This is a genomic window from Bacillus sp. JJ1127 (assembly GCF_036965845.1).
GTDB lineage: Bacteria > Bacillota > Bacilli > Bacillales > Bacillaceae_G > Bacillus_A.
This window is the reverse complement of the sequence record NZ_JBALQK010000101.1, coordinates 1-49,824: the sequence shown is the minus strand read 5'-3', so window position 1 is coordinate 49,824 and position 49,824 is coordinate 1. Positions and strand designations below refer to the sequence as shown.

The 49,824-nt window shown below is 36.4% G+C and carries 49 protein-coding genes, 3 pseudogenes and 1 other annotated feature; of the genes and pseudogenes, 31 read left to right on the top strand and 21 right to left on the bottom strand.

Annotation, left to right across the window (positions count from 1 at the left end; all coding sequences use genetic code 11):
- Positions 1 to 46: 46 nt before the first annotated feature.
- The 6 genes from V7183_RS11595 to V7183_RS11570 all read right to left on the bottom strand — a co-directional run bounded on the left by V7183_RS11595 (position 47) and on the right by V7183_RS11570 (position 2,116).
- A complete protein-coding gene (locus tag V7183_RS11595) occupies positions 47 to 433 on the bottom strand; it encodes a spore germination protein GerPE (RefSeq protein ID WP_335359602.1) in 387 nt (128 codons plus the stop codon).
- A 9-nt stretch (positions 434 to 442) separates the two neighbouring features.
- Positions 443 to 631, bottom strand: a complete 189-nt coding sequence (locus tag V7183_RS11590) for a spore gernimation protein GerPD (RefSeq protein WP_335359601.1) — start codon at positions 629 to 631, stop codon at positions 443 to 445.
- Between the two features lie 6 nt (positions 632 to 637).
- Positions 638 to 1,258 (bottom strand): spore germination protein GerPC, encoded by a 621-nt coding sequence (locus V7183_RS11585; protein ID WP_335359600.1) that lies wholly within the window; start codon positions 1,256 to 1,258, stop codon positions 638 to 640.
- A 67-nt stretch (positions 1,259 to 1,325) separates the two neighbouring features.
- Positions 1,326 to 1,532 carry a spore germination protein GerPB gene (locus V7183_RS11580; RefSeq protein ID WP_097897590.1) on the bottom strand — a complete coding sequence of 69 codons (207 nt, stop codon included), beginning with the start codon at positions 1,530 to 1,532 and terminating at the stop codon, positions 1,326 to 1,328.
- A gap of 16 nt (positions 1,533 to 1,548) precedes the next feature.
- A complete protein-coding gene (gerPA, locus tag V7183_RS11575) occupies positions 1,549 to 1,770 on the bottom strand; it encodes a spore germination protein GerPA (RefSeq protein ID WP_335359599.1) in 222 nt (73 codons plus the stop codon).
- A gap of 166 nt (positions 1,771 to 1,936) precedes the next feature.
- Positions 1,937 to 2,116 (bottom strand): aspartyl-phosphate phosphatase Spo0E family protein, encoded by a 180-nt coding sequence (locus V7183_RS11570; protein ID WP_335359598.1) that lies wholly within the window; start codon positions 2,114 to 2,116, stop codon positions 1,937 to 1,939.
- 249 nt (positions 2,117 to 2,365) lie between these two features.
- On the opposite strand from V7183_RS11570, the gene V7183_RS11565 reads away from it, so the two are divergent.
- Entirely contained in the window at positions 2,366 to 3,268 is a 903-nt protein-coding gene (locus V7183_RS11565) for a fumarylacetoacetate hydrolase family protein (RefSeq protein ID WP_335359603.1), read from the top strand.
- Between the two features lie 75 nt (positions 3,269 to 3,343).
- Here V7183_RS11565 and rocD read toward each other — a convergent pair whose 3' ends face one another.
- Positions 3,344 to 4,534 (bottom strand): ornithine aminotransferase, encoded by a 1,191-nt coding sequence (rocD, locus tag V7183_RS11560; protein WP_097897586.1) that lies wholly within the window; start codon positions 4,532 to 4,534, stop codon positions 3,344 to 3,346.
- Positions 4,535 to 4,684: 150 nt separating this feature from the next.
- Between rocD and V7183_RS11555 the strand changes: the two genes are divergently transcribed.
- A complete protein-coding gene (locus tag V7183_RS11555) occupies positions 4,685 to 5,056 on the top strand; it encodes a YisL family protein (protein ID WP_097897585.1) in 372 nt (123 codons plus the stop codon).
- Positions 5,057 to 5,107: 51 nt separating this feature from the next.
- Here V7183_RS11555 and V7183_RS11550 read toward each other — a convergent pair whose 3' ends face one another.
- Positions 5,108 to 5,662: a DUF2777 domain-containing protein gene (locus tag V7183_RS11550; RefSeq protein WP_335359597.1), complete on the bottom strand. Its 555-nt coding sequence runs from the start codon at positions 5,660 to 5,662 to the stop codon at positions 5,108 to 5,110.
- 235 nt (positions 5,663 to 5,897) lie between these two features.
- Between V7183_RS11550 and asnB the strand changes: the two genes are divergently transcribed.
- The 5 genes and pseudogenes from asnB (at position 5,898) to V7183_RS11525 (ending at position 12,124) form a co-directional block, all read left to right on the top strand.
- Positions 5,898 to 7,745, top strand: a complete 1,848-nt coding sequence (asnB, locus tag V7183_RS11545) for an asparagine synthase (glutamine-hydrolyzing) (protein WP_335359596.1) — start codon at positions 5,898 to 5,900, stop codon at positions 7,743 to 7,745.
- Between the two features lie 228 nt (positions 7,746 to 7,973).
- Positions 7,974 to 8,957 (top strand): ferrochelatase, encoded by a 984-nt coding sequence (hemH, locus tag V7183_RS11540; protein WP_335359595.1) that lies wholly within the window; start codon positions 7,974 to 7,976, stop codon positions 8,955 to 8,957.
- Positions 8,958 to 8,990: 33 nt separating this feature from the next.
- Positions 8,991 to 10,457, top strand: a complete 1,467-nt coding sequence (locus V7183_RS11535) for a catalase (RefSeq protein ID WP_335359594.1) — start codon at positions 8,991 to 8,993, stop codon at positions 10,455 to 10,457.
- A 618-nt stretch (positions 10,458 to 11,075) separates the two neighbouring features.
- Positions 11,076 to 11,393: pseudogene (locus V7183_RS11530) on the top strand (manganese efflux pump); the annotation flags it as partial.
- An 89-nt stretch (positions 11,394 to 11,482) separates the two neighbouring features.
- Positions 11,483 to 12,124 carry a helix-turn-helix domain-containing protein gene (locus V7183_RS11525; protein WP_335359593.1) on the top strand — a complete coding sequence of 214 codons (642 nt, stop codon included), beginning with the start codon at positions 11,483 to 11,485 and terminating at the stop codon, positions 12,122 to 12,124.
- 149 nt (positions 12,125 to 12,273) lie between these two features.
- On the opposite strand, the gene V7183_RS11520 is transcribed toward V7183_RS11525, so the two are convergent.
- Complete coding sequence (locus V7183_RS11520; RefSeq protein WP_097897579.1) at positions 12,274 to 13,509, bottom strand: ammonium transporter; 1,236 nt, start codon at positions 13,507 to 13,509, stop codon at positions 12,274 to 12,276.
- A gap of 263 nt (positions 13,510 to 13,772) precedes the next feature.
- On the opposite strand from V7183_RS11520, the gene V7183_RS11515 reads away from it, so the two are divergent.
- Positions 13,773 to 15,089, top strand: a complete 1,317-nt coding sequence (locus V7183_RS11515) for an alpha-amylase family glycosyl hydrolase (protein WP_335359592.1) — start codon at positions 13,773 to 13,775, stop codon at positions 15,087 to 15,089.
- A 51-nt stretch (positions 15,090 to 15,140) separates the two neighbouring features.
- Here the strand turns inward: V7183_RS11515 and V7183_RS11510 are convergent, their stop codons facing one another.
- Complete coding sequence (locus V7183_RS11510; protein ID WP_335359591.1) at positions 15,141 to 15,632, bottom strand: YajQ family cyclic di-GMP-binding protein; 492 nt, start codon at positions 15,630 to 15,632, stop codon at positions 15,141 to 15,143.
- Positions 15,633 to 15,775: 143 nt separating this feature from the next.
- Between V7183_RS11510 and V7183_RS11505 the strand changes: the two genes are divergently transcribed.
- Positions 15,776 to 16,642 (top strand): CvfB family protein, encoded by an 867-nt coding sequence (locus V7183_RS11505; RefSeq protein WP_097897576.1) that lies wholly within the window; start codon positions 15,776 to 15,778, stop codon positions 16,640 to 16,642.
- Between the two features lie 182 nt (positions 16,643 to 16,824).
- On the opposite strand, the gene prsA is transcribed toward V7183_RS11505, so the two are convergent.
- Complete coding sequence (gene prsA / locus V7183_RS11500) at positions 16,825 to 17,682, bottom strand: peptidylprolyl isomerase PrsA (RefSeq protein WP_097895464.1); 858 nt, start codon at positions 17,680 to 17,682, stop codon at positions 16,825 to 16,827.
- A gap of 127 nt (positions 17,683 to 17,809) precedes the next feature.
- Complete coding sequence (locus tag V7183_RS11495; RefSeq protein ID WP_097895462.1) at positions 17,810 to 17,941, bottom strand: DUF3941 domain-containing protein; 132 nt, start codon at positions 17,939 to 17,941, stop codon at positions 17,810 to 17,812.
- Positions 17,942 to 18,048: 107 nt separating this feature from the next.
- Between V7183_RS11495 and V7183_RS11490 the strand changes: the two genes are divergently transcribed.
- Positions 18,049 to 18,906, top strand: a complete 858-nt coding sequence (locus V7183_RS11490; RefSeq protein WP_097895460.1) for a YitT family protein — start codon at positions 18,049 to 18,051, stop codon at positions 18,904 to 18,906.
- Between the two features lie 26 nt (positions 18,907 to 18,932).
- Here the strand turns inward: V7183_RS11490 and V7183_RS11485 are convergent, their stop codons facing one another.
- From V7183_RS11485 to V7183_RS11475, 3 genes are all read right to left on the bottom strand, one after another.
- The gene (locus tag V7183_RS11485; RefSeq protein WP_335359590.1) at positions 18,933 to 19,130 is read right to left on the bottom strand and encodes a DUF3813 domain-containing protein; all 198 of its coding nucleotides are present in this window, start codon (positions 19,128 to 19,130) and stop codon (positions 18,933 to 18,935) included.
- On the bottom strand, positions 19,131 to 19,271 hold the full coding sequence (locus V7183_RS11480; protein WP_335359589.1) for a competence protein: 141 nt from the start codon (positions 19,269 to 19,271) through the stop codon (positions 19,131 to 19,133).
- 99 nt (positions 19,272 to 19,370) lie between these two features.
- Positions 19,371 to 20,180 carry a Cof-type HAD-IIB family hydrolase gene (locus tag V7183_RS11475; RefSeq protein WP_335359588.1) on the bottom strand — a complete coding sequence of 270 codons (810 nt, stop codon included), beginning with the start codon at positions 20,178 to 20,180 and terminating at the stop codon, positions 19,371 to 19,373.
- Positions 20,181 to 20,675: 495 nt separating this feature from the next.
- Between V7183_RS11475 and V7183_RS11470 the strand changes: the two genes are divergently transcribed.
- Complete coding sequence (locus V7183_RS11470) at positions 20,676 to 20,855, top strand: YjzC family protein (RefSeq protein WP_026590465.1); 180 nt, start codon at positions 20,676 to 20,678, stop codon at positions 20,853 to 20,855.
- A gap of 205 nt (positions 20,856 to 21,060) precedes the next feature.
- Positions 21,061 to 23,661 carry an ATP-dependent chaperone ClpB gene (clpB, locus tag V7183_RS11465; protein WP_335359587.1) on the top strand — a complete coding sequence of 867 codons (2,601 nt, stop codon included), beginning with the start codon at positions 21,061 to 21,063 and terminating at the stop codon, positions 23,659 to 23,661.
- 36 nt (positions 23,662 to 23,697) lie between these two features.
- Here the strand turns inward: clpB and V7183_RS11460 are convergent, their stop codons facing one another.
- On the bottom strand, positions 23,698 to 23,880 hold the full coding sequence (locus V7183_RS11460) for a YjzD family protein (RefSeq protein ID WP_335359586.1): 183 nt from the start codon (positions 23,878 to 23,880) through the stop codon (positions 23,698 to 23,700).
- 157 nt (positions 23,881 to 24,037) lie between these two features.
- Here V7183_RS11460 and V7183_RS11455 point away from each other — a divergent pair, with 157 nt between their 5' ends.
- The 7 genes from V7183_RS11455 to V7183_RS11425 all read left to right on the top strand — a co-directional run bounded on the left by V7183_RS11455 (position 24,038) and on the right by V7183_RS11425 (position 30,679).
- Positions 24,038 to 24,772 carry an alpha/beta hydrolase gene (locus V7183_RS11455; protein WP_335359585.1) on the top strand — a complete coding sequence of 245 codons (735 nt, stop codon included), beginning with the start codon at positions 24,038 to 24,040 and terminating at the stop codon, positions 24,770 to 24,772.
- Positions 24,773 to 24,829: 57 nt separating this feature from the next.
- Positions 24,830 to 25,678, top strand: coding sequence for an NAD(P)-dependent oxidoreductase (locus tag V7183_RS11450; RefSeq protein WP_335359584.1), 849 nt, complete (start codon positions 24,830 to 24,832; stop codon positions 25,676 to 25,678).
- Between the two features lie 151 nt (positions 25,679 to 25,829).
- A complete protein-coding gene (locus V7183_RS11445; RefSeq protein WP_097895446.1) occupies positions 25,830 to 26,003 on the top strand; it encodes a ComZ family protein in 174 nt (57 codons plus the stop codon).
- A gap of 223 nt (positions 26,004 to 26,226) precedes the next feature.
- Complete coding sequence (fabH, locus tag V7183_RS11440; RefSeq protein WP_335359583.1) at positions 26,227 to 27,159, top strand: beta-ketoacyl-ACP synthase III; 933 nt, start codon at positions 26,227 to 26,229, stop codon at positions 27,157 to 27,159.
- Positions 27,160 to 27,190: 31 nt separating this feature from the next.
- Positions 27,191 to 28,429 (top strand): beta-ketoacyl-ACP synthase II, encoded by a 1,239-nt coding sequence (fabF, locus tag V7183_RS11435; protein WP_097895441.1) that lies wholly within the window; start codon positions 27,191 to 27,193, stop codon positions 28,427 to 28,429.
- Between the two features lie 520 nt (positions 28,430 to 28,949).
- Positions 28,950 to 29,741, top strand: a complete 792-nt coding sequence (locus tag V7183_RS11430) for a DUF2268 domain-containing protein (protein ID WP_335359582.1) — start codon at positions 28,950 to 28,952, stop codon at positions 29,739 to 29,741.
- 191 nt (positions 29,742 to 29,932) lie between these two features.
- Positions 29,933 to 30,679 carry a YjbA family protein gene (locus tag V7183_RS11425; protein WP_097895437.1) on the top strand — a complete coding sequence of 249 codons (747 nt, stop codon included), beginning with the start codon at positions 29,933 to 29,935 and terminating at the stop codon, positions 30,677 to 30,679.
- Positions 30,680 to 30,993: 314 nt separating this feature from the next.
- Here V7183_RS11425 and trpS read toward each other — a convergent pair whose 3' ends face one another.
- Both trpS and V7183_RS11415 read right to left on the bottom strand, forming a co-directional pair.
- Positions 30,994 to 31,983: a tryptophan--tRNA ligase gene (gene trpS, locus V7183_RS11420; RefSeq protein WP_335359581.1), complete on the bottom strand. Its 990-nt coding sequence runs from the start codon at positions 31,981 to 31,983 to the stop codon at positions 30,994 to 30,996.
- Between the two features lie 355 nt (positions 31,984 to 32,338).
- Positions 32,339 to 32,556, bottom strand: a binding site (T-box leader).
- Positions 32,557 to 32,657: 101 nt separating this feature from the next.
- Positions 32,658 to 33,035, bottom strand: a complete 378-nt coding sequence (locus tag V7183_RS11415) for a DUF3899 domain-containing protein (RefSeq protein ID WP_335359580.1) — start codon at positions 33,033 to 33,035, stop codon at positions 32,658 to 32,660.
- Between the two features lie 110 nt (positions 33,036 to 33,145).
- Here V7183_RS11415 and V7183_RS25955 point away from each other — a divergent pair.
- From V7183_RS25955 to V7183_RS11390, 6 genes and pseudogenes are all read left to right on the top strand, one after another.
- Positions 33,146 to 33,349 (top strand): annotated as a pseudogene (locus V7183_RS25955) (hypothetical protein).
- A 5-nt stretch (positions 33,350 to 33,354) separates the two neighbouring features.
- Positions 33,355 to 33,682: pseudogene (locus tag V7183_RS11410) on the top strand (peptide ABC transporter substrate-binding protein); the annotation flags it as partial.
- Between the two features lie 127 nt (positions 33,683 to 33,809).
- Entirely contained in the window at positions 33,810 to 34,739 is a 930-nt protein-coding gene (gene opp3b, locus V7183_RS11405; protein WP_097895433.1) for an oligopeptide ABC transporter permease, read from the top strand.
- Positions 34,736 to 35,752, top strand: a complete 1,017-nt coding sequence (gene opp3C / locus V7183_RS11400; RefSeq protein ID WP_097895432.1) for an oligopeptide ABC transporter permease — start codon at positions 34,736 to 34,738, stop codon at positions 35,750 to 35,752. The genes opp3b and opp3C overlap by 4 nt, the downstream gene beginning before the upstream one ends.
- Before the next feature lie 19 nt (positions 35,753 to 35,771).
- Complete coding sequence (locus tag V7183_RS11395; RefSeq protein ID WP_097895429.1) at positions 35,772 to 36,815, top strand: ABC transporter ATP-binding protein; 1,044 nt, start codon at positions 35,772 to 35,774, stop codon at positions 36,813 to 36,815.
- Complete coding sequence (locus V7183_RS11390; protein WP_097895428.1) at positions 36,808 to 37,743, top strand: ABC transporter ATP-binding protein; 936 nt, start codon at positions 36,808 to 36,810, stop codon at positions 37,741 to 37,743. Before V7183_RS11395 ends, V7183_RS11390 begins: the two co-directional genes overlap by 8 nt.
- 251 nt (positions 37,744 to 37,994) lie before the next feature.
- On the opposite strand, the gene V7183_RS11385 is transcribed toward V7183_RS11390, so the two are convergent.
- Positions 37,995 to 39,437, bottom strand: coding sequence for an MATE family efflux transporter (locus V7183_RS11385; protein ID WP_335359579.1), 1,443 nt, complete (start codon positions 39,435 to 39,437; stop codon positions 37,995 to 37,997).
- A gap of 604 nt (positions 39,438 to 40,041) precedes the next feature.
- Between V7183_RS11385 and V7183_RS11380 the strand changes: the two genes are divergently transcribed.
- The gene (locus V7183_RS11380) at positions 40,042 to 41,688 is read left to right on the top strand and encodes a peptide ABC transporter substrate-binding protein (RefSeq protein WP_335359578.1); all 1,647 of its coding nucleotides are present in this window, start codon (positions 40,042 to 40,044) and stop codon (positions 41,686 to 41,688) included.
- A gap of 33 nt (positions 41,689 to 41,721) precedes the next feature.
- Here the strand turns inward: V7183_RS11380 and V7183_RS11375 are convergent, their stop codons facing one another.
- Entirely contained in the window at positions 41,722 to 41,925 is a 204-nt protein-coding gene (locus V7183_RS11375) for a hypothetical protein (RefSeq protein WP_335359577.1), read from the bottom strand.
- Between the two features lie 617 nt (positions 41,926 to 42,542).
- Here V7183_RS11375 and spx point away from each other — a divergent pair.
- Entirely contained in the window at positions 42,543 to 42,938 is a 396-nt protein-coding gene (gene spx / locus V7183_RS11370; protein WP_000258267.1) for a transcriptional regulator Spx, read from the top strand.
- 274 nt (positions 42,939 to 43,212) lie between these two features.
- On the opposite strand, the gene V7183_RS11365 is transcribed toward spx, so the two are convergent.
- Positions 43,213 to 43,887 (bottom strand): TerC family protein, encoded by a 675-nt coding sequence (locus V7183_RS11365; RefSeq protein WP_335359576.1) that lies wholly within the window; start codon positions 43,885 to 43,887, stop codon positions 43,213 to 43,215.
- A gap of 352 nt (positions 43,888 to 44,239) precedes the next feature.
- On the opposite strand from V7183_RS11365, the gene mecA reads away from it, so the two are divergent.
- From mecA to pepF, 4 genes are all read left to right on the top strand, one after another.
- Complete coding sequence (mecA, locus tag V7183_RS11360) at positions 44,240 to 44,911, top strand: adaptor protein MecA (protein ID WP_097898174.1); 672 nt, start codon at positions 44,240 to 44,242, stop codon at positions 44,909 to 44,911.
- Positions 44,912 to 44,995: 84 nt separating this feature from the next.
- A complete protein-coding gene (cls, locus tag V7183_RS11355) occupies positions 44,996 to 46,540 on the top strand; it encodes a cardiolipin synthase (protein ID WP_335359575.1) in 1,545 nt (514 codons plus the stop codon).
- Positions 46,541 to 46,636: 96 nt separating this feature from the next.
- Positions 46,637 to 47,878: a competence protein CoiA gene (locus V7183_RS11350; protein WP_335359574.1), complete on the top strand. Its 1,242-nt coding sequence runs from the start codon at positions 46,637 to 46,639 to the stop codon at positions 47,876 to 47,878.
- Between the two features lie 50 nt (positions 47,879 to 47,928).
- A complete protein-coding gene (gene pepF / locus V7183_RS11345) occupies positions 47,929 to 49,755 on the top strand; it encodes an oligoendopeptidase F (protein ID WP_335359573.1) in 1,827 nt (608 codons plus the stop codon).
- Positions 49,756 to 49,824: the final 69 nt, after the last annotated feature.

Below are 49,824 nucleotides of genomic sequence, written 5' to 3'. Positions count from 1 at the left end.
TCCCACCTAAAAAGAGAGGGTTTATATGATGTATATAATATATGAGTTACTCTAAAGAAGGGTCATTTGTAATGTATTGGCGGATTTGCATAATACGAGAATTGTTAAATCCATAGTCGACAGAGCCAATTTGAACGTAACCTGAATTTAAAAGAGAGCGTATGAGAATATCATCTACTTCAATAAAGGGGCATTCATTTACAATATTCAACTTGACATCAGTCGATCGTTTTGGGATTGTAATGTCTTCATCTGTAAAGATTTCAAAAGCCTCTAAAGGCCCTTCATCTTTTAAATAATAAGGAAATTCTCGATGAACAGTAAGTATTCTGCTTTTTATATCTATTTGATTTGCATCACCAACTTGAACTACGCTGCTAATCCCCATAGAAATGATGGAAACATTGTGGACAACTGAAATATGACGGAACATAACTTAGCCTCAGCCAGTGGGAAGAGACGTTACAAGGGGTACAAATGCCCCTTGGACGACAGATTCAAATGGTGTATCGAGAATAGCAGAAAGAATAAGAAGGTTGGCATCACCAATTAATACAAGTGCGGAGGAGGAGACTCCATTCGCTTTAATCTGCCCAACTTTTATTTCACGATTTATAACGTTTAAATTCATACATACTTACTCCTTTCGGAAGTTACCTGGTATGTGTTGAATAAAGGCAAGGAATGCTTTATCAATATCTTGCTTCATTGCTTGAATAATTACATCTTGTAAATACTGCGGATTAGATGTAATGTCATCATAAGGCTGTACTTGTGATAAATAATAAGGAAGTCGATGCTCCATTTGTTTTTTTATGTCATCAATCATCATTTGTCGATACATATCATCAAGTGGTGTTCTTTCTTCTCTTTCAAAATGAAGAATCCGGTTATATGCCTCTTCATCTAAATAGCGGTGCATCTCTTGAATGATGCCTTGATAAAAATCGGGAGCTGTTTCTGGCGCTGTCTCTGGATTGACATGTAATGTTTCTGTATCTACTTGAAAATCTTCAATTTGTTGTCCTTTCGTTGCGAATGGATTTAAGCCGATATTTAACGTACCATTTAAATTTTCAACTTTTAGTTGGTCGAATTTGTATTCGACTCTTCCTATAGAAGAGGAGGGGCGGCTTTTTAGTTCAGCAAGCTCTTCTTTTAATATACGTACTTGATCTTCTAAAGCGCGGATTGTTTCTTGTTGTTGTTGAAGAACTTGTTGGAATTGGTGTAAGTAAGTGTATATATCTTGATTCACTGAATGAAACCTCCTTTTCGATAGGGAGGGTGTATGCTGATATATATATTTTTATGATAAGGAGAGCTTAAGAAGAACCAGATGTTGGCTTAATCGAAATAATTTGTCCTTTTGCTGTAAGAGGGCGAAGGGGTGCTGTGAATCCACCAGTGTTTGAAAACTTAGATAGTGCTTTAATACTTCCTGCTGTTCCAATTTGAAAAACAGAAGATGTTGTAATATTTTCTATTTTAATTTTGTTAATGATAATACTTTGCTGTACATAAAAGTTCACAGTGTAATCGCCTCCTCTAGTTAGAACCGATTATAGCTTGATCGACTACGTCTGAATCATTGACAGTTGTTGAACTTTGATAGTTGTATACAGAAATATTATCTCCAACATTAAAAGAACCAGCTCCTGCAAAAGCGCGAGAATAACTAATCGGTCTAATTGCAAATACATCTCCAATATGAAAAATCCCACTCGATCCAATATTGACGATACGAATATGTCCAACCATCGCTGGCATAGAAAACACCTTTCATAAATAAAATTTTATTTTGTTATCAACGGTGAATCATAGAACATATATATTCTATACAATAAGAATAGGGAGGAAATATAGGTCTTCGTTTCTATTATTGTATGGGCGTTTTCAATAAAATGTGTCTTTTTTTAAATAAAAGATGCACATTTCATTGTGTGTGTTTGTTCATAGTATAAGCGGTGTGGAAATCTCCTTGCATAAGCCAAACAATATTTAAGAGCCTGTCCAGTTCTTGGCTACAATGCACTGTTTTTTGAGAAGTTATTCCATAACGTTTAGCAAAATAGATCATTTTTTTGCGTTTTTTTTCAATTACTTGCTCGAACATAGAATCGGCTCCATCTCTTTATAGATTTTTTAGTATAGTATATATGTGTAGTACATATTATACAAAAATTCCATAAAAAAGAAATGGCTTCGATAAAAAAAGCAAAAATTCTACAATTTATTTTACAAATAAATAGAGAACAAACACAAAAGGTAAAAAATACTGTAAAAATTACAATGTATTAGAAGGTTTTTTTCTCGGTAATGCGAATACAATTACATTGTATGAGTTTTAGGATGGAGAGTGGAAATATTGCGGTTAGTGACAGTGAAGAAAGATGAGAAAGTGTTTATTGGTGTTGTGGATGAGAATGAACAAACGGTGTTGCATATAAGGGAAGCACAGCGGCAAAAAGGTGAAAAGATTACAATTCCAATTACAATGCTAGAATGTATTGAGAAAGGGAATGCCTTTATTGAAAAAGTAAATGAAATTGTAAATTGGGCAAACGAAAATAAAACAACGGCTTATTATCCGTTAACAGAAGTCAAAATATTGGCACCTATTCCAAGACCCAGAAAGAATATTCTTTGCGTTGGAAAAAACTATCGTGATCATGCGATAGAAATGGGTGGAGAGGAGTCTATTCCGAAAGATATCATGATTTTTACAAAGGCGCCAACAACTGTCGTTGGGGATGGTGAGAAAATTAACAGTCATCCGCATGCAACGAATGAACTAGATTATGAAGGTGAACTAGCGGTTGTCATTGGAAAACGAGGGAAACAAATTCCGAAAGAGAAAGCGTTTGACCATATTTTTGGTTATACAGTTATAAATGATATAACTGCGCGAGATATTCAAAGGAAGCATAAACAATTTTTCTTAGGAAAAAGTTTCGATACATTTTGTCCAATGGGTCCGTATTTAGTTCATAAGACATCAATGGAAACCCCGAATCAATTAAATATTGAAACAAGGGTGAACGGAGAAATTAGGCAAATTTCAAATACTGCAAATATGATCTTTTCTATAGAAGATATTATTTCTACCCTAAGTAAGGGGATGACCCTAGAGCCAGGGGACATTATTGCAACAGGGACACCAGCTGGTGTTGGAAAAGGCTTTAAACCGCCGAAGTTTCTGCACGCTGGTGATGAGATTACGGTAACAGTACAGCATATTGGAACGCTCCGAAATATAGTGAAATAGTATTTTAAACATGTGGAATGAGGTTTATAAAATATTTCATAGAACAAGCTGCCTTTTGAAGGCAGCTTGTTTATGTTAGGATAATACAGCTTTAATTTTTTGGAATGCCCACTCTAAATCTTCTTCAGAAATAACAAGAGGTGGCGCGATACGTATTACATTTTCGTGTGTTTCCTTACATAACAGGCCTGCTTCTTTTAGCTTTTCACAGTACGGACGAGCTGGCTCGTTTAATTCAATTCCGATAAATAGCCCTTTACCACGAATTTCTGTAATCATTGGATTATTGATTTCTTTTAATTGTCCTACTAACTTTTCTCCTAATTGAAGAGAACGTTCTGTTAATTTTTCGTCTAATAATACGTCAAGAGCTGCGATAGAAACAGCACATGCAAGTGGATTACCACCAAATGTAGAACCGTGAGAACCTGGTTCGAATACTCCTAAAATATCTCGGTTTGCTGCAACACAAGAGATTGGGAATACGCCGCCGCCTAATGCTTTACCAAGTATGTACATGTCAGGAATTACGTTATCCCAATCACATGCAAATAATTTACCAGTACGACCTAAACCAGTTTGGATTTCATCAGCTACAAATAAAACATTTTCTTTCTTACATACATCATATGCTTCTTGTAAGAAACCAGCTGGTGGAATGTTAATGCCAGCTTCCCCTTGAATTGGCTCTAAAATGAATGCTGCTGTATTTGGTGTAATAGCAGCTTTTAATGCTTCTAAATCACCGTAAGGGATTACAATAATACCAGGAAGCATTGGGCCAAAACCGCGTTTATAATCTTCGCTAGATGACATAGAAACAGCGCCCATTGTACGGCCGTGGAAGTTATCCTCACAAACGATAATTTCAGCTCTATTTTCTTCTACTTTTTTCACATCATATGCCCAGCGGCGTGCTGTTTTGATAGCGGTTTCAACAGCTTCCGCACCTGTATTCATTGGAAGTACCATATCTTTATGAGTTAATTTCGCTACTTTTTCGTACCAAGGACCTAATTGATCGCTATGGAAGGCACGAGAAGTTAACGTAACACGGTTTGCTTGTTCAATTAAAGCGTTAATAATTTTAGGGTGACGGTGACCTTGGTTTACCGCAGAATATGCACTCAGTAAGTCCATATAGCGATTTCCTTCAGGATCTTCTACCCAAACACCTTCCGCTTTAGAAATTACGATTGGAAGTGGATGGTAGTTATTTGCACCGTATGTGTCTGTTAGTTCGATAATGTCTTTTGTTTGAATCATGATTGTTCCCCCTTTTGTTATTACAAGAAGTTTGTAAATACTCTAAATATTATATCATTTAAGTTGGAAAAAGCGAAACATTTCCTAAAAAAGAAATGAACATGTTATCATATAAAGTGAAAAAGTGTGAAAAAAGGAGGGAGAGGTACCATGACAACACATATGCATATTACAGCGTGGGCATTGGGACTTATTTTATTCTTCGTGACGTACTCTATGTATACGGCAGGGAGAAAAGGTAAAGGTGTACATATGGGGCTTCGTCTTGTGTATATCATCATTATTGTAACTGGTTTCTTGTTATACCAAAGTATTATGAAAACAGCAACAGGTAACATGCACATGTGGTACGGCCTAAAAATGTTAGTCGGTGTTTGGGTTATTGCTGCAATGGAAATGATTCTTGTAAAAACAAGTAAGAAGAAGCAAACAGGAGCATTCTGGGTTCAATTTATTATCGCGTTTGTCGTTGTATTATATATTGGATTACGATTACCACTGGGGTTTGCACCATTTGCGTAAAATAAAAACATCCTATTCTTCTATAAAGGAGAATAGGATGTTTTTTTTATTTCATGTAGCATCTACATGGAGTTGCTCGCCGTTTGTTTTTGTAAATTGAAAAATATTTTTGTTGCATGAGGAAAAGCGGACATAATGATGGTGCAGCGCGCATACCATTTCTTCGTTATCAAATAAAAGAATATTTACACCTTCGCAAGGCTCTCCCTTTGCTTGGAATGATAAGAAGTTATGACAATACACACAATCATATAAAGAGTAATGAAGTGATTGTAGTGCATCAGCGAATAAAGAGAAAGTGGAATCAGACAGTTCTTCTAACCATTCATGATAACTGAGTAGTAATTTTTTACGAATTCGTATTATCTCACCATTTTGTAATGGATGGTGTTCATTTGCAACTTGTAATATGTTTTGCTCGTAGAAGCGAGCTGGTAGCCAATTATTGTTATATGAAATTTCAAATCCATCTTCAATGACATCTTCTAACAAAAATGCTTCGTCATTTTCATCATCAAAAAAAATCCATTCATTGTTTATATATTCCACGTTACCAATTGTATGAGCGCGTGGTTGATTATACAAAATATGTTTGCGTTGTTTCATTTATGATTTCTCCTTTTGTAGAAGTAGTTATTCCTGTTATGGACAGTTCAGGCGTTCTTTATAACTACGGAACACCTAAAGAAAGTTGGGCATAGAATAAGAACACGTTTCACCAATCGGGCTTTTACGTGCGATTGTCCCTGTTCCCTCTAGAGTTATTTGGATTTTGAACGGGAGTTACTGCACGTTAATAAGGGGTAAAGTTATACGGATAAAGATAGGAAGGATGATTGATATGTGCGGGATTACAGGATGGATTGATTTTAAACGCTCGTTAGAACAGGAGAGAGAGACGGTCATGAAAATGGCTGAAACACTTGCAAAGCGAGGACCAGATGATACGAATATCTGGATAAGAAGGCATGTTGCTTTTGGACATAAACGATTAATTGTTGTGGATCCCGAAGGTGGAAAACAGCCGATGACTTGTCTGAAGGAAGAATCAAGTTATACGATTTGTTACAACGGTGAGCTATATAACACAGAAGATATTCGTAAAGAATTACTGCAAAGAGGATATACATTTAAAGGACACTCTGATACGGAAGTATTATTGGCGTCTTATGTAGAATGGAAAGAAGAGTGCGTCCAGCATTTAAATGGGATATACGCATTTGCGGTATGGGATGAGGAAAAAGAACAACTATTTATTGCAAGGGATCGGTTAGGAGTAAAACCACTATTTTATAAATATGATAAAGGAAGAGTGCTGTTTGGCTCAGAATTAAAAGCGATCTTAGCGCATCCGGATGTAAAGGCAGAAGTTACAACAGAAGGACTTTCAGAAATATTTGGACTAGGGCCTTCAAGAACGCCTGGTCATGGTATATATGCAGAAATTCAAGAGCTCCGTCCAGGGCACGTTCTAACATTTTCGAAAGATGGTTTATCTATATGGCGCTATTGGAATGTGGAGAGTAAAAAGCATGAGCATTCATTTGAAGAAACAGTAGAAAAAACACGTTTTCTGTTGCAAGATGCGATTACACGGCAACTCGTTTCAGATGTACCATTATGTACATTTCTGTCAGGAGGCGTGGATTCAAGTGCTATTACGGCATTTGCGGCAAGGGCATATGAGCGAGAAGGGAAAGAGAAGTTGCACACGTATTCCATTGACTATGAAGAGAATGAAAAATATTTTAAGGCGAATGCTTTTCAGCCGAATTCAGATGCGCCTTTTATTGATTTAATGACCGATACGTTTCAAACGATTCATCATCGCTGTGTCATTTCCAATGAGCAACTAGCAGAGTATTTAACAGAAGCGGTACTTGTGCGTGATTTGCCTGGTATGGCAGATATTGATTCTTCATTATTATGGTTTTGCAAGGAAATCAAACATGATTTTGTTGTTGGTTTGTCAGGAGAATGTGCGGATGAAATTTTCGGAGGATATCCGTGGTTTTACCGAGAAGATGATTTGCAATCAAGTGCGTTTCCATGGATGAGATCGACAAAGGAACGTGAACAACTTCTAAAAAAAGAGTGGCGTAATAAATTAAAGCTGCAAGAATATGTACAGCGGCGTTATGAAGAGTCAATACAGGAAGTGCCGGTTTTAGAAGGAGAAAGTATGGTTGAAGCAAAAAGACGACAATTGTTTTATTTAAATATGACTTGGTTTATGGCGACATTATTAGACAGAAAAGATCGGATGAGCATGGGAGCGAGTTTGGAAGTACGTGTTCCATTCGCGGATCATCGCCTTGTCGAATATGCGTGGAATATTCCTTGGGAAATGAAAATGTATGAAAATCGCGAAAAAGGTCTATTACGTAAAGCGTTAGAAGGTATATTGCCGAATGATATATTATATCGAAAGAAAAGTCCGTATCCGAAAACGCATAATCCGCATTACACAAAAGTAGTAACTGTTTGGCTAGAGGATTTATTAACAGACAGACATTCCATTTTACATGAATTATTTGATAGAGAACAATTGCAAGGGTTAATCCAATCAGGAGGGAGTGCCTTTCAAACACCGTGGTTTGGCCAGCTGATGACGGGACCACAACTATTGGCGCATTTGGCACAGATTCATGTTTGGTTTAAGGAGTATGGGGTGAACATTAAAGAATAATAAAAAGCGGCTTACAATCATTGTGAGCCGCTTTTTATTATTCTGTATGAGTGGGAGCGACTTATGATACGGCGAAATTTAAATAAATTGTCAAATAAAATTCAAAATCATATTATAAATAATACTTATTTAGAATTATTATTTTGACGTATTGATTATTAATTGGTATACTTGAGAACAATTATTGTTGAAAAAGGTTCTCATTTATGAAACTGAGGTGTTATATAGATGATAAAGAAGAAGATAGGTTTACTTGTGATGGCGTATGGGACGCCTGAGTCACTAGAGGATGTAGAAGCGTATTATACACATATTCGTCACGGACGTAAGCCGTCTCGAGAAGCACTTGATGATTTAATTGGACGTTATAAAGCAATTGGTGGTATTTCACCGCTTGCACAAATTACAAAGAAGCAAGCTAATAAATTAACGGAGGAACTGAATAGACGTTTTTCCAATTATGAATTTGTTTGTTATTTAGGTTTAAAGCATATCGCGCCGTTTATTGAAGATGCGGTAGAAGAAATGAAACGAGATGGGATTGAGGAAGCAATTAGTATTGTGTTAGCGCCTCACTATTCGACTTTTAGTATTAAAGCATACAATGAGCGTGCAATGCGTATGTCTAAAAAAATAAATGGTCCTGTTATCGAACCGATTGAACAGTGGTATGATGAACCGAAATTTATTGATTACTGGGCAGAAAAAATAAAAGAAACATTTACTAGAATTACAGATCAAGAGAAAATGGTTGTCATTTTTTCTGCGCATAGTTTACCTGAGAAAATTATTGCTGCTGGTGATCCTTATGTGGAGCAACTGCAGCATACGGCAGATTTAATTGCTGAGGCAGCAAGGATTCAAAATTATACAATAGGCTGGCAAAGTGCTGGAAATACACCAGATCCATGGATTGGACCAGATGTGCAAGATTTAACGAGAGATTTGTATGAAAAGTATGGTTATGAATATTTCATGTATTGCCCGGTTGGGTTTGTGGCCGAGCATTTAGAAGTGCTGTATGACAACGATTATGAATGCAAAGCTGTGACAGATGAATTAGGTGCAGCATATTTCAGACCGGCTATGCCAAATGCAGAGGAATCATTTATTGATTGTTTAGCAGAAATTGTTTCCAAAAAAGCGAATAAAATGATTGACAAAAAAGTAAATTTAAATAATAATCAAATTATAATGATTTTAAATAAGTAATTATTATTGTTAAAAATTAGGAGGTCCCACTTGATGAATCCAAATAATCGCTTAACAACAAACCAAGGTGCTCCAGTAGGAGACAACCAAAATTCTCGTACAGCTGGTCGCCGTGGACCGGTATTATTGGAAGATTATCATTTAGTAGAAAAACTTGCTCATTTTGATCGCGAACGTATTCCAGAGCGTGTTGTACATGCACGTGGTGCAGGTGCTCATGGTGTTTTCGTAACGAAAAATAGCATGAAGAAATATACAAAAGCAGCGTTTTTACAAAATGAAGGAACAGAAACGCCTGTATTCGTTCGTTTCTCAACAGTTATTCATGGTCAAGGTTCTCCAGAAACAGCTCGTGATCCACGTGGTTTCGCTGTTAAGTTTTATACAGAAGAAGGAAACTATGATATCGTAGGTAACCATTTACCTGTTTTCTTCATTCGTGATGCAATTAAATTCCCTGATATGGTGCACTCGTTAAAACCAGCACCGGATACAAATATTCAAACACCAGATCGTTACTGGGATTTCATGACACTATCCCCAGAGTCTACACACATGCTGACGTGGGTATTCTCGGATTACGGTACGCCTGCAAACTACCGTCAAATGGAAGGATTCGGTGTTCATACATTCAAATGGATTAATGCTGAAGGTGAAATCGTTTATATTAAATATCATTGGAAACCACAGCAAGGTGTGCGTAACTTAAGTGCGAAAGAAGCAGAACAAGTACAAGGAAAAGATTTTAACCATGCAACTCGTGACCTATTCGATGCAATTGCAAACGGAAACTATCCGAAGTGGGATTTACACGTACAAATTATGCAATTAGATGAAATGGATTCTTTAGACTTCGATCCATTAGATCCAACAAAAGTATGGCCGGAAGATCGTTCTCCGTTAATGGAAGTAGGGACAATGACGTTAAATCGTAATCCGCAAAACTTCTTTGCGGAAGTAGAACAAGCGGCGTTCTCTCCTAGTGCGACTGTACCTGGCGTTGAACCGTCTGAAGATAAGTTATTACAAGGTCGTTTATTCTCTTACCCGGATACACAGCGTTACCGTCTTGGTGCGAACTACTTACAAATCCCTGTAAACTGCCCATATGCAGCTGTTCGTAATCAACAACGTGATGGTGCAATGCAAATCAATCAAAACCCGTCAACAATTAACTACGAGCCAAGTCGTCACGCTGAAAATCCAGTTGAAGATTCTGTTTACCGTGATTCAACTATGAAGCTTGAAGGCTATGTATCTCGTGAAAAAATTGATAAACCAAACGACTTCCAGCAAGCTGGTGAACGTTACCGTTCATACTCTAAAGAAGAACAAGATAACTTAATTGCCAACTTAACAAACGACTTAAAAGATGTACATGAACAAACAAAATTACTTGCAATCTGTAATTTCTTCCGTGCAGACCGTGAGTATGGTATGCGTTTAGCGGAAGCATTAAACGTTGATATTTCAGCGTATGTAGGAAATCCTGCGAAATAATTACAATTCCAATTCTCTTTTATTCTCAATAAGAAAAGACGACTGATTACGGTCGTCTTTTTTGTACGCATGTATGCCGAATTTTGCAGGTAGGTCGATATGTTGCGATATATGAAAAAGAAGTAATGTTTCTTATCATATTGAGCGTGAACAAAAAGAAATCCGGTGATTGATATGTGTAAGATTAAATTCGTATATGTATATAATACTGCAACATAATAATATATAAGATAAACGATTAAAAGTACAATGCCTCCTTGTTGAGTAGATTGTGTTGAAAAATCATCTTATTTAGACAGAATTTTTTTATAATCGGGTACGTTAAACAAAAAATTTATGAAATCTTTTTGGTGTAAAAGTTAGAAGAAGAAATAGTACTATTTCGCCTAAAATTGCGACAACTATATTTAATAAAAGAGTTCGGAAATTCGAGGTAAGATGATTGATTATGATGTATTTCCAGTGGAATAAACTCATAAAACTCACTCCTTGTAGATTTTCTTTTAGTATATTAAAACATTTCTGTAAAAGTGCGTGTCTTAGTTTGTGATTTGCAAAAAAACAAAATAAATTCTCAATAAAAACTCAACGAATAAGCAACAAATTGCTGTTGAAGGAGCTGAAAATGAAGTAGCTTCAACGGAAATAAATGGCCTAACGAAAAATATAGGTAAATCTGGGGAGATTGGATTTGTAGAATCTATTTTTCTTGGAGTTGGTCTTTCGGCTAATGCATTAACGAATGGATTAGGGGCTGGTTTATTTGGTTTGAACCCGATAGCGGTATGCGTTGCGGCGGCGATTGGTAGTTTCATAACAGTTTGGGGTGGAGTTGCTTTAGGAAGAAAAATAGCTCATGTTCGTATTGGTAAGTTTACTTTAGGGCAATTTGGAACATTACTATTAAATATAAATACCTACCTTGTAACTAGATAATAGAATTTGTTAATATTGAGTGTATATAGGTTGTAGTTATCTCTCGTTTGACAACTATGATAATTCTCATGAATAAAGGAGAATCGAATATGTCTGAAGGAACTGAAAAAAGTAATCTTGGCTTGTTGTTAAAAGAATTGCTGAAGGAACAGTCTTTGTCGATGCGAAAACTTAGTACGCTTACTGGAATTGATACTGCTACGATTTCAATGATCATAAATGGTAAGCGAAAAGCAAATCCAAAACACTTACAAAAATTTGCGGACTGTCTTGGCATTCCTATCACTGATTTATTTGTAGCGGCAGGTTATTCGATTGAAACAAAACAGGAGAAACAATCTGATATTCACGTATCCATTGACAACATTCAACATTTACTCGAGTCTTCCCAGCTATATGATCAAAAGTTTAGTATAGCTAATGTCAAGCAGCAATTGGCTAATTATGAACAATATTCACAAACAGAAGAGGGAAAAGGAACAATTTTAAAGGGATTTGAAGAGAAGATTCAGAAGGTAAGTGGTATCGGGCCGTTTATTAGTGATTTGAAGGATTTGTATGAGAAATTTATTAAGAAGAAGGGGACCCGTGGGGAACTTGCTTTGATGGGAAGTGCACTTATATATTTTATTTTAGCAGTCGATGTGATTCCAGATTATGTTTTTCCCATCGGTTATTTAGATGATGCTGTCGCTGTGCAAATTGTTTTAAATTTACTATTGAAAAAATAAGATGTTTATATAGATAAATGAATAAAAAGATAATGATATTTATATACCAATAGTTTGGAATATTCGCGTTATATATATTGTTTTGAATATAGGGAAAAGGTGTACTCTATTTTTAAGTAAAGTACGCCTTTTCCGTATGTTCATAAGTTTTAGTTTGCTGACCTTTCCGTATGCTCATAAGCTTTCTCCCCGTGCATGGAAATATCCAGTCCTATTTCTTCTTCATGCTCATGTACGCGGACGGGAAGAAAGAAGTTGATAACTTTAATAATTGCGTACGTCATGATGATTGTGAAGGTATATGTTGCACCGATTGCTACGAGTTGTTTGAAGAGGAGTACAGCGTTTCCGTAAAATAATCCATTGGCTCCATCGCTATTTACGGAAGTTGTTGCAAAGAGTCCGGTTGCAATACCGCCCCATGTTCCGCCGATACCATGACATCCAAATGCGTCAAGGGCATCGTCATATCCAAGTTTATGTTTTAAAAAGAAGACAGCTCCGAAGCATAATACCCCGCCGATAGCCCCGATGAGAAGGGCGGAGAATGGAGTGACAAATCCGCAAGCGGGTGTAATCGCGACAAGACCTGATACTGCACCGCAAGCTGCTCCCATGACGGTCGGTTTGGATTGGAAGAACCACTCAGTCAAGATCCAAGTTAAGGCAGAAGCTGCGGCTGCTGTATTTGTATTAATAAACGCAGTTAAGGCTACAGTGTTTAGTGAAAGGGCACTGCCGACGTTAAACCCAAACCATCCAAACCATAGTAAGCCAGCGCCTAAAATGGTAAAGGGAAGGTGATGAGGAGATGAACCTCTTATGTCTTTTCGTTTTCCAAGGAAAATTGCTAATACAAGACCGGCAACTCCGGACGTAATATGAACGACATTACCGCCAGCGAAATCTAATGCGCCGAGCTCTCTCAGCCAGCCACCAACGCCCCATACCCAGTGTGCAACAGGGTTATAAACAATCGTCGTCCAAAGAAGAATGAAAATAAGAAAAGCGGAAAATCGCATTCTTTCAGCAAATGCACCTGAAATTAAAGCGGGAGTTAAGATTGCAAACATGAGTTGAAACATCATAAATAAATTGTGAGGAATAGTAGCGGAGTAATCCGGATTTGGTGCGTAAGTTACGCCTTGTAGACCAAACCAATCAAGTGTACCGATGATCCCGTTCCAATCGGGTCCGAATGATAAAGAATAGCCGATGAAGATCCATTGGACGGAAACAATCGCCATTGCGCTATAACTATGCATCGTTGTGCTCAGTACGTTTTTACTGCGAACCATTCCACCGTAAAACAGTGCCAGGCCTGGTGTCATAATCATCACCATTACCGTTGCTAAAAATATAAAAACCGTATCTCCCATATTCATTCTTTTTCCCTCCTGTGATGTTATAAAATATTACAACTAGTGTTATTTTTCATATCATATTCAAAAACAGGAAAGAAATCAATGTAATTTTTAGAAAATTTTAATTTTTATGTAATGAAATCTAACATGAGTTATTTTTAAGAATGAAAGATGATAATTGTTAACTGTGAATATGGTGTAAGTAAATAAATGGAGGATATATACGGTTGCTCCGGGAAATTGATATACTATTCTTATAATTAGAAAAAAGTTGGGGGATCTGTGTGAAGAAGATATGGAATAGGGGAGTGTGTATTTGTTTTTGTCTGGTAGTCGTTTTTTTAGTGCCTATACATACCTTTGCGGAAGAGGAAAGGGAATGGCAAGATGAAGTGATTTATTCTATCATGATTGATCGTTTTAATAATGGAGATGCGAAAAATGATAAACAACTTGATGTGGGAAATTTAGAGGTGTATCAAGGGGGCGATATACAGGGAATTATTAAGAGGCTTGATTATATAAAGGGGATGGGATTTACCGCTGTTATGCTTTCGCCTCTTTTTGAAAGCAAAACATATGATGGAACTGGTATAGGTGACCAGCGAAAAGTAAATGAACATTTTGGCTCACTGCAAGATGTGAAACAGCTTGTACAAGAAGCTCATAAAAGGGAAATGAAAGTAATATTTCAATTTGTTGTTGGAGAAGAACCGCAACAAATGATTGATTCGATGAAGTGGTGGATAAAAGAAGTAAACTTAGATGGCAGCTATCTTATACATAGTGAGGAACTGCCCTGTGCTTCGCTGAATGAGGTAAAACAAAATGTACAAGAAATAAAAAAAGACTTTCTCGTGATGACGAATGAAGCAGAAGGTATACATAATAAGCATTATAAGCAAATCACAGATGTGTTCTCGGAACCTGGTATCTCTATTAAACCGTTGTATGATGCAAGTTTAATAGAGGGGGATGAAATAAGAGGTACATTTGTAGATAATCAAGAAACAAAGCGATTTGTGCGTATTGCAAAAGAAAATGCCTACTATCCACCAGCACGTTTGAAGTTAGCACTTGCTTACTTATACACATCTCCAGGGGTGCCGATTGTGTATTACGGAACAGAGATTGCGCTTGATGGCGGGGAGACACCTGATAATCGCCGCTTAATGGATTTTAAGACAGATGAAAAGTTTTTGCAGTATGTAACGAAATTAGGAGAATTAAGGCAAAAGCTGCCATCTTTACGTCGTGGTACATTTGACTTGTTGTACGATAAAAATGGGATGAGCGTACTGAAAAGAACATATAAAGATGAAGTAACGCTCGTTGCGATAAATAATACAAAAGAGACGCAGAAGGTTGCACTTTCAGCTAGTAGTATTGGAGAGAACCAGGAATTAAGAGGGCTGTTGGAAGATGAAATTATAAGAGAAGAGGATGGTAAGTATTATCTTGTATTGAAACGGGAAGAAGCGAATGTGTATAAAGTTGGAGAACAAACAGGGATAAATTGGGTGTTTATATCTTTGTTAGTCTTAGTAAATGCTTTGTTCCTTGCTTTTTTAATTGCTGTAAAGAAGCGGAAAAAATCTTGAAAATAGTATGGTTATGAAAAGAAAAAACCCTCATGATAGAGGGTTTTCTTTTTAGCGATAGTTGATGAATTGTACGTCAATTGGTAAATCAGCACTACGAACTGCTGCGATTACTGCTTGTAAGTCATCGCGGCTTTTCGCTGTTACACGTACTTGGTCATCTTGAACTTGTGTTTTTACTTTTAATTTTAGCTCTTTAATGATGTTATTGATTTTTTTCGCGTTATCTTTATCGATACCTTGTTGCAGCGTTGCACGTTGGCGTACTGTGTTGCCAGATGCACTTTCGACTTTTCCGTAGTCTAAGTTTTTAATTGGAACGTTACGTTTAACGAGTTTAGAAATGAGAACGTCTTTTACTTGTTCTAATTTAAATTCATCATCAGAAGTTAAAACAAGTACTTCTTTTTCTAATTTAATGTCACTTTTGCTTCCTTTAAAGTCGTAGCGATTTTGAATTTCTTTTAATGCGATGTTAATAGCATTTGTTACTTCTGGTAATTCTACTTTTGAAACGATGTCAAAAGAACTGTCTTTTGCCATAGTTAGCACCTCCAAATTAAATTCCACCTCTTATTATAGTTAATTTTGGGCAGTTGGACAAATAAAGGAAAAATCGTGTTATAATGAAGCTTTCTTTGGAATGATAAAAATATAACTTTATATATAGAAGGGAATTAAAATATATGTATTTACAACCAGGAGCGATTGAGCAGGTAACTGTTTTACGAGAAACGGAAATTGGATATATGGTCGGATTTGATGATGAGGATGGTTATGAAGAGGTATTTCTACATAAAAATGAAGTAGCGGGGGAAATTGAAGAAGGTGATACGATTGACGTATTTTTATACCTTGACCATAAAGAGCGAATTGCAGCAACGATGAAAACACCGCTTATTACAACAAGTGACTGGAACTGGGTAAAAGTTGTAGAAGTAAAACCTGATCTAGGTGTGTTTGTTGATATTGGTGTTTCAAAAGATATATTAATTCCGGCTGATGAGTTTCCAATTTATACACCGGTTTGGCCTGAAGAGGACGACGAATTGTATTGTACATTGAAATTAACAAACCGTGGTCGTCTTATTGCTCTTCCGGCAAGGGATTCAGATATGCAAGAAATCATCGTTGATGCAACGCCATCTATGCGTAATAAAAATGTAAATGGACGTGTGTATCGCTCTCTTCAAGTAGGTTCGTTTGTATTGACGGATGAACATTTCCGTGCCTTCTTACACCACACAGAAAGAAAAGAACAGGTTCGTATTGGTGAGCGTGTAACAGGTCGTATTATTGATGTAAAAGATGATGGTACAATTAATATCTCACTTCTTCCACGTAAAGAAGAGGGGATGGAAGACGATGCTGCGGTAATTTATGAGTATATGGAGAGCCGTGGCGGAGCGATGCCGTTTTGGGATAAGAGCTATCCGGAAGACATTAAGGAGCGTTTCAATATGAGTAAGGCTGCGTTTAAGCGTGCGCTTGGTAAATTGATGAAAGAAGAGAAGATTTATCAAGAAGATGGCTGGACGTACTTCAAAAAGTAAAAAAAACGAACAAGCTGCATGCTTGTTCGTTTTTTTATCCCGCATTAACGGGCAGTAATATCCCCCACCTCAAGATTTAGAGAAAAGCGAGGAAAATAGGTAGGGGATAAACTGCCCGTAAAAGCCCGATTGGTGAGGGCTGATAATCAGTGGGGATGAACCCCACTGATTAAAGTTTCACTTTATTTCTGCTGTCCTGAAAGGCGGGAGAATGTATCTTTTAAATCGCTATCTTTTACTTTAATATCAGCTTTCTGTAATTCATCTAGTAATATTTTTTGACCTGTTGTATTATCTGCTAAACGTTGTTCTTCTAAGTCTTTACGAATAGAATCTTTTACTTCATCATAAGGTTTCAATGGTTTTTTATCAGTAAGTTTAATAATATGGTAGCCTTGTGACGTTTTGACAGGGGCGCTAATTTCGCCAACATTTAGTTTATAAGCAGCGTCTTCAAATTCAGGAGCCATTTTACCTGGTCCAAAGTATCCAAGATCCCCGCCTTTATCTTTCGAAACTGGATCTAGAGATTCTTGTTTTGCTAATTCTTCAAAGGAAGCACCTTCGTCAAGTTTTTTCTTAATTTCATTTGCGGTTTTTTCGTCATTTACTAAAATATCACTTGCTTTAATTTCAGGTTTGTAATGATCTTTTATATCTTTTTCTGTAATACTTTGCTTGATTGCTTTATTCATTGCGAGTTTGAATCTAATTTGATTCTTAAAGTCGTCTTCGTCTTTTAAGCGATTACTTTCTAGTACTAAGTTGAATTGGTCACCGTATTGATCTTTCGCTTTTTTGAATTCTTTATTAACCTCATCATCAGATACTTTATATTTTTTTGTGATGATATCTTGTGCCATCATTTCGTATAGCATATCTTTTCCGTAACGATCTTTTAATTGCTTATCAAAATCACCTTTTGTAATAGTTGAAGCTTTCGATGTTGCGATGACTTCGGAACTACTTGTTGTTCCGCAAGCAGACAGCATTAACGTCCCAATGGTTGCTGTCACAATCAATAATTGTTTTCCTTTCATACTAGCACCTCATCTAAATATGTTATTGCTATTGTAAAATAGAGAAGTGAACACGAAGTGAATTCGAGATGTTTTTTCCTGTAAAATGTAAAAAGTACATCAACAATTTTGTTGATGTACCAGAGGGTTAAATGTGATTTGTTTTTTTGGAATATGCACGTTTTCCTTGCTGAATATTCTTTTGTTCCTGTTCATTTTTTTGAGCACGCTTTGCGTTATTATCACGTGCTTTTTTGTCGTTATCGCTTGTGTGTGGCATGCGTATCAACTCCATTTCTAAATGGTTGCATGTTTATCATTTCCGTTTTCGTAAAGACTATGTATACTGGTAGTGATGAACTCATAATCTATAAAGGCGGATGAGATATGGACTTTAAATTAAATTATGCTGAATTAACGAAGAAATTGATTGTTGTTATTATTGCAGGTTTATTAAATGCCATTGGGATGAATTTATTTTTAACGCCAGCAAAGGTATATGCAAGTGGTTTTGCAGGATTGTCTCAGTTGCTCTCGCAAGTATTAAGTGATTTTGCATCGATACATATATCAACAGGGGTTCTTTTTGCTTTATTTAATATTCCAGTTGTTATTTTAGCGTGGAAAAAGGTCGGAAAAGGATTTACTTTATTTAGTTTTTTATGTGTTGTATTTATGACGCTATTTTTAGAAATTATACCGGTAAAGGCCGTTTCACATGATATTATATTAAATGCTATTTTTGGTGGTCTCATTTCCGCAATTGGGGTAGGGATTGCTTTGAAATGGGGTGCTTCCACAGGTGGTTTAGATATCATTGCAATGATTTTGTCAAAGGTAAAAGATAAACCTGTGGGAACGTATTTCTTCTTCTTTAATGCAATCATTATTATTGCTGCTGGTTATGTGTATGGATGGGAAAAAGCGTTGTACACATTAGTCACGTTGTACGTATCTTCACGGATTATTGATGCAATCCATACACGTCATGTGAAAATTACAGCATTTATCGTTACGACAAATGGTGTGGATGTACGAAAGGCGATTCAAGCACGGTTAGTGCGAGGGATTACAACTGTGCCAGCAACAGGTGCTTATACAAATGAAAATAAAGAAATGCTAATGATTGTGATTACTCGTTATGAACTATATGAATTAGAAAGAATTATTAAACAAGTGGATCCAGGAGCATTTACAAATGTAGTCCAAACCGTTGGGGTATTTGGACTGTTTAGAAAAGATTAAAGAGGACCAAGTTTGGTCCTCTTGTTTTAATGTGCGCTAGTAACGCTCTGTAGTTGCTGTTGCATTTCACGTAATTGCACTTTCTCAGCGGTGGAAGAATGTGCATAAGCAGACCGCAAAGCGTTCTTTGCTCGATAAACGAGTTCTTGTTGTTCATTGCCACTTGAACAAGAAATGGCGTTCGAAACAGCATCTCGCGCTTGCTGGAATAATAAGTTCCCCATTTAAACCCCTCCAAGAGAAGAGTTGCTTCGTTCTTTTTCTGCCTCAGCTAATGTACTGCGGTGCGGAAATCTTGCAGCATGCATCTTAACAGCATCAGCCCCTTGTTGGGTGAAACGTTTTGATTTGTTCTTTTTACCCATTCGTAATTCCCCCTTTTTAGCAGAAAACAACTGACACATTGCTGTGTCTGATTATAGTATGAACGTTTTGGGTCAAACTATAAGTAGGGAATTTTTAGATTACAATCCAAGCGCCTCTTCTAAATAAAGAGCGATGCCGTCTTCTTCGTTTGTTAATGTTGTATGATTTGCTAATGATTTTAATTCAGGGATAGCATTTCCCATTGCGATGCCGTGACCTGCATATTCAATCATCTCAAAATCATTATCCTCGTCACCAAAGGCGATAATTCGCTCCCTTGGAATGTTATAATGACTAGAAATTTTTTGAAGTCCGATTGCTTTGTTGAGACCACTTTTAACAATTTCAATAATTGGCCAAGGAGCTCCCCATTTTCGGTGATCAATGACTTCAGCATGCATATCTGTTAAATGATTCCGAATAGCAATGGATTGCTCATCCAGTGCATCGATGAGTAAACATGTTGGATGATCTTGTAAAATATTCAATAAATCTCCTGTGAAAATATTTGGAGAACCAAATTCAAAAATATGTTTTTTATCTTCGTCAATTTCGCGGACATATACATCATCCATAACTTCAGCATAGATGTTTTTCACTCCAAAATCAAAGCAAGCTCGAACAATCTCTTGAGCAGTTGAAAGTTCGAGAGGTGAATGATGCGTTCCCCAATTTGCATCAAGTGGGTGATGAACATAAGCACCATTAAAATTAACGATAGGTGTGTTCAAACCAAGTTCTTTATAATAAGTGTGGCTAGCACGAAATGGACGTCCTGTTGAAATGACAACAATATGTCCTTGCTCTTTTGCTTTTTCGATCGTTTGCTTTGTTCGTACTGAAATAACTTTATCGTCTGTTAGTAAAGTGCCATCTAAGTCTAATGCGATTAAATGTTGTTTTTTCATGTTTTCACCTCTTATGAAAATTTTTTTGTTTCTATCTGTATTTCCGTTTTTAATATGCAGAAATAAGAGGTTGGAAAGCGTATAGAGAAACATCCAAGAATGGAAGGTTCTTTATATATTCATCTTACGTCGAGAAACAGGTGAGTGTCTACCATTTCTCATTGGAAATCAGAAAAGTCAATGATTTTTTAGAAAGTTCAAATAATGTTTCTTTCATTTTGTACAATTTGTGAAAAGGGTTACATTGCCGCGGTAATGAGACTTATAATGAACATGTAATCTTCTCGTATATGTTTGACTCTCCTTTGGAACTGGCCAAGAATAGGTCGGTTTCTTTTTTTTCAACAAATGTTACTTTTTTTCCTGCTTTATTATGTAAATTTATATATATGTAGGATCATACAAGATGTTCTTTGTTTCCTAAACATGACAGAAAAGCTTTTTTTGAAAATGGATATACTACTGGTGTAAAGATGTCATGGAAGGAGAATGAAAATGGGACAAAATCGCAGGTTTCGTTCTGGACAGAAAGCACCAAATGATGGAATCTACGTAGAGATTGGGGAAACTGGAAGTATGGTGAAAGATCCTCAAATGGTAAAATTAACTGCTGGTGAAAGATTTCCTGAAAATTCGAACCAAAATCGCCAGTGGACATATAAGAGAAAACCGTAAGAAAGGCCGCAATTTATATTGCGGCCTTTTTAATTAGAGAGTCGGAAATGGAGAGATTCCGTGAAGATTGATTGGATGTATGTTCGACGCACTTCTTCAAAAACTAAGTCTGAAATTCATAATCAAATTCATTGTACAAAAAAGACAATTGGCGTATAATCAAATTAAAGGTCAAAGAAAGTCAAACATTTGGAGGGCTTTAAAGATGGACTTAAATCAAATGACAACAAAAACACAAGAAGCGATTATGAGTGCCCAATCTTTAGCGGTATCTCATCATCATCAAGAGGTGGACACTGTTCATCTGTTACTCGCATTATTAGAGCAGCAAGATGGATTAGCAGTACGTATTTTTCAAAAAATGAATGTCAATATAGAAGAGTTAACGAAAGGTGTAGAAAGTTTAATTAAGAAGAAGCCTTCTGTAACTGGAAGCGGAGCAGAAGCGGGAAAATTATATGTGACGAGCGCCTTACAGCAACTGCTTGTGAGAGCGGAGTCTGAAGCGAAAAAGTTACAAGATGATTATATTTCAGTGGAACATGTATTGCTTGCTTTTTGCGAAGAAAAAGGTGATATACATCATCTATTTACAAAGTTCCATATTACAAAAGATACATTATTACAGTCTTTAATGGCAGTTCGGGGGAATCAAAGGGTGACTAGTCAAAATCCAGAAGTAACATATGAAGCTTTAGAGAAATATGGCCGTGATTTAGTAGCGGAAGTAAGACAAGGGAAAATTGATCCTGTAATTGGTCGTGATAGCGAAATTCGCCGTGTCATTCGTATTCTTTCACGTAAGACGAAAAATAATCCTGTTTTAATCGGAGAACCTGGCGTTGGTAAAACGGCGATTGTTGAAGGATTAGCTCAGAGAATTGTAAGAAAAGATGTACCAGAAGGGTTAAAAGATAGAACAATCTTTGCTTTAGATATGAGTGCACTTGTAGCTGGTGCAAAATTCCGCGGGGAATTTGAAGAACGTTTGCAAGCTGTATTAAATGAAATTAAAAAAAGTGAAGGACGTATTCTTTTATTCATTGATGAGCTTCACACGATTGTTGGTGCTGGTAAAACAGAAGGTGCGATGGATGCAGGAAATATGTTAAAACCGATGCTTGCACGCGGTGAACTTCATTGTATTGGAGCGACTACTTTAGATGAGTATCGAAAATATATTGAGAAGGACCCGGCGCTAGAACGTCGTTTCCAACAAGTATTAGCAGAAGAACCGACTGTGGAGGATACGATTTCTATTTTACGTGGTTTAAAAGAGCGTTTTGAAATTTATCACGGTGTAAATATTCATGACCGCGCTATTGTAGCAGCGTCTGTATTATCAGATCGATATATATCCGATCGCTTTTTACCAGATAAAGCAATTGACCTTGTTGATGAAGCGTGTGCAACCATTCGAACAGAAATCGATTCGATGCCAACAGAATTAGATGAAGTAACGCGCCGTATTATGCAGTTAGAAATCGAGGAAGCTGCCCTTGGAAAAGAAACGGATCGCGGTAGTCAAGAACGATTAAAGACATTACAACGTGAATTATCCGATTTGAAAGAAGTTGCAAGTGGAATGCGTGCGCAGTGGCAGCAAGAAAAAGAAGAAATTCATAAAGTTCGTGATTTGCGTGAAAATTTAGAGCGTCTGCGCCGTGAACTAGAAGAAGCAGAAGGAAATTATGATTTAAATAAAGCAGCAGAGCTTCGCCATGGGAAAATTCCAGCAGTGGAAAAAGAATTAAGAGAAGCGGAAGAATCGGGGGCGCATAATGGACAGGAAAATCGTCTATTACGTGAAGAAGTAAGTGAAGAAGAGATTGCCAATATTGTTTCACGTTGGACGGGAATTCCAGTTGCAAAACTTGTTGAGGGAGAACGTGAAAAATTACTTCGTTTAGAACAAATTTTATCAGAGCGTGTCATTGGACAAGAGGAAGCGGTCAATCTTGTGGCAGATGCGGTGCTTCGTGCGCGCGCGGGCATTAAAGATCCGAATCGTCCAATCGGTTCGTTCATTTTCTTAGGACCTACAGGTGTTGGGAAAACAGAACTTGCCAAAACATTAGCGCAATCTTTATTTGATAGTGAAGAACAAATGATACGTATTGATATGTCTGAGTACATGGAAAAACATGCTGTATCGCGTCTAATTGGAGCTCCTCCTGGATATGTAGGTTATGAGGAAGGCGGACAATTAACAGAAGCGGTGCGTCGTAAACCATATTCTGTTATTTTATTAGATGAAATTGAAAAAGCGCATCCAGAAGTATTCAATATTTTATTACAAATGTTAGATGATGGACGCATTACAGATTCGCAAGGACGGACAGTGGACTTTAAGAATACAGTTATTATTATGACATCAAATATTGGGTCAGAATATTTATTAGAAGGTTTACAAGAAGATGGCTCTATTAAAGAAAAATCGAGAGAGCTTGTTATGGGAAATCTTAGAGGACATTTTCGCCCAGAGTTTTTAAACCGTGTGGATGAAATTATTTTATTTAAACCACTTACAACAAATGAAATTAAAGGAATTGTTGATAAAATTGTAAAAGAATTACAAGGACGTTTAGTAGATCGTCATATATCAGTGGAATTAACGGAATCCGCAAAAGAATTTGTTGTAGAATCTGGATTCGATCCGATGTATGGAGCGCGTCCGTTAAAACGATATGTACAGCGTCAAATTGAGACAAAACTAGCAAGAGAATTAATTGCAGGAACAATTACTGATAATAGTCATGTAGTTGTTGATGTGCAAAATAATGAACTAATTGTTCATGTAGAGTAAAAAAAGAGTTCGGATTGAATCCGAACTCTTTTTTTATTAGTGTTGTTCTACTGGTTCGTTTGGAATTGCTGTTGCAATTGCCATTACAAGAACTGCAAGAACAACTGAGAAAATAGACGCTTGTTTAAAATCGTATATACCGCCAGTCATAGAGCTAATTACATAACTCATCATATGTACAAGCATAAACGACCAAATAAAGGCCCAAATTACACGCATCTTTTCACACCCCTATTCGTTCAATCTGTCCTTATTGTAACACAATTGAAAAAAGAATATAGAAAAAATATTTGTAGATTTTTCAAAGCAAATTTGTATTCCGGTCATACATTATAAAGGAGTAGTTTTTATGTTTAGAAAATAAGGCGGGAGAAAGATGAGTATTACGGAACGTTTTTTCTATTTAGAAAAAGAACCATGCGTCATTTATTTACCTGAGAAACCAAATGGATTTTGCGTTATGCTCCTTGGCGACTACAACTATTTTATTGAGAATAGTACAAGTTTATGGATGCAGCACGAAGGGAGAGCATATTTCTTGAATGGGCTGATACAGAAAGGGTATACGGTCTTTTCATCTAATTTATATGGAAGACACTGGGGGAATGATCAGTCAGTTCGTTTAGCAAAGCGTTTATATCATGTTGTTATGAGGAAAGAAACATTAAATGAAAAAATTCATATTCTTGCAGATGGAATGGGTGCACTTGTAGCTCTTGAGATGATGAATCAATATCCTGAGTGTGTACGATCTGTTGTCATGTTGAGCCCATGTCTAGATTTACCTGCGCATGTGGAATTTGAAAAAGAACATAAGTTTTTCTATAAAAGATTGGTAAGAGAATTATTACTTGCGTATGATGTGAAAGAAGCTGAGTTAGCGGCACAAATTAAGAAAAAATCATTTTTAAACCTTCCTTCATGTGCACCTGTTAAAATTTTTGTATCTACACAAGAAAAGAAAGAACGTAAGCAACTATTACGTGAATATGAGAAAAAGCGAGTGCATGGAAACTGTGAGACCTCTTTATTATTTCATTTACAAGATGTGAAATATAAAATGATTCAGCAGACATGTAGTTTCTTTAAAAAGTATGAAGAAGAGTTATGAAGCTCCAATATACATAAATGAGGAGCTATTGTTTAGAGGGAAGAAAGGGTTGGTGACATGAAACGCGTGCTTATTGTAGGTGCACTTACGTTTGTAGGTTATCACCTTGTAAATAAAATGCTTGCAGAAGAAGTAGAAGTATATGGATTTGATTTTGCTGATTTCGAGAGTATGTCAAAAATAAGTGAAGAAAAGCTATTTTTAATTGGACGAAATGCTTTGTTTACGTATTCTTCCATAAGGGATGAAAATGAATGGAGGGCAGTAGAAAAGGGACATTTTGACGCGGCTTACTTTTGTTTATGTGAACCAAATCAGCAAAGTGGATTTCGGAATGAAAGAATCATTTTGCAATATTTGAAGCGTGTTACACATATGTGTGAAAAAAATAAAGTGAAGTTAAATGTAATTTCTTCTATTGAAATAGGGAATGAGGAGGAAGAATCGGAAAATAAACGATTATTTACGAAAGTAGAAGAGGAAATAAAGAAGGGGGGATTTCCATATCATATATTTCGTGTTCCTACATTATATGGACCTTGGCAACCGGTATTTATGAGCTATCATCAACTTATCCTTTCAGAACTTGCTCAGAATGAATGCCCGTTCGTTCCATATGAAAAAGGGAGTGATATTCTTTACGTTGAGGATGTGTGCGAATATTTATGGGAGAGAGGGACCGATCTAGAAAAACTAGGTGTGTATAATCTAATTAGTGGCAAAAAAAATCTGTGGGAAAAGGGAATGACTCTTTTAAATGCTGATGATAAATGGAGTCGGCATACGGAAGAGGCAAAGAGAGCAGCTATAGAGAGCGTTTGTATTCGGAAAAATACACCGTTAGAATTCGGTTTAAATAAACAATTGACACATTTAAAAAAATATAAGAAGTTATACGAAGGTTGAAACACGTGGTAAACTATTGTATGAATGAAAGGTCCATGCTTTTTTATCCAGCTCTTTGCAGGTGATAATTTACGTAAAGGCAAAGAAGTTAGGCGGATATGAAGGAATCTTGATTGATGAAAGTTTTATTTCACTGAAAGGATGAAGAAATATGAATGAAAAAAACATGCAATTTTTACAGATCGCTATGAAACATTTACCGGAGGCAAAAGCAATTTTAGATGATAATGGAATTGCACTTGATATGGAAAAAGCGCAGCCGGTATTAGAGTTACTAATGAAGGTTATGAGTGAAGCGTATGAGCTTGGAAAAGCAGAAAGATAAAGTGAAGCTTTTATAAGTGGGGAATATTCCGTGGATTATTAGCCCTCACCAATCGGGCTTTTACGGGCGGTTATTCCCTATTGTTTTTTGTTTCTCTGTGGGGGGAGGTCGACAATTTGTCGGCTTTATTTTTTGCTTCGAAATATATTCTAGACAAAAAAACGTTTATGTTTTAAAATTAGTACCAAGTCATAATAATTGATATAAAACGGAGGGCTGCAAAGTGAATGTAGGCATTTTAGGGATCGGGAGATATGTGCCAGAGAAAGTAGTCACAAATCAAGACTTAGAGAAAATCATGGATACATCTGATGAATGGATTCGTACAAGAACGGGAATTGCAGAAAGACGCATTGCCGATGATACAATAGATACTTCATATATGGCTGTAGAAGCTGCCAAGAAAGCAATTGAAAATGCAGGGATTAGTGGAGAAGAAATTGACCTTATTTTAGTTGCAACAGTAACGCCAGATCGTTTTTTTCCGGCCGTTGCTTGTGTAATTCAAGAACAAATTGGTGCGAAACATGCAGCAGCAATGGATTTAGGTGCAGCATGTGCGGGCTTTATGTACGGAATGATTACAGCGCAGCAATTTATTCAAACTGGAACTTATAAAAATGTATTAGTAGTTGGTAGTGATAAATTATCTAAGATTGTAGACTGGAATGATCGTAATACAGCTGTACTATTTGGGGACGGAGCAGGGGCTGTTATAATGGGGCCTGTTTCAGAAGGAAAAGGTATTCTTTCATTCGAATTAGGAGCGGACGGAAGTGGTGGTAAGCACCTTTACCAAGATGAATATGTTATGATGAACGGAAGAGAAGTCTTTAAATTTGCTGTTCGTCAGCTTGGTGATTCTTGTCTTCGTGTTTTAGAAAAAGCAGGTCTTACGAAAGAAGATGTGGATTTCTTAGTTCCTCATCAAGCAAATATTCGTATTATGGAGTCTGCACGAGAAAGATTAAATTTACCGCAAGAAAAAATGAGTATGACAATTGAGAAGTTCGGAAATACATCAGCTTCTTCAATTCCAATTGCAATGGTAGAGGAATTGCAAAATGGACGTATTCAAGACGGTGATTTAATTATATTAGTCGGCTTTGGCGGCGGATTAACATGGGGAGCAGTCGCTCTTCGTTGGGGCAAATAAGGACTGAGAGAAAAAAAGGAGTGTATTTTGTATGGAAAAAAAGCGTGTCGTAATTACAGGACTAGGAGCTGTTACGCCGATTGGAACAGATGTTGAAACAGCTTGGGAAAACATTAAAAATGGTGTGTCTGGAATCGGCCGGCTTACAAGATTAGATCCGGAACAATTTCCTGCAAAAGTAGCAGCAGAAATTAACGACTTTGAAGTTGAAAAATATATTGATAAAAAAGAAGCGCGTCGTATGGATCGCTTCACACAATATGCGGTAGCAGCAGCGAAGATGGCAGTTGAAGATGCGAAGTTGGACATTACAGAAGAAATTGCACCACGTATTGGTGTATGGATCGGTTCTGGTATTGGCGGTATGGAAACGTATGAAGAACAATTTAAAATCTTTACGGAAAAAGGTCCTCGCCGTGTAAGTCCATTTTTGATACCAATGATGATTCCTGATATGGCTGCGGGTCAAGTCTCAATTGCTACAGGTGCAAAAGGAATTAATACTTGTTCTGTGACAGCTTGTGCATCAGGAGCAAATTCTGTTGGTGATGCGTTTAAAGTCATTCAGCGCGGCGATGCAGATGCAATGATTACAGGTGGTGCAGAAGCGCCGTTAACAAGTATGGCATTTGCAGGATTTAGTTCGGCGAAAGCATTAACATTTAATGAGGATCCAGCAACTGCTTGTCGTCCATTCGATAAAAATCGAAGCGGCTTTGTAATGGGAGAAGGTGCCGGCATTCTTATACTAGAAGAGTTAGAGCATGCATTAGCACGTGGTGCACACATTTATGCAGAACTTGTTGGATATGGTGCAACAGGTGATGCATTCCATATTACACTTCCTGCTCCTGGTGGTGAAGGCGGCGTTCGTGCGATACGTCAAGCGTTAGCGGATGCAGGTCTTGAGCCAGAGGATATTGATTATATTAATGCGCATGGTACAAGTACAGGTGCAAATGAGAAATATGAAACGATGGCAATTAAAGAGGCATTTGGTGAGCATGCATATAAAGTAGCGATTAGCTCTACAAAATCAATGACAGGCCACTTATTAGGTGCAGCTGGAGCTGTTGAGGCGATATTCTCTATTAAGTCAATTACAGATGGCGTTATTCCTCCAACAATTAATTATGAAACACCAGATCCAGAATGTGATTTAGATTACGTACCAAACAAAGCAAGACATCAAGAAGTACGTGCTGTATTAAGTAATTCATTAGGATTCGGTGGTCATAACGCAGTATTAGTATTTAAAAAATATCAATAATATAGTGTAGTAAGAGGGTGTTATGTAAAACACCCTCTTTATTTATAAATCAAACCCCTTTCTTTTTAGGTTGGGAGAGAGCGTCCGATCATGCGTAGAAGCGGTCAGAGCCATTTTGAGCCCCATGCCATGTAAAAACAAAAGTAGAAAGTAAGAGAAGGTTAGTTTTTGTGTCCATGGCCGTAATTAGGAAGGATTGGGTAGTGATAACGCAGTGTTAGTATTTAAAGCGTATAAATAATGTAGTAAGAGGGTGTTATGTAAAACACCCTCTTTATTTATAAATCAAAGCCCATTCTTTTTAGGTTGGGAGAGAGCGTCCGATCATGCGTAGAAGCGGTCAGGGCCATTTTGAGCCCCATGCCGAGTGAAGCCAAAAGGAGAGTGTGAGAAAAGGTCCGCTTTTGACTTCATAGCCGGGAGAGGTGTGTAGGAAAACGCCACTGACAAAAGTTTCACTTCATCATTTCGCGTTTGCTCCTTTTCTTGCATATGTATAGAAGAGAGGGGAGAGGTGAGGATGGGGATTATTCAAACGGCAGATTGGCTACATTTGTATTATGGACGTCCAGAAAAACTTTGTGAGAAGTTTACAAAATACATTCCATTGCCAAAAGAGAGACTGTATCAATTTTTAGTTTCTAAAGGTATGTATCGCCCGGTAAGAGAAGGGGAAAAGGAGATTGGACAGTTAGAGGAGAAGCAGATTTGGAAAGAGTTATCTAAAGAGTATGAAGAGCTAAGAAAATGGTTAAAAGGCCCAGATGTCCCTGTCTTTATTTTGTTATCAGATTCATATAATCGAACTGTGCAAGAAGAGTATAACGGAAAAGCGGGTTTAACAATGCGTCATGTTATTTTTTTATTTGTATGCGGCAAAAATTCAGTGAAGGAATTAAAAGCGTTGCTGACGCATGAATATCATCATATATGTCGGTTACATCAAATTGAAAATAGGGAAAAGGACTATACATTATTAGATACAATGATTATGGAGGGATTAGCGGAGCAGGCTGTGACTGAAAGGCATACAGAAGAAGAATGTGCACCTTGGACGTTATACTTTACAAAAGAAGAAGCACGATATTATTGGGAGAAGATTGTAAAAGATAGAGTAGATATGAAGAGAGGAACGAGGGAACATGATTGTTTACTAACTGGGATGCACAAGTATCCAAAGATGCTTGGGTATGCAATTGGATTTCATATTGTAAAAGAGTGTGTAGAACTTGAACGAGAAAATACACTTTCTTTATTATCTATAGATGCAAAGCACATATTAAATAAGGCTAATACATTTATTCCGCATTAACGGGCAGTTTATTAGGCAAATTTCGAATGCTGAATTGAAAACTTGGCGCTGCCAAGTTTTTTTCATGGTGAAAATGGAAGTAAGGTGCGGTGAAGAAATAATAAGTAGAATATATTTCCTTGGATGGAATAAATTTTACAAAAAATGAACATAATGAGATGTACAAACAGTAGTGAAGTGAGGGGTAGAAAATGTTATATCTGCATGATGTATGGGTAAATTGGTTTGAAGGTGAAGAAAATGGGTATAACGTTTGTCATTTTTACGAATGGCGGAAGGATGATACGATTGAGTTATTAGATCAAGTGCCATTATTAAAAGTAGATTCCACATTATATCATTACATCGAGAACGAATTATTGGAGCTTCCGCAAAAGTTATTGGAAGACGTACATCATAAGGCGTATATTCGTAAAAATCATGAACGTTTGCAACAAGAGTACTGTTTTGTTGTTACAGATGGAAAAGGAATTATTGCAGTAGATTCAATTGGCTACAATGTACCAATTCGAAAAAGTAGACTTATACCGCGTCAAGAACAGATGGTATATGAGATGGTAGAGAATGTTCAGGCAGAAACGTATGAGTTTCAAGTAGAAGAAATTCAAAAAGAGCATCACATTTTATCGCCATCACCTTATATCATGAATGGTTTAACACGTAAAGAAAGACAATTAAAGCAATTGCTATTTATGGCGTTAGATCAACTACATACAACGAAAAATCCAGCTGAAATTCGCTATTGGTATACAGAGTGGGATCCATCAGCTTATGGAACAGTTCAACATATGAATTTTGAAGACGTTTGGGAGCGTCTTTATGAAGAAGCAAAATATGGCTGGTCGGAGAAGCATGAACAGCTATGTGAACGCCTTGTAAAAGGACAACCATTCTTTGAGAAACTATGGGAAATGGAAAATGAGCAAAAGGTAAATTAAAAAGCAGTAAAAAAACTGCACCCCAATTGTTAGATACAGTCTAACAACTGGAGGTGCAGTTTTTTGTGTAATCCAGCTCCGGCGGCAAGAATGATCGGTGGCTTCGCGCCTTCCTGCGAGGCAAAGAACGCCTCTACGTCAGGAGCTCCATCCCCCTCACATTCTGAGCGAGCCGCCTCCGCTTTTTATATAATCCAGCTCCGGCTCCTAGCCCTTCGCGTCTAAGAACCTTCCCCACGAGAAGGTAAAAAGCACCTTCTGTGGGAAAGAACCTTATCCACCCAGGGCTAAGCAGTCGCCTCCGCTTTTTATCATTATCTACGTTTTCTGCTTAATCCCATTGCATTTTCTACTTTACGTAGTTGTTTTATTGCAACTCGGTTTGCTTTTTCAGCACCTTTGTCTAGAATTTCATCTAATTCTGGAGAGTTGATTAGTTCGTTATATTTTTCTTGGATTGGACGAATTGCTTCTACAACGATTTTCGCTAAATCGCCTTTAAAGTCACCGTATCCTTTTCCTTCATAATAAGTTTCTAGTTCTTCGATTGTTTTGCCTGTGAATGAAGAATAGATTGTTAATAGGTTGGAAATACCAGGTTTGTTTTCTTTGTCGTATTTTACAATGCCGTCAGAATCAGTTACTGCACTTTTAATTTTCTTTTCAATTGTTTTAGGCTCATCAAGCATGCTAATCATTGATTTTGGATTTGGATCAGATTTACTCATTTTTTTCGTAGGCTCTGTTAATGACATAACACGTGCCCCTACTTTTGGAATACGAATTTCCGGAATTGTGAATATTTCACGGTAACGTTTATTGAAACGTTCTGCTAAATCACGTGTTATTTCCATATGTTGTTTTTGGTCGTCACCAACTGGAACGATTTCAGTGTTATAAAGTAAGATATCAGCAGCCATTAACGGTGGATACGTAAGTAAACCGGCTGGAACAGACTCTCTGCCTGATGATTTATCTTTGTATTGTGTCATTCGTTCTAATTCTCCAACATATGCGATAGATTGCATAATCCATCCTAGTTGAGCGTGTGCTGGTACTTCTGATTGCACAAATAAAGTTGATTTTTCAGGGTCAATGCCACAAGCGACATATAGTGCAGCAAGGCTACGGATATTTTTACGAAGCTGTACAGAGTCCTGAGGCACTGTAATAGCATGTTGATTGACAATGCAGAAATAACAATCATGTTCGTTTTGGAGTTCTGTAAATTGCTTCATAGCTCCTAAATAGTTTCCAAGTGTAATTGTTCCACTTGGTTGAATACCAGAAAAGATAACTGACATAAGTAATTCCTCCTTAAATTTTAGGTATGTATTGTTGAAGGGTGGGGGAAGTAGATCAATATGAGCCGCTTCCGCTTTTTGTGTAATCTAGCTCCGGCTCCTAGCCCTTCGCGGCTAAGAACCTTCCCCACGAGAAGGTAAAAAGCACCTTCTGTGGAAAAGAACTTTAGCCACCCAGGGCTAGGCAGTCGCCTCCGCTTTTTATATAATCCAGCTCCAGCGGCAAGAATGATCGGTGGCTTCGCGCCTTCCTGCGAGGCAAAGAACGCCTCTACGTCAGGAGCTCCATCCCCCTCACATTCTGAGCGAGCCGCTTCCGCTTTATAATACAAAAAAGCCCAATCATCCCAAATGATATAGGGACGAATGGACCGCGGTACCACCCTAATTATTTCACGGCTGTGAAATCTCTTGTATCCATTATAACGCTGGATATAACGCCAAAGCCTACTCCTCAGTTGTTTCGGTTTGGTGCTCAAAAGCCCATTCCATATTGTACAATTACTTGTTCACACCAGCCACAAGCTCTCTGAAATTGCTGCAATATGTACTCTTCTTTCTCATCGCATGCATATGAAATTATTATAACGTAACTCTTGCTATTCAAGAGTTGAAGCTATTTAATAGCAAAATGTTTTGCAAATTATTATATCATATGGAAGATTGTTTGCAAACTACATCAAAATAGTAAAGCTAATAATTGTCGAGAGGGCTCCAAGTAGAACACCTGTAATACAAATAGGATATGTCCATGTGAATGAATATGTCTTATAGATTCGTTCTTTTTTATCAACAGGCTCTTCTTCTTCAATTAGAGATTCGATTTTTTTATTTGTTCCAAACACTTTTTGGAAGGCATATATCGTTACGTTGAAAAATCCACTTTGAAATAAGAATAAAAAGCCGCCTAAGAGAATACACAATAATGCGATATAAAACGAAATATTGACAAAATTCAACAAAAAGTGAGATGGAAATAAAAATGCACCAATACTAGAAGTAAGTATTGCGAATAAAATGAGTATGCAGGTATGAAAAAAAAGTCTATTCAAAATGTTCCCCTCCGTCAAAATGCTACTGGAATTATTATACTATAAAAGTTATAATGAGTACTAGAAGTAATTATTTGAAAATTATACGCAATTGTGTATTTTATTTCAATATGATGGTATCAATGTTAAGTTATACCTTTACAGAAAAATAAAAAAATTAACATTTCATTAAAAATTTTAACAAAAAAACAAAAAATGATATTCACAATCGTCATATTATATGTATAATGAAAATTGTAGAAACTTGGAGATTATTCTTTCAATTCTATTATTTTAATAAGTTGGGTACAGGAAGTGCAATTAGGGGGAGGTAGGATAATATGAGTTTGCTTTCAATGTTGAAGGTCAGAATTATCTAGATCCAATTTCATATGTAGATATGTTTGTTGTGAATGGTACACAAAACAGAATCCAAAGTATGATGAGTGAATTCAAAAAGCAAAAACAGATACGAAAGATTTACAAGCTCGCTGAGATAACCTTTTACAGGTTGAAAAGATGTTAATGAAAGAAGATGCGGTTATTGCGCCGAGCTTCCAAAAGGGACATGCTTACTTTACTTGGCAAAAGGTGCTGTGAAAGATATTATCCCGATTAATTACGGTGGTAAACTGAATTATAAGCTTGCATCTGTTGAACAAAAATAATTTTTATTCCATCGTTTACAAGGGTATATGCCTCTGATGGGCATATACTCTTATTTTAAAAAAAAATAAAAGTAAGAATATTTTAAACTATCTTATTGCTTTTGAAAAAATGGGGAGGTGCTTGACTATGGGACGTTATGTATTCAAACGTTTCGTGTACATGATTGTAACATTATTTTTAATTACTACATTAACATTCTTTCTAATGAAATTACTGCCGGGTTCTCCACTTAAAAACCAAGAGAAATTATCACCACAGCAAAGGGAACTCATTTTAGAAAAATATGGTTTGAATGATCCGCTACCAGTTCAGTATGCGCGTTATTTAGGAAACTTAGTAAAAGGTGATTTAGGAGTATCATTCCAATATGATAACCGTCCAGTAACAGATATGATTGTCGAGCGTATTGGGCCATCAGCACAGCTTGGCTTCCAGGCAATTGTGTTTGGTACATTTATAGGATTAATCTTAGGAGTTATCGCCGCACTTCGTAATAATACATGGGTCGATTATGGAGCAACGATTATTTCCGTACTCGGAATGTCGGTACCATCCTTCGTATTTGCGGCACTGTTACAATATTTCGTAGGTGTAAAACTTGGCTGGTTCCCAGTTGCATTCTGGAAGGGACCTGAATTTACAGTTATGCCTACTATCGCCTTATCAATGGCAGTTATCGCAACAATCGCGCGTTTTGCTCGTGCAGAATTAATTGAAGTTATGCAGGCTGATTATATTTTAACAGCAAAAGCAAAAGGGATTAGTCAAGGCGTTATCATTGTGAAACACGCACTTCGTAACGCACTTATTCCGGTTGTTACAATTTTAGGACCAATGGTTGCAGGGTTAATTACAGGGACACTTGTTATTGAACAAATTTTTGCTGTACCTGGACTTGGGGAGCAATTCGTTAAATCGATAACATTAAATGATTATACAGTTATTATGGGAACAACAATTTTCTATAGTGCAATCTTTATTTTAGTCATCTTTATTGTGGATATTTTATACGGAATTATTGATCCTCGTATTCGTCTAGCGGGAGGGAAAAAATGATGAAAGATATACAAAAATTATCTCCAGATTTATTTCAGCCAGCCAATCAAAGCAATGTTGATAATGAAGTCATTGCCCGTCCAAGCTTAACTTTTTGGCAAGATGTAAGAAGACGTTTGTTCCAGCATAAAGGGGCAATGTTCGGTCTTGTATTACTGATTATTATTACACTTATGGCAATTTTTGGGCCGATGGTAAGTAAACATTCCTATAAAGAGCAAGACTTAGGTCGTGCAAAAATGCCACCAAAAATTCCAGTAATCGAAAATATTCATTGGTTGCCGTTTGATGGTAAAGATCAATATGGTGTTGATCAATATGCAAAACGTGATATTAAAGAGTATTTCTGGTTTGGTACAGATGATCTTGGACGTGATCTATGGACAAGAACATGGGAAGGAACACGCGTATCATTATATATCGCCCTATTAGCGGCAGCGATTGATTTAGTAATTGGGGTTGCATATGGAGGTATTTCAGCGTTCTATGGTGGACGAGTAGATAATATTATGCAGCGTATCATGGAAATTATTAATGGTATTCCGTATTTAATTATCGTTATTTTGATGGTAATTATTATGGGTTCAGGTATTTGGTCAATTACACTTGCGATGGCAATTACAGGCTGGATTGGAATGTCACGGATTGTGCGGGGACAAATTTTAAAACTGAAAAATCAAGAATATGTATTAGCATCTCGTACATTAGGCGCAACAAACACACAATTAATTGTGAAACACTTAATTCCAAACGTAATGGGACCAATTATTGTTATGACAATGTTTACAATTCCTACAGCGGTGTTCGGTGAAGCGTTCTTAAGTTTCATTGGACTTGGTATTCAGCCGCCATTTGCATCGCTTGGTTCTCTTGTAAATGATGGATATAAATCAATTCAAACATATCCACATATGATGTTCATCCCTGCGATTGTTATCAGTATGTTAATTTTAGCATTTAACTTAATGGCAGATGGATTACGCGATGCGTTAGATCCAAAAATGCGTAAGTAAAAGAGGAGGGAGAAGTAAAATGAAAACATTGTTAGAGGTAAAAGATTTACAAGTCTCCTTTGATACACATGCTGGTCAAGTGCAAGCTGTTCGTGGAGTTACTTTTGATTTGAAAAAAGGAGAAACATTAGCGATTGTAGGAGAATCTGGTTCTGGGAAATCTGTTACATCGAAAGCGCTAATGGGATTAATCCCTAACCCTCCAGGACGCATTAAAAATGGAGAAATTATATTTGACGGTCGTGATTTAACAAAGTTAACGGAAAAAGAAATGCAACAAGTTCGTGGGAAAGAAATCGCGATGATTTTCCAAGATCCGATGACATCATTAAATCCAACGATGACAATTGGTAATCAAGTCATGGAAGGTCTTATTAAGCACCAAGGAATGGGTAAAGCAGATGCACGTAAAGTTGCTTTAGAGTTAATCGATCTTGTTGGAATTCCAAATCCAGAAGCGCGTTTAAAGCAATATCCCCACCAATTTTCCGGTGGTATGAGACAGCGTGTTGTTATTGCGATGGCACTAGCTTGTAATCCAAAATTATTGATTGCCGATGAGCCAACGACGGCACTTGACGTTACAATTCAGGCGCAAATTTTGGAATTAATGAAGGATATTCAGCAGAAAACGGAAGCGGCAATTATTTTCATTACGCATGACTTAGGTGTAGTGGCGAACGTGGCAGATCGAGTTGCTGTTATGTATGCTGGTAAAGTTGTTGAAATTGGAACGGTTGATGAAATTTTCTACAATCCAAAACATCCGTATACATGGGGATTAATCGCATCTATGCCAAGTTTAGATGGTTCAGAGGAAGAGTTATATGCAATTCCTGGAACACCTCCAGATTTATTGAAACCGCCAAAAGGGGATGCTTTTGCACCACGTAACCCGCAGGCGTTAAAAATTGATTTTGAAATGGAACCACCATTGTTTAAAGTAAGTGATACACATTATGCGGCAACATGGTTACTTCATGAGCAAGCGCCGGAAGTGAAACCGCCAGAAGTCGTTCAAAAACGAATTCTTCAGATGAAAGCAGGTGAACAACATGACTAATCAACGTGAAAAATTAATTGAAGTAAAAAATGTGAAGCAGCACTTCAATGTGAGTGGTGGTGTTGTAAAAGCGGTCAACGATATTTCATTTGATATTTACCGCGGTGAAACATTTGGGCTTGTAGGAGAATCGGGTTGCGGAAAATCGACAACGGGAAGAACGATTATTCGCTTATACGATGCAACTGCTGGTGAAGTATTGTTCGATGGTGAAAACGTACATGGTAAAAAATCACGAGCAGAGTTAAAGAAATTTAATCGTAAAATGCAAATGATTTTCCAAGATCCATATGCGTCATTAAACCCGCGTATGACAGTTGGGGATATTATTGCAGAAGGTATTGATATTCACGGGTTAGCAAAAAATAAAAAAGAACGTATGGACCGTGTTCATGAATTACTGAATACAGTTGGATTAAATAAAGAACACGCAAACCGTTTCCCGCATGAATTCTCTGGTGGACAACGTCAACGTATTGGGATTGCTCGTGCGCTAGCTGTAGAACCTGAATTTATCATTGCGGATGAGCCAATTTCTGCGCTGGACGTATCGATTCAGGCGCAAGTTGTAAACTTATTGAAAAAGTTGCAAAAAGAAAAAGGATTAACATATTTATTCATTGCCCATGACCTATCAATGGTAAAATACATTAGTGATCGCATTGGTGTTATGTATCGTGGTCAAATTGTTGAATTAACGAGCAGTGATGAATTATATGAGAATCCAATTCATCCATATACAAAATCATTATTATCAGCGATTCCGCTTCCTGATCCAGACTATGAGCGCAATCGTAAACGGATTGTGTATGATCCATCTCAGCATCAATATGGAAATGAAGTACCAACGATGCGGGAAATTCGTCCTGGACATTTTGTTTTATGCTCAGAAGCAGAATACAAGAAATATAAAGAAATCTATCAATAATAGAAAAAGCGGCCTTGAGAGGTCGCTTCTTTTTTATGTAAATACAAATTAGAAAACTGATATAACCCCTTTCTTTTTGGGTGGGAGAGAAGATCCGCCCATGCATAGAAGCGGACAGAACCTTTTTTAGCCCCATGCCGTATGAAAACAAAAGGAGAGAATGAGTGGAGAGTTTCCTTTTATTTTCAAAGCTGTTATTTGTACGTTGGAAAATCAAAATAAATTTATAAAAGTAGTGTATATGATTTATATTAGGCTTGAACTGGTGCTGACTCTTCAGAAGCCTCAGGTTTAACAAGAGCGTAGTTTTCCCATGCTCTGCTTTTCCAGCGGAAGAACATAATAATTGCACGCGTCCACTCATCGATGGCAATAGCTAGCCAAATACCAGAAAGCCCCATATGTAAATAAAACACAAAAAAGTAGCCGAGTGGCAAACTCATGAGTACCATTGAGAATGCTCCAATTAGGACAGGGTATTTTGCATCACCTGCTGCACGGAGTGAATTGATGATGACAATATTCATCGTTCGTCCCGTTTCTAATATAAGGCTTAATAAAAGAACGGATGCTCCTAGAGCGATGATATGAGGATTATCTGTAAATAATTCCATTAACTGAATGCGAAATGTTATGACAAGAATGACCATACATAACGTAACACCGATAGCCCACTTTACACTTTTCCACACGCGTATATAGGCTTCATCTTTTTCATTTCCGCCAACTAAACGACCGACGATAATGGCTGTTCCCATTCCAATAGCGATCGCAAATAAATACGTAAACATCGAAATGTTTGTGGCGTATTGTCTTGCTGCTAATGACTCTGCACCTAAGTATGTCGCGTAGTATAAGAAGACGATTTGACATGCCTGGTACATAACTTGCTCAAATGCAGAGGGAATACCGATTTTTAAGATTTTCCCTATATATTCCTTTGATAAGGTAAAGTAGTATGTTAATTTTACGCGGTATTCCATGACGCGATAGAGTAACCAGAAGAAAACAATGAGTGCGATAAATCGACTGAATGCAGAGGAAATAGCAGCCCCTTGCACACCGAGTTCAGGCATGCCAAACTTTCCGAAAATAAGCATATAGTTTCCGGCAATGTGAAGGATATTCATTCCTAGTGAAATAAACATCGCTTGTTTTGTAAATCCATGAACACGAATAATTGCAGCTAGTGAATTGATAATAGCTTGAAGAAAGATTGCTCCCCCGACAATCGATAAATAATTTTGTGCGTAAGCTAAGACATCACCTTGTAAATTCATTGCAGCCATCATATTTTTTGAAAATAAAAGAAAAATGGTACTTATAATAAGGCCGACCCCTAAATTTAAGGTAACTGCTAATGCTGATATTTTTGACGCTTCCATGTATCGTTTGGAACCGAGATACTGAGATACAACAATTGCAGCACCATTTCCGATTACTTCTAGCACTAATATTGCAATGTGGAGATATTGATTTGCTGCGCCAACGCCCGATACTGCATCATCTGATAATGCACTTAGCATAAAAGTGTCAGCGATCCCCATTAACATAAAAAGAAAAACTTCTAAAAAAATAGGCCATGTTAAGAAGAATAAATTTAATTTTTCTTCTTTCCTGTTTTGTGAATGAATGGCTGTCATCCCATCCCCCTCTTTACTAACATCATTTTTAAGCAAAGTGTATCTTATCATACTTTATTAACACTTGCATTCATTTTGCAGCGCAGAACATCAAGTATTTGTAAAGAAAACATAATGGGATTTTTTCTATATAAGTACAAATTGAAAAATAGACATAAAACCTTTCTTTTTAGGTGGGAGAGAGAATCCAGCCATGCATAGAAGTCAGATCCTTTTCCTGCCCCATGCCAAGTGAAAATAAAGAGAGAAAATAAGTAGCGGTCACTGTTTGTTCTTCATAGCCGCGACTTATATGTTGGAAAATCAAAATGGATATATATAGTGTGTGCCATGTAAATTCGATAGGGGGTCTAGGTTATATAGAGAACAGAGAAAGAAAAAAGTATAATTATCCAAAAATATTATAGAATATAACATTTATTATATTCTGATAATTTATATTTTTTGGAAAATGGTTAATTTATGCATTTTACACAGGTAAAAAGGCGATATAAAGCGTTTATGAAAAACGAAATGTTAACAGAAAATTTTAATAAGATAGAAAAAGAAATATACAAAAAACACATTTATGTGTATAATATGAATTATTAGAAGATATATACATTTCTTTTTGTTTGGAAATGAAAGGGCTAACATTTTTTAGGGGGATGGAAGGATGAAGAAGAAGGTACCAGTTTTTGTAGCATCAACATTAGCAATGAGCATGTTATTAGGGGCATGTAGCTATCAAAAAGACGAATCGCAAGCGAAAGCAAAAGGGGAAAGCGGTAAAAGTAATGCGAAACAAGTATTAAATTTAGTTGAAACACAAGAAATTCCAACGATGGATCCAGCGTTATCAGCTGATTCGGTTTCTTCAAGAGCCATGAATAATACGATGGAAGGATTATATCGTCTTGGAAAAGATGATAAATTAGTTCCGGGAGTAGCGAAGGAATATAAGAAGTCAGAAGATGGTAAGAAGTATACTTTTAAGTTACGTGAAGATGCAAAATGGTCAAATGGTGATCCTGTGACAGCAAAGGATTTTGAGTATGCATGGAAGAGAGCGATCAATCCTGATACAGCTGCAAAATCAGCATACATGATGTATGATATCAAAAATGCAGAGAAAATTAATAAGAGAGAGATGGCACCAGATCAATTGGGCGTAAAAGCGACTGACGACTATACGTTAGAAGTAGAATTAGATAATTCTATCCCGTATTTTGTAGATTTAATGGTGTATCCGTTATTTTACCCTGTAAATGAAAAATATGTAAAAGAGCAAGGGAACAAGTTTGGATTAGAAGCAAATACAACACTTTACAATGGACCATTCGTACTTAGTGAGTGGAAACACGAGAGAAACTTCCAGATTAAAAAGAATCCATCATATTGGGATAATAAAGTAGTGAAGCTGGAAGAAGTGAACTTCAATATTGTAAAAGATACAGCTACTCCAATTAATTTATATGAAACAAAAGCGATCGATCGTGCAACATTATTAGCAGAATTTATCGATAAATATAAAGGGAAACCAGATTTTATAACATTAGACGAAACATCAGTATTTTTCCTTCGTTTAAATGAAAAGGATCCAGCGTTAGCAAATAAAAATATTCGTAAGGCAATTTCACTTGGTTTTGAACGCAAACCACTTGTTGATACACTTTTAAATAATGGATCTATTCCAGCAACTGGATTAATTCCAGGTAAATTTATGTTCGGTCCTGATAAAAAGGATTTCCGAGTTGAAAATGGAGATCTTGTGAAACCGAACATAAAAGAAGCGAAAAAATATTGGGAAGCTGGGAAAAAAGAACTTGGTAAAAATGAAATTGAGTTAGAATTATTAAATGAAGACGTAGAATTATCCAAAAAGACAGGTGAGTATTTAAAAGGCGAGCTAGAAAAGAACTTACCAGGTTTAACAGTGAAAATTAAACAACAGCCATTTGCGCAAAAATTAAAATTAGAAGATGCAGGTGACTATGTCATGTCATTCTCTTCATGGAGTGCAGATTTCCCAGATCCAATTACATACCTTGATATGTTTGTAACAGGTGGCGCGCAAAATAAAATGGGATATTCTAATCCGAAATATGATGAAATTATTATGAAAGCGAAGAAAGATGGTAGCGATGTAAACGCACGTTGGAAAAATTTACTCGAAGCAGAGAAAATGCTGCTTGACGATGCGGCAATTGCTCCAGTATATCAACGTAGTAGAGCATACTTACAAAGAGAATCAATTAAAGATTTATACTTCCATAAATACGGTGGCGATTTAAGCTTTAAATGGGCATCTGTAGGGGAATAATGCAAAAAGAAGCAGGCGATTGCCTGCTTCTTTTTAATACGTACGTTTTTTATAAATTCCTTTACCTCCAACTTGTTTCCAACCAGATTGTATGTCGGAGCTTTTATTAACAAACTTCATTTTTTCTTTCCCGCCAAAGAGTTTTTCACCGATGCTATTTGTAATGACGCCAATGAATGCTGTGATCCCGATGACAAGGGCCGCCACAATTGCAAAATCAATAAAAAAAGCAATCATATGTAAATTCCCCCTTTGCCTGTCTGTACTTTTATTGTATGAGAAAAAAGTGAAAAAAGAAAGAAATATCAGAAAAATATTCATTTTGACTAGAAATATGCTAGACAGTAATTATGAGATTTGATAGAATAAATAAGAACAAACGTTCTTTTTGTATATCTCCAAGTCTTACATTTTACCATCATTTTACCGAAAAAAGGTAAGGAAATGTTAGCTTTCAAACAGGTAGGTTTTCTTATGAATAGGAAGGAAATCAATTTCTAAAAAGGTTAAAAAACGCTTTGACAGCACATATCAAGGACTAGAGAATTCGTTTCTTTGCGTGTGTAAATCGAATGTAAGCATGTTAAGAATCGGCTTGAATTTGAAGAGGGATTTTCTGATTAGGAAGGAAATTTACTGTATATTTCTTGGTAAATCTATTGTATAATGACTATAGAAGTTACTTATTTAAAGTAATTGTTGTTTGTTAAAAATTGCTTATTCAGTTGTTGCTTACATGTAAAGCGATTTTTTATTTTCTTGTAAGACAAGTTATAGTGGAGAATTGCTGGAACATAGAAATTTAAACTGTAATTAGTACAGAATTTGTACTCTTTAAGGAGAGTGAGTCTTGTATGGTAACACTATATAGTTCTCCAAGTTGTACGTCTTGTAGAAAGGCGAAATTATGGCTAGAGGAAAATCATATTCCCTATACAGAACGTAATATTTTCTCAGATCCATTAACGATTGAGGAAATTAAAGAAATTTTACGCATGACAGAAAGCGGAACGGATGAGATTATTTCTACTCGTTCGAAAGTTTTCCAAGAATTAAATGTTAACTTAGAATCTTTACCACTTCAAGATTTATATAAGATGATTCGTGACTATCCAGGCATTTTACGTCGTCCTATTATGATTGATGAAAAACGCCTTCAAGTTGGTTATAATGAAGACGAAATTCGTCGCTTCTTACCACGTACAGTAAGAACATTTCAACTACGTGAAGCACAGCGTCTTGTAAATTAATAATAAAGTTATGTATGCGAAAACCTTCTACTATCATAATAAGTAGAAGGTTTTCGCATAATTTCAGTTATATATATCCATTTTGATTTTCCAACATATAAGTCACGGCTATGAAGAACAAAAAGTGACCTGCGCTCGTTCTCTCTCTTTGTTTTAACTTGGCGTGGGGCAGGAAGAGGGTCTGACCGCTTCTATGCATGGCTGGATGCTCTTTCCTACCTAAAAAGAAAGGGTTTATGTTGTTGCTTCAATTTGTATTTATATACTACATGTATCAATGGTTCATATTACGCAGTTTTACATGTTGAACAATAAAGCCGACACATAATACTGTAAAAATGAAGAGGAAGGGAATACTTGCTGTAAAAGTAGGATTATGATTGAAAAAAGTTGCAAGTCTCGTTTCGTGCGTAATCATTTTTCCTGCTGTGTAAGCTAAAATTGCACCTCCGCAATAAATGAGAAAAGGGAATCGTTCCATAAATAATAGAATGAGTTTGCTGCCCCAAATAATAATGGGGATGGAAATTAATAAGCCAATAATTACGAGTGGAATATTTCCATGAGCTGCTCCAGCAATTGCAAGGACATTATCAAAACCCATAACGAGATCGGCAAATACGATTGTACGCACTGCTTGAAATAATGTTGTTTTTGCTTGAATAGAAGAAAGGTCATTGTTACTATCGGTCAGTAAATTTACAGCAATCAGTGTAAGCAAGATGCCTCCGATAAGTTGCAAAAATGGTATATCGAGCAAATAGACGGCAAGTATTGTGAGCAGAATTCGCAGTACAATTGCTAAACTAGTACCAATAAGGATGGCCTGATTTCGTTTAGATTCGGGTAGATTACGACTGGCAAGTGCGATGACAATTGCATTATCACCACCTAATACAACATCGATACCGACAATCATTAGTATAGATGTCAAAAAATCTAACTCCATTATTTTGCCTCCATTTATTCTGTTTTAATAAACGATTATGTATGGGAAGAAAAAGTTTGATCAGCTTTATCCCGCTATTTTTGAATAGTAAGCGCTACTACTGGAAACTTTACTGTATTACATTGTACGGTGTGATAGGTAAATGTATGTCCAATTTTTTGTTAATGGAGAGTGGATGTAATGGTTTAGTTTAATATAAATATGGGCGAGTGACTGTTTTTATAAAATAAAACGATTTTATTTCCATTCTGGAGAATCTTATCATAAAATGAAAGTACAAGAATCTATTGATTTGTCATATGAGTGGGGAATCCCTTCATAACAATTCTAAGCAGGAAGGGAGAGTTGTATTTTGGATATTGAAAGAATTAATGATCATACGATGAAGTTTTTTATTACGTACGTTGATATAGAGGATAGAGGGTTTAATCGTGAAGAGATCTGGTATAATCGCGAACGAAGTGAACAATTATTTTGGGAAATGATGGATGAGGCGCGCGATCATGATGATTTCTTTATTGATGGACCATTGTGGATTCAAGTGCAGGCACTTGATAAAGGACTTGAAGTACTTGTAACGAAAGCACAGCTTTCAAAAGATGGACAAAAATTAGAATTACCAATAGGTCTAGATAAAATTATCGATATTCCTCTAGACGAGCATATTGAATCTTTGTTTCAACAAGAATTAGAGGAAGAAGCGGGGACAAACTTTAACGAAGATGGAACATTTGGCTTTTTAATTAAATTCGATGATTTTGAAGATGTTATTTCATTAAGCCATCGTCTTATCTTTGAAGATATAAAAGATGAATTATATTCGTTTGAAGACCGCTATTATGTATATGTTGAATTTGATGAAGTGCTACACGATGAAGAAGAAATTGACCGTGTTTTAAGTATTATTTTAGAATATGGGGAAGAATCTACTTTAACGGTTCACCGTGTAAGTGAGTACGGTAAACAGATTGTTAAAGAACATGCACTTGAGACGATTCGCAGTCATTTTCCTTCTAAAACGTAGGCCGATTTCTATAGTATGAAATCGGCTTTTTATATGATGGGCATATTAAGGGGTAGAAAAGCTTTGTGGATAAGGGGGGCAGAGATGAAAAATACGTTAAAGCTACTTTTCTTCTTTTTAGGATTATTTGCAGTGTTTGTTTCGCTACGCATGATTATTGATGTAGCATTTTATTCGGATGTAATAGGCATAAAAAACATTTCATTTTTAGGTATTTTAAGTATTCTATTTACTGTTTCTGCATTTTTAATTGGTTGTGTTATTTTCTTGGAAAATCGAAATCCATCTAAAACATTGACATGGTTAATTGTGTTAGGTATTTTTCCTGTATTTGGATTTTTTGCTTATTTATTATTTGGACAAAACTTTCGCAGAAAACGAATGTTTCAAAAGAAGGCGCTTTTGGATGAACAAGCTTTCTTGCGGTACAAAGGACATGAGGATTATCAGGAACGCATCTTGCAAAACCATAAACACCAGGAGTTATTATTTCGGTTAGCTGATCGACTTGGAGCATTAAATATTTCGTTTCAAACCGAAACAAAAGTGTTAACAAATGGGGATGAAACGTTTCAAATGATTTTGGATGGGTTGAAAAAGGCGAAGCATCATATTCATATGGAATATTATATTGTACGTGATGATAAGCTTGGAACAAAAATTAAAGATATTTTAATTCAAAAGGCTAAGGAAGGCGTTATTGTCCGTTTTTTATATGATGCTGTTGGGAGTTTTAAGCTTTCAAACGCTTATATCGATGAATTAAATGATGCTGGTGTAGAGATGATTCCGTTTTTTCCAGTACGTTTTCCAATCTTAAATGATAAAATTAATTATCGGAATCACCGAAAAATCGTTGTCATTGATGGAAATGAAGGATTTGTAGGTGGGCTAAATATTGGTGATGAATATTTAGGGGAAAATAAATATTTTGGGTTTTGGCGAGATACGCATTTATATTTACGAGGTGAAGCAGTACAAAGTTTACAATTAATTTTCGTACAAGATTGGTTTTATATGACGGGTGAGGCTGTGTTAGCACCTGAATATTTACGAGTAAAGCCAGTAGAAGGGGATCATTGGGGCGGTGTGCAACTTGTTGCAGGTGGACCAGATAATAAATGGGAAACAATTAAACATCTTTACTTTACAATGATTGCTTCTGCAAGAAAATCAATTTGGATCGCTACACCTTATTTCATTCCAGATGATGATATTTTATCTGCATTAAAAGTAGCAGCTCTTGCGGGCATTGATGTTCGTTTATTAATGCCTAGTAAACCTGATAAACGAACTGTCTTTTATGCATCGAGATCTTATTTTCCAGAGTTATTAGATGCAGGTGTAAAGATATATGAATATGAAAAAGGCTTTCTCCATAGTAAAATCGTAATTGTCGATTCTGATTTAGCATCGATTGGGACAGCGAATATGGATATGAGAAGTTTTCATTTGAATTTTGAAGTGAATGCCTTTTTATATGATACAAATAGTATTCGGAAACTTGTTAAAGATTTCGAAGATGATTTACAAGTATCAAGTGAAATTCATGTGGATCGCTTTCATAAAAGGCGCCTTCATAGACGGATTGTTGAATCAACATATCGCTTATTATCACCTTTATTATAGAGAAAAGGATGCTTTCACAAAAGCATCCTTTTTTTGCGTAGAAAGGAATTTGCAATAAATTGTAGAATACCAAAAATATAGAAAGGGTGTGATAGTATGTTTGTTGCAAGGAGAGAGAATGGTGAGAAGGTGCACCTTCTTTACAATCGAGATAAGAAGACATTACTTACGATGAGGAAGAAGGAACGTTTTTTTTGTCTAGTTTGCGGGAAAGAAGTGCAGCTTAAGTTAGGAAATCAGAAGACTTGGCACTTTGCTCATAAAAAAGTGGATCAGTGCTACGTTTCATCTGAACCGGAATCTACCTATCATATGCGCGGGAAAGAGCAGTTATATAGATGGCTCAAATCGCAAGGGTTTCATGTGGAAATTGAGCACTATCTTCCAGAGATTCGTCAAAGACCGGATATTTTTATGGAGATAAAGGGAAGAAGAATAGCGATTGAATATCAATGTGCGTCAATCTCCACGGAACAATTAGTAAAGAGAACCTACTCATACCGGAAAGCAGGAATACAAATCATCTGGATATTAGGTGGTAATCAATTAAAAAGGTACTCTGCTTATTGGACCTCATTATCCTCCCTTCACTCTTTTTGTATACAATCTTATCCTCAGCCGCTACTCCTATTTTTTTGTCCAAATGAAAAGTTATTTATGAAATGTGTATTTCTCACCCCGTTTTCTACCAATGTTCATTTCTCACATACCATTCATTTTCTGATACGTACGAGTACTTTTGAAGATATTTTTTGTCAGGTTCCTTTTCAGAAAGAGCGTTTGGAACGAGAATGGCAAAATAAAAAGAACCACTTTCGAATGAATGTCCTACCAATCTGGAATTATAGTCATAAATCATTGCTCCGCCTCTTATATCAGTTCAGACTTTCTCCTTCAAATTTTCCTTCTGAAATCGGTGTTCCACTTCCATCTGCATTTGCATTTCAAACACATCCTTTTGTATGGCAGGCTTTTCTTTGTCTAGACTTCATTGGCAAATTTAAAATTGGAGAATATTTTTCAGTGCACGCTGTCTTTTACTATGTAAATAAAAGGCGTAGCATGCAGCGGCGAATATTACCGTATTTTTCACAACATGTATGGAAGTTTGCAATCGTAGAGTATATAACATTTTTATGTAAAGTAGGGATGATTGAAAAAGTCGATCTGTATAAGTATCGAAAAGTGAGGCAATTTACTATGTCAAAAACAGAGGAGGAAATAAAAGAATATGACGCAATTTGCTTAGCGCATGCACTATCTCTATTTGAAACAAAGTATAACATGAGAAAAGAAAAAGGGGATATAATAAAAGAGTGCCTAGAAGGATTTACATAAGAAGAATCGAATTGTACTTAAGTAGAGAAGATTAAAGGGAGGGTCTATTGATGCCTGGACAAAATACAGTAAAAGCATTGCCAAATCGTAGTGAAGTTGAAGAAATGAACACATGGCGTTTGGAAGATATTTTTCAAACGGATGAAGAGTGGGAAAAAGAATTTCAAGCAGTGAAGGAGCTATTGCCAAAATTAGCTGAATTTAGAGGGAAACTTGGTGATTCTGCGAATACGTTGTTAGCAGTATTACAGCATGAAGATGAAATTTCAATGCGATTAGGAAAGTTATATACATATGCTCATATGCGTTATGATCAAGATACAACAAATTCTACTTATCAAGCACTGAATGATCGTGCAACGAACTTATATTCACAAGTTTCAAGTAGCATGGCATATATCGTTCCTGAAATCTTAACAATTTCAGAAGAAAAGTTACAATCATTTTTACAAGAGGACAAAGAACTGAGTGTATATGAGCATGCATTAGAAGAGATTACACGTCAGCGTCCGCATGTGTTGTCAGAAGCAGAAGAATCATTATTAGCAGAAGCATCTGAAGTGATGAGTGCATCAAGTAATACATTTGGTATGCTTAATAATGCAGATTTAAAATTCCCATCTATTAAAGATGAAAATGGGGAAGAAGTAGAAGTAACACATGGCCGTTATATTCAATTTTTAGAAAGCGATGATCGCCGTGTTCGTCATGATGCGTTTCATGCTGTCTTTGAGACATATGGAAAATACAAAAATACATTTGCAAGCACATTAAGTGGTGCAGTAAAACGTAATAACTTCAATGCACGCGTTCGTAAATATGATTCTGCACGCCAAGCTGCATTAAGTAATAATAACATCCCTGAAGCGGTATATGATCAACTTGTCGAGACAGTAAATGAGAACTTACATTTATTGCATCGTTACATTGACATTCGTAAACGTGCATTAGGGCTTGATGAATTGCATATGTATGACTTATATACACCACTTGTACCAGAAGTGAAAATGAATGTGAAATATGAAGAGGCACAAGACATTTTATTGAAATCTTTAAACGTCCTTGGTGACGAGTATGTTGAGATTTTAAAGGAAGCGTATGAAAACCGTTGGGTAGATGTATATGAAAATAAAGGGAAGCGCAGCGGGGCATACTCATCTGGTGCATATGGAACAAATCCGTATATTTTAATGAACTGGCATGATAATGTAAATAATCTATTTACACTTGCACATGAGTTTGGTCATTCCGTGCATAGCTACTATACAAGAAAGACACAACCACATGTATATGGCGACTATTCAATATTCGTTGCCGAAGTTGCATCTACTTGTAACGAAGCAATTTTAAATGATTATTTATTAAAAACGACAGAAGATAAGAAAGAACGTTTATATTTATTAAATCATTACTTAGAAGGATTCCGTGGAACTGTATTCCGTCAAACAATGTTTGCAGAATTTGAACATATCATTCATAAAAAGGTACAAGAAGGTCATGCAGTAACGCCAGATATGTTAACGGAAATTTACTATGATTTAAATAAAAAATATTTTGGAGATGCTTTAGTCATCGATAAAGAAATTGGTTTAGAGTGGTCTCGCATTCCGCATTTCTACTATAATTACTATGTATATCAGTATGCAACAGGATTTAGTGCAGCAACAGCTTTATCCAAACAAATTTTAGAAGAAGGAAAACCAGCGGTAGAGCGTTATATTAATGAATTCTTAAAAGCTGGAAGCTCTGACTATCCAATTGAAGTATTGAAAAAAGCAGGAGTAGATATGGCATCACCAGAGCCTGTTAAAGAGGCGTTACAAGTATTTGAAGAGAAGTTAAATGAATTAGAAGCATTATTGTTTGAAGATAAGTGAGGTATTTGCTTCATTACAATTAAGTGAAAGACCACAAGGAAATTTCTGAACAGAAATTTCCTTGTGGTC

Bases quoted from the DNA above. Each gene is read 5' to 3' on its own strand.
- asnB (WP_335359596.1), top strand. From the start codon at position 5,898: ATGTGCGGGATTACAGGATGGATTGATTTTAAACGCTCGTTAGAACAG.
- hemH (WP_335359595.1), top strand. From the start codon at position 7,974: ATGATAAAGAAGAAGATAGGTTTACTTGTGATGGCGTATGGGACGCCT.
- V7183_RS11505 (WP_097897576.1), top strand. From the start codon at position 15,776: ATGTATTTACAACCAGGAGCGATTGAGCAGGTAACTGTTTTACGAGAA.
- V7183_RS11430 (WP_335359582.1), top strand. From the start codon at position 28,950: ATGGGGATTATTCAAACGGCAGATTGGCTACATTTGTATTATGGACGT.
- V7183_RS11470 (WP_026590465.1), top strand. From the start codon at position 20,676: ATGGGACAAAATCGCAGGTTTCGTTCTGGACAGAAAGCACCAAATGAT.
- V7183_RS11520 (WP_097897579.1), bottom strand. From the start codon at position 13,509: ATGAATATGGGAGATACGGTTTTTATATTTTTAGCAACGGTAATGGTG.
- cls (WP_335359575.1), top strand. From the start codon at position 44,996: ATGAAAAATACGTTAAAGCTACTTTTCTTCTTTTTAGGATTATTTGCA.
- V7183_RS11490 (WP_097895460.1), top strand. From the start codon at position 18,049: ATGGACTTTAAATTAAATTATGCTGAATTAACGAAGAAATTGATTGTT.
- V7183_RS11445 (WP_097895446.1), top strand. From the start codon at position 25,830: ATGAATGAAAAAAACATGCAATTTTTACAGATCGCTATGAAACATTTA.
- V7183_RS11380 (WP_335359578.1), top strand. From the start codon at position 40,042: ATGAAGAAGAAGGTACCAGTTTTTGTAGCATCAACATTAGCAATGAGC.
- V7183_RS11375 (WP_335359577.1), bottom strand. From the start codon at position 41,925: ATGATTGCTTTTTTTATTGATTTTGCAATTGTGGCGGCCCTTGTCATC.
- V7183_RS11350 (WP_335359574.1), top strand. From the start codon at position 46,637: ATGTTTGTTGCAAGGAGAGAGAATGGTGAGAAGGTGCACCTTCTTTAC.
- clpB (WP_335359587.1), top strand. From the start codon at position 21,061: ATGGACTTAAATCAAATGACAACAAAAACACAAGAAGCGATTATGAGT.
- V7183_RS11535 (WP_335359594.1), top strand. From the start codon at position 8,991: ATGAATCCAAATAATCGCTTAACAACAAACCAAGGTGCTCCAGTAGGA.
- rocD (WP_097897586.1), bottom strand. From the start codon at position 4,534: ATGATTCAAACAAAAGACATTATCGAACTAACAGACACATACGGTGCA.
- spx (WP_000258267.1), top strand. From the start codon at position 42,543: ATGGTAACACTATATAGTTCTCCAAGTTGTACGTCTTGTAGAAAGGCG.
- V7183_RS11485 (WP_335359590.1), bottom strand. From the start codon at position 19,130: ATGGGGAACTTATTATTCCAGCAAGCGCGAGATGCTGTTTCGAACGCC.
- V7183_RS11480 (WP_335359589.1), bottom strand. From the start codon at position 19,271: ATGGGTAAAAAGAACAAATCAAAACGTTTCACCCAACAAGGGGCTGAT.
- V7183_RS11550 (WP_335359597.1), bottom strand. From the start codon at position 5,662: ATGAAACAACGCAAACATATTTTGTATAATCAACCACGCGCTCATACA.
- V7183_RS11390 (WP_097895428.1), top strand. From the start codon at position 36,808: ATGACTAATCAACGTGAAAAATTAATTGAAGTAAAAAATGTGAAGCAG.
- opp3C (WP_097895432.1), top strand. From the start codon at position 34,736: ATGATGAAAGATATACAAAAATTATCTCCAGATTTATTTCAGCCAGCC.
- V7183_RS11475 (WP_335359588.1), bottom strand. From the start codon at position 20,180: ATGAAAAAACAACATTTAATCGCATTAGACTTAGATGGCACTTTACTA.
- V7183_RS11590 (WP_335359601.1), bottom strand. From the start codon at position 631: ATGAATTTAAACGTTATAAATCGTGAAATAAAAGTTGGGCAGATTAAA.
- V7183_RS11495 (WP_097895462.1), bottom strand. From the start codon at position 17,941: ATGCCACACACAAGCGATAACGACAAAAAAGCACGTGATAATAACGCA.
- V7183_RS11525 (WP_335359593.1), top strand. From the start codon at position 11,483: ATGTCTGAAGGAACTGAAAAAAGTAATCTTGGCTTGTTGTTAAAAGAA.
- pepF (WP_335359573.1), top strand. From the start codon at position 47,929: ATGCCTGGACAAAATACAGTAAAAGCATTGCCAAATCGTAGTGAAGTT.
- V7183_RS11385 (WP_335359579.1), bottom strand. From the start codon at position 39,437: ATGATAAGATACACTTTGCTTAAAAATGATGTTAGTAAAGAGGGGGAT.
- fabF (WP_097895441.1), top strand. From the start codon at position 27,191: ATGGAAAAAAAGCGTGTCGTAATTACAGGACTAGGAGCTGTTACGCCG.
- V7183_RS11555 (WP_097897585.1), top strand. From the start codon at position 4,685: ATGACAACACATATGCATATTACAGCGTGGGCATTGGGACTTATTTTA.
- V7183_RS11460 (WP_335359586.1), bottom strand. From the start codon at position 23,880: ATGCGTGTAATTTGGGCCTTTATTTGGTCGTTTATGCTTGTACATATG.
- V7183_RS11595 (WP_335359602.1), bottom strand. From the start codon at position 433: ATGTTCCGTCATATTTCAGTTGTCCACAATGTTTCCATCATTTCTATG.
- V7183_RS11450 (WP_335359584.1), top strand. From the start codon at position 24,830: ATGAAACGCGTGCTTATTGTAGGTGCACTTACGTTTGTAGGTTATCAC.
- V7183_RS11365 (WP_335359576.1), bottom strand. From the start codon at position 43,887: ATGGAGTTAGATTTTTTGACATCTATACTAATGATTGTCGGTATCGAT.
- V7183_RS11395 (WP_097895429.1), top strand. From the start codon at position 35,772: ATGAAAACATTGTTAGAGGTAAAAGATTTACAAGTCTCCTTTGATACA.
- V7183_RS11510 (WP_335359591.1), bottom strand. From the start codon at position 15,632: ATGGCAAAAGACAGTTCTTTTGACATCGTTTCAAAAGTAGAATTACCA.
- V7183_RS11425 (WP_097895437.1), top strand. From the start codon at position 29,933: ATGTTATATCTGCATGATGTATGGGTAAATTGGTTTGAAGGTGAAGAA.
- V7183_RS11455 (WP_335359585.1), top strand. From the start codon at position 24,038: ATGAGTATTACGGAACGTTTTTTCTATTTAGAAAAAGAACCATGCGTC.
- prsA (WP_097895464.1), bottom strand. From the start codon at position 17,682: ATGAAAGGAAAACAATTATTGATTGTGACAGCAACCATTGGGACGTTA.
- V7183_RS11570 (WP_335359598.1), bottom strand. From the start codon at position 2,116: ATGTTCGAGCAAGTAATTGAAAAAAAACGCAAAAAAATGATCTATTTT.
- gerPA (WP_335359599.1), bottom strand. From the start codon at position 1,770: ATGCCAGCGATGGTTGGACATATTCGTATCGTCAATATTGGATCGAGT.
- opp3b (WP_097895433.1), top strand. From the start codon at position 33,810: ATGGGACGTTATGTATTCAAACGTTTCGTGTACATGATTGTAACATTA.
- trpS (WP_335359581.1), bottom strand. From the start codon at position 31,983: ATGTCAGTTATCTTTTCTGGTATTCAACCAAGTGGAACAATTACACTT.